A 55,406-nucleotide genomic window follows, 5' to 3' on the forward strand; every position below is an offset into this window, starting at 1 on the left:
ATCCGCCGCCCACGTTTCTCTTTCTCTCTATTAAATTGTCAAAAAACCGACGAAAACAAATCCGTCAAAACCTACCCACAAGAGCCAAAAGCGTTCCCGCCTGAAACCCACAATCCGCACTAAACTTTCACTAGGAAATTTCAGAGCGAGTTCGTCGGTCGCCAGCAGCGCCGCCGCCCTCGTTGGTGAGCGGTTTATAGGCCGGAGCGACGTTCATAGTCAACAGGATTTTTGAAAAAAATGACAGTTTTTTGACAAAGCCCGACGCCGCAAGGCTTTGACACGACAGTGCCCCTGCCCCGGCCGTCGTCCTGCCGGCAAAAACACAATTTCGCCCTATGTTTTTCACAATCGCCGCCTCTAAACGGCTCTGTGGCTGCGTCGCTTTCGCCTTTTTCGATCCTTCCTCTGTCAGGAGCGTCGGCTGGTATGCCCAATCAGAGCGTTGTTTGACTCTCGGGCTCGAAAGATGCACAGCTTCGCACATCATAGCGAGACGATAAGAAGGCCGGCCCTCAAAAGGGAAACGGCGAACCAGGGAACCGCTTAGATCGGCATGAGCACGGACAAGACGATGATGCGCACGCTCGGCAACGAGCCGCCGATCCCCGCCGACGGACGCCGGGCGCCCGACCGGCGCGAGATTTCCCTGCGCTGGCTGTCGGGCACCTTCCTGACAGGCATCACCTCCAGTCTTCTGATGGGTGTCGCGCTTTTCGCCGCCCTTGACGGGCGCCAGCAGCTTGCCATCCCGGCCGAGGCCTATGCAGCGATCAATCCCGTCGCGCGCGGTTCGCAGCCGACGGCCGCTGCCAAGCGCGGCGACCGGATACTGCCGCCCAGCATCGTCGCCAAGCCGTCGGACCGCACCATCATGGAAGTCTCGACGATGATCCATGACGGCGAGAAGGAGGTGGTACGCCGCCAGCCCTTCGCCCATGTGAAGATGACGCTGGCCGCCAATCACCAGCCGGCGGAAGCCTATCCCTCCTTCGACCCGCTGGCGATCTTTTCCAGCGATGACGCGGAGGATGGCGCACCGCCGGTCAGCCGCACCGGCACGATCTACGGTTCGGACGTGGAATCCGAGGTGGCCTTGAAGACGGTCGATTTTCCGCTGAAAGGCTCGTCGCTGGAATTCTCGCCGTCCATGAGCATGGACGAGGTGGAGGAGAATGTCCGAACCAATGGTTCGGTACTGACCGACGGCAATACCCAGCTCGCCTCGCTCTTCTATGTCGATCCCCGCCGTTTTGCCTCCGATGCCTCCGATCTCGACCTGATCCAGGGGCTTTCCGCCCGGGTGGTCGAGGAGAACATGTCGGTTTCGGCCTTCGAGACCATCACCGAGAACAGCACCGAATATGCCGACGACGTCATTCCGGTGCGCCGACAGACGCCGATCGCCACCGTGTTGATCAATGCCGGCTATGAAAAGGCGCAGGCCGAGGATCTCGCCGGCTATCTGCGCCCGGCCCTCGACGTGACCGATCTGCAGGAGGGCGACGTCCTGCGCATCGGCATCGTCCAGAAGGGCCGCAACGCGCCGGCCGAGGTGGTGCGCGCCAGCGTCTATTCGCGCGGCAGCCACGTCTTCACCATGGCCCTCGATGACGGAGGCAATTTCGTCAAGGCCTTCGAGCCGCCGCCATTGGCAGCCGTCGCCACCGCCTTCGACGACAATGGCATGCCGTCCATCACCGCTGGGCGCGACCTGCCCCGCGTCTATGACGGCGTCTACCGCGCCGCCCTCTCCTATGGCATGAATTCGACGATGGTCGCCCAGATCATCAAGCTGCTCGCCAGCAATGTCGATTTCCAGGCACAGCTAAAACCCTCCGACAGGCTGGAGGCCTTCTTCTCGGTTGCCGACGAGAGCGGAAAGGCCACCGACGACAGCGAACTGCTCTATGTCAATGCCCGCTTCGGAGATGCCGAGACGCGCTTTTATCGTTTCCAGGATCCATCCGACAAATCGATCGACTATTACGATGCGGAGGGCAAGAGCGTGCGCCAATTCCTCCTGCGCAATCCCCTGCCGAACGGCCGGTTCCGTGGCGGCTTCGGCATGCGCCGCCATCCGATCCTGCGCTATTCCCGCATGCATACCGGCGTCGACTGGTCGGCACCGCGCGGCACGCCGATCATCGCCGCCGGTAACGGTGTCGTCGAGAAGGCCGGCTGGGATTCCGGCGGCTACGGCAACCAGACCCTGATCCGCCATGCCAACGGCTATGTCTCCTCCTACAACCACCAGAGCGCCATTTCCAAGAAGGTCAAGCCCGGTGCCAAGGTCGTCCAGGGCCAGGTGATCGGCTGGGTCGGCACCACCGGCCTGTCCACGGGACCGCATCTTCATTACGAGCTGATCGTCAACGGCAACCGTGTCGATCCGCTGCGCATCCGCCTGCCCGGCGGCAAATCGCTGGAAGGCGAAGCGCTCGCGCAGTTCGAAAAAGAACGTGCGCGCATCGACGAATTGCTGGCCAAGGACAATGGCGGCGCCGAAATGGCGGCGGCGCAGTAGAATTTCCGCTCAATATTCGGTCGTCAATATCCCTGAATCCGCGTCGAGATCGGCCATGGTCCCGATCGGCAGACTGACCGGATGTTTTCCATGACCAATCGGCAATCCGCCCAGCACCGGAACGCCCAGCGCCTCGAGATGGCCACGCACGATATCGATGATCAACCGGCCACGCGACGGCTCAGCCATCACGAATTGCCCGACTGCAACGCCCACGGCGCCATCGAGATGACCGGCCTTGCGCAGCATGGTCAGCGCACGGTCGACACGCCCCGGATAGCAATCGCTTGCCTCCAGAAGAAGGATTGCTCCGGTCATGTCAGGCAGGCTCCAGCCTGCGGCAGTGACGATCAGATCAAGATTGCCGCCGACAAGAACGCCTCTCGCCCTGCCCCTGGTGGTCAGACCGGCCGTCGGCTCGTCGGATCGCGATGCAATCACCATATTGCCGGTCTCCACCAGCATCCGCGCAAGCGCGTCCCGGTTTTGAAGATCGACACCTCCGTCGTCATCGCCGAAAAGCGCGCCGTGAATTCCTGCTATTCCGCATTGCCGCAACAGCATCAGGTGCAGGATGGTGATGTCGCTGAAACCCACCAGGGGTTTCGGGTCACGGGATATGGCATCGAAATCGAGCCTGTCGGCGATCCGGTAAGCACCCTTGCCGCCACGCGTCGCAAAGACTGCGCGAATAGCGGGATCGCGCAAGGCACAGTTCAGGTCGTCGATCCGGTCATCGTCCGTTCCCGCCAGAAAGCCGTTGCGGTCGAAGGCGTGCGCGCCGAAATCCACTTGAAAGCCCAGCTCTTCCAGAATGCGGACACGGGCAACGATCTCGTCGCGATCCGGCGTGCTGGCCGGCGAGACAAAACGGATACGGTCGCCCGGCTTCAGTTTTCTGGGTATGACCATTGCGGGCCGATGACCGAACCTCGCTTGTGCCATATCCATGCCCCTCCCCTATCCCGCGGGTTGCGTCTGCCGCATGCTCGCCCGCTCCTCTGTTCGCGACCACCAGGCCTTGAGATTGGCGTGACGGTCGAGCATCGGCAGGCTTTCCGGCGCCTGGGCGAAATAATCGATCATCGGCGCCACATGGAGATCGGCGAGCGTCAAGGACGCGCCGCCAAGCCAGGGACCATCGCCCATCAGATCGGCGAGCGCTTTCAGGATGATCGGCGCCCTTGAAAGGGACGCCGCCAGCCGTTTCTCGTCAGACGGTTCGCCACGCTGCGGCTTGGAAACCCCTTCGACATAGATCCCCCAGACGAGCGTCGGATAGATATATCCGTCTGCAATGCTGATCATCTGGTTGACGCGCGCCCGGGCTCGCGGACTGACCGGCTGGAGTTTCGGCCCGTCGAACGCCTCGTCGATATAACGCGTGATCGCGCCGGTCTCGTAGAGCTGGAAACCATCATGCTCGAAGGCCGGAATTCGGCCGAAAGGCTGCCGGGCAAAGTAGGATGGCGGCGCCCCGACTTCGGCAAAGACATCCACCGGCACCAGATCGTATTCGACGCCCTTCTCGTGGAGAGCAAGCCGCGATGCGCGCACATAGACGCTGTAATCGGCGCCGTACAAAATCGGCTTCCGCATCCCCGCTCCTTTATTGGCCTGAAACGGAAAAGGCCGCCCGAAGACGGCCCTTTCTCTATACTCGGATCAGGCGGCGGCCTTCTCGGCCCCGTCCCTGAGCTTGAAGTTCAACCGATCGGAGCCGGCAAAGGCCTTGATCGTCGAACCATCCGGGAAATTGCCCTGGAGGATCTGCTCGGCGAGCGGGTCCTGGACATATTTCTGCACGGCCCGCTTCAACGGGCGCGCGCCATAAGCCGGATCATAGCCCTTGTCGGCAAGGAAGGCGCGGGCCTCCTCGTCGAGTTCGAGCGTGATCTTGCGGTCGGCCAGCAGCTGCCGCAACCGCGAGAGCTGGATATCGACGATCGCCCCCATTTCGCCGCGCTTGAGGCGATGGAACAGGATGATCTCGTCGACCCGGTTGAGGAATTCGGGGCGGAAATGCCCGCGCACCACTTCCATCACCTGGTCGCGCACCATGTCGCTGTCATCGTTCTCGCCAAGCCCGACCAGATATTCCGCACCAAGATTGGAGGTCATGATGATCATCGTGTTGCGGAAATCGACGGTGCGGCCCTGACCATCGGTCAGCCGGCCGTCGTCGAGTACCTGCAGGAGCACGTTGAACACGTCCGGATGCGCCTTTTCGATCTCGTCGAACAGCACGACCTGATAAGGCTTGCGCCGCACCGCTTCCGTCAGCGCCCCGCCTTCCTCGTAGCCGACATAGCCGGGAGGCGCGCCGATCAGCCGGGCAACAGAGTGTTTCTCCATATATTCCGACATATCCATGCGCACCAACGCGGTGTCGTCATCGAACAGGAAGCGTGCGAGCGCCTTGGTCAGTTCCGTCTTGCCGACGCCGGTGGGACCAAGGAAGATGAACGAGCCGATCGGCCGGTTCGGATCCTGCAGGCCCGCCCGCGAGCGGCGCACGGCACGCGACACGGCCTGGACCGCGTCACCCTGGCCAACCACCCATTGAGACAGTTCGTCTTCCATCCGAAGCAGCTTGTCGCGCTGGCCTTCCAGCATCTTCTCGACCGGAATACCGGTCCAGCGGGAAACCACATGGGCGATATTGTCCGGGGTGACGACCTCCTGCACCATCGGGTCGAGCGCCGAGGAATCCTGGCTTTCGGAGGCCTCCAGCTCCTTTTCCAGCTTCGGGATCACCCCATAGGCAAGCTCGCCGGCCCTCTGGAACTCCCCCTTGCGCTGGGCGATGGCCAGTTCGTTGCGGGCTTCGTCGAGCTGCCGCTTGAGGTCGGCGGCAAGGCCGAGCTTGGACTTTTCCGCCTGCCAGCGCGCCGTCAGCGCATCGGCCTCTTCCTCGAGCCCGGTCAGGTCGATCTCCAGCTTCTCCAGCCGGTCCTTCGAGGCGCTGTCGGTCTCCTTCTTCAGGGCCTCGCGCTCGATCTTCAGCTGGATGATGCGCCGGTCGAGCTCGTCCAGTTCCTCGGGCTTGGAATCCACCTGCATCCGGAGCCGCGACGCGGCCTCGTCCATCAGGTCAATCGCCTTGTCCGGCAGGAAGCGGTCGGTGATATAGCGGTTGGAGAGCGTCGCCGCCGCCACCAGTGCGGAATCGGAGATCCGCACCTTGTGGTGCTGTTCGTATTTCTCCTTCAGGCCGCGCAGGATCGAGATCGTGTCCTCGACCGTCGGCTCGTTGACCATCACCGGCTGGAAACGGCGGGCAAGGGCTGCGTCCTTTTCCACATGCTTGCGGTATTCGTCGAGCGTGGTGGCGCCGACGCAGTGCAGTTCGCCACGGGCAAGCGCCGGCTTCAGGAGGTTGGAGGCATCCATCGCCCCGTCCGCCTTGCCGGCACCCACCAGCGTGTGCATCTCGTCGATGAACAGGATGATTTCGCCGGCTTCCGCCTGAACTTCGGAGAGAATGGCCTTCAGCCGCTCCTCGAATTCGCCGCGATATTTCGCACCCGCGATCAAGGCACCCATGTCGAGCGCCATCAGCTTCTTGTCCTTGAGGCTTTCCGGCACGTCGCCGTTGATGATGCGCAGAGCCAAACCTTCGGCGATCGCCGTCTTGCCGACGCCGGGCTCGCCGATCAGCACCGGATTATTCTTGGTGCGGCGCGACAGGACCTGGATGGTGCGGCGGATTTCGTCGTCGCGGCCGATCACCGGGTCGAGCTTGCCGTCCCGGGCATCGGCCGTCAGGTCACGGGCATATTTCTTCAGCGCATCGAAGCCGGCCTCGGCATTGGCGCCGTCGGCGGTGCGGCCCTTGCGCAGGTCGTTGATCGCCTGGTTGAGCTTAGCTGCGGTCAGGCCGGCCTTGGAAAGAATGCCGGACGTGGCCGCCGAGGTCTCGATGATCAATGCCTGCAACAGGCGCTCGACGGTGACGAAACTGTCGCCGGCCTTCTTGGCGGCATCCTCGGCCGTGGAAAACACGCGCGCCAGCGGCTGTGCCAGCGACAGCGAACCGTTGCCGCCGGAAACCTTCGGCAGCTTCTTGAGCGCCGCCTCATTGCCGATCCGGGCGGCCTTGGCGTCGCCGCCGGCCCGCTCGATCAGCGAGGCGGCCATGCCCTGGTCGTCGTCGAGCAGCACTTTGAGGATATGTTCGGGCGTCCACTGGGGATGGCCCTCGGCCAGCGCATAGGTCTGCGCCGACTGCAGGAAACCGCGCACCCGCTCGGAATATTTCTCGATATTCATCGTCTACCTCCGGTAATCGGTCAGCCCTTGTCCTGGCACTGCCGATGGTTGGGATCAGGCTCCCTGAAAAGGCAAGCCCGTTGAAGCCGGCTGCACTGCGCAGAACCGGCCGCTGACGTAAAATATGGGTGTGAATTCCGGAAATTAAAGAGCACGATATGCTCCGGCCGGCGATTTTGGCGTGAGCGTGGAGCATGCCCGTTAAGCGCTGTCTTCCGCGCTTGAAGCAGTCAGGAAGGTCAGTCTCCCTAACCTCTTCGACCCATGAAAAAACCCGGCCGCAAATGCGAACCGGGTCTTCATTTTCAAGCGGAGCCGGACGGCAACCGCGACATCTTATTCGCCTGCCGCCTCGGCCAGGGCCGGCTTGTCGCCGCCCTTTTCGCCGCCGGCCTCGGCATCTGCGCCGGCCTCATCGCCACCGGCTTCACCACGGCGCGGCTGGCGGCGCGGACGGGGCGCGCTGCGGCGGCGCGTCGGTGCCCGGCCTGTGGGCGCTTCCTCTTCCAGCGAAACCTCGGCGGGCGTGCCTTCGATCACCGGCTGCGGACCGGACCCGTCGACCGCGGACTGGGCCTGTTCGGCACGCGGCTGGGCCTGCTCGGGGCGCGGCGGGCGCGGGCGGTCGTTCTGGCGCTGGCGGTCGGGCCGCGGCGGGCGTTCCTGGTCCGGCTGGCGCTGCGAGCGGTCCTGCTGCTCGGCCTGGCGCTGCTGGCGCTCGGCCTGCTGGTGGTGGCGCTCTTCCCCAGCCTGCTGGTCCTGCCCACCATTGTTCTGGTTGCCGTTGTTCTGGCTGCCAGTGTTCTGGTTGCCCGAATTGTCGTCGCCGTCGCCACCGTCCATATCGTCGTCGCGCTCGTTGCCGTCGCGGTCGTTATAGTCGTTGCGATCATTATAGTCGTCGCGCTGGAAGCGCTCCTGCATCTGCGCCTGGGCGGTTGCGATGATGCGGTTGTAATGTTCGGCGTGCTGAAGATAGTTTTCCGCGATCACCCGGTCGCCGGAGCTTTGCGCGTCACGAGCGAGCGTGGAATATTTCTCGGCGATATGCTGGGCGGTACCGCGGATCTTCACATCCGGCCCGGAACTGTCATAGGTCCGCGTCAGCGGGTTGGAACCCTTGCGGTTATTGTTGCCGCCGCCGCTGTTATTGCTGCTGCTGTTATTGTTGTTACGCCCACGGCCGCGCTTGTTTTGCTGTCCTGGCCTCATCGTTCACTCACCTGGATTCTCTTGATATTGATGATATGTGGCTTCGCGGCTTGTCGGGGTTCCGGATCAAGCAGACACGCGCCGCGACCCAACCGTCTCTTGACGGAACCGTCGCTGGTTAAAGTCAAATTAACAGGTACCCGCACCAGGCACTGTCGAACCTTAGCAACTCTTTTGTGAGAGCAATTCCTGCGGCTAGGTCTGACCGGAACGAATCTCTGGTCTGTGACCTCTGCCCAGTGCGTGAGCGGCAACCTAGCCCGCTTCCTCTGTGATTCCAAGCCTTTTCTTCATGCGTGCAAAAAAGACCGCGGCCTTATCCGGAGGTCCGATCCGCCGAACCCTGCGGCCTGAACAGGATGGCCCGGTCGTTTCCACCGAGATCGCGGACCTGCTCGAAGGCGAGGAAACCCATCTCTTCAAACAGCGCTGAGACCGCCTGCATCTGGTCATAGCCGATTTCGACGCCGACGATGCCGTCTGCGTTCAGATGGCGTCGTGCCTGTGCTGCAATAATGCGGTAGGCATCCAGCCCATCGGCGCCGCCATCGAGCGCCACATCCGGATCATGGTCGCGCACTTCGGGCGCGAGCGATGCCACCACATCCGTCCTTATATAGGGCGGATTTGACACGATTATGTCGAAGCTGCCCTCGATCGCGGCAAACCAGTCGCTTTCAACGCCCGTGAACCGATTTTCGAGACCGTTGCGCGCCGCGTTTTCCCTTGCCGTTTCCACCGCGCCTGCGGCAATGTCCGAGCCGACGCCGCTTGCACCGGCCACCGCGCTCAGAAGCGCCAGGCAGATCGCGCCGGTACCGGTTCCAAGATCGAGCATCCGGCAGCTGCCCTTCGCGGCTACCATGTCCTGCGCGAAAGGCACGAGCCCATCGACGATCATCTCCGAATCCGGTCGCGGCTCCAGCGTGTCCTTGGACATGGCAAGCGTCAGCCCGTAGAATTCACGCCACCCGAGAATCCGGTGCACCGGCTCATGCGCCGCCCGCCGTGTGATCGCGGCCCGGATGCGGGCAGCATCCTCCGCCGAAACCGGATCGCTGCCGTGCGTCATCAATTTTACCGCCGGCAGATCGAGCAGGCCGCCGATCAGCACCCGCGCATCGAGCGCCGCCTCGCCGATATGCGCCGCCAGAAACCGCGCCCTCGCCTCGGCAAGCAAGCTGTCGAGCGTATCGCTCATCCCCTGGTCTCGCTCAGTTGCGCCAGCTGGTCGGCCTGGTAATCGGCCAGCAGCGCATCCACTACCTCGTCGATCTCGCCCATCATCATCCGGTCGATCTTGTAGAGCGTCAGGTTGATCCGGTGATCGGTGACGCGCCCCTGCGGGAAATTATAGGTGCGGATGCGCTCCGAGCGATCGCCCGAGCCGACCTGGCTCTTGCGCGAGGCCGAGCGCTCGCTGTCGGCCTTCTGCCGCTCCATGTCGTAGAGCCGCGAGCGCAGCACCTGCATCGCCTTGGCGCGGTTCTGGTGCTGCGATTTTTCCGACGAAGTGACGACGATCCCCGACGGCAGATGCGTGATGCGCACCGCCGAGTCCGTCGTGTTGACGTGCTGGCCGCCGGCACCCGATGAACGCATCGTATCGATGCGGATATCCTCGTTGCGGATCTCGATGTCGATATCCTCGGCCTCCGGCAGCACCGCCACCGTCGCCGCCGAAGTGTGGATGCGGCCCTGCGTTTCCGTATCGGGCACGCGCTGCACCCGGTGCACGCCGGATTCGAATTTCAGCTTGGAAAACACCCCGCGCCCGGTCACTGTGGCGATGATTTCCTTGTAGCCGCCGGCGTCACCTTCGCTGGCCGAAAGCACCTCGACCTTCCAGCCCTTGTCGGATGCATAGCGCTCGTACATGCGAAACAGGTCGCCGGCAAACAGCGCCGCCTCGGAGCCGCCGGTGCCGGCCCGGATTTCGAGGATCGCGCTCTTCTCGTCGGCGGCGTCCTTCGGCAGCAGCAGGATCTGCATGTCCTGTTCCAGCGCCTCGATCCGCGCCTCGATCTCCGGCTTCTCCATTTCCGCGAGATCGCGCATCTCCCGGTCGATGTCGCGGGCACCGAGCATCTGGTCGATATCGGCAAGCTCCGCCGTCGCCTTCTGATATTCGCGGATCTTCGTCACCACCGGCTGCAGTTCGGAATATTCCGACGCCAGCTTCACATAAACATCCGCCGCCGGCCCCTCGGCCATTCGCGCCTCGATCTCCGAAAACCGCTGCTCCAGCTCGCGCATTTTTTCAACAGGTAGTGTTGGCAATTCGAAACTCCACAGCGCAATTTTTGGTTCGCTCATCGGTCCTCACGTGACTTCTGAGCGGGAATAAAGGTGAGGTCTGTCGATCTGACCTCATCTATGAGCCGGTTTTCAACAATCTCTACGATTGTCTCCAATACCCGGGCTCGTTCCTGAAGAACACATCCATTCCAGAAACGGGCAATATTCCAGCCGTTTGCAACCATATAGGCATCTCGCCGCATATCATGGCGACTATTTGCGTGCTGGCTGCCATCGACCTCGATAACAAGACTGGCTTGCCTGCATACGAAATCCGCGAAATACGGCCCGATCGGCAATTGTCGAACGAATTTGAAGCCGTTGAGGCGGCGCCCCCGAAGCTCGAACCAGAGCGCCTCTTCCGCATCGTTCTCCACCTTCCGTAAATTGCGGGCGCGTCGGGTTCTACCTTTGTCCGGTCCCCTCATTCCCGCAACCGCCCCTCACCCTAGCCCTCTCCCCGCTTGCGGGGAGAGGGGACGACTGAATTTGCAGCACCTCTATGCCCACTGACATCTCTTGGCGAATGGGACAGGAAAAACTCACCGCAACATTCCTTCTCCCCGCAAGCGGGGAGAAGGTGCCCGACAGGGCGGATGAGGGGCTATCGCAATCTCATCAGCTAAACCGGAACCCCCTCGTCCCGCGCAAAGTCCACCAGCAAATCCCGCAGCGGTATCTGGTCCTTGTGGTCGTCGAGCGCCGCGTTCAACCTGGCCGAGAGCTTGTCGACGTCGAGCGCCAGCAGCATGGCCTTGACCGGGCCGACCGCCGTCGGCGACATCGAGACCGAGCGGTAGCCGAGCGCCAGCAGCGCCATGGCCGAAAGCGGCTTGCTCGCCATCTCCCCGCACAGCGTCACCGATGTCTGGTTGCGTAGGCCCGCCCGTGCAATATCGCGCAGGATGCGTAGGAACGGCCGGCCGAGCACGTCGAAACGGTCGGAGACCCGCGCATTGCCGCGGTCCACCGCCATCGAGAACTGGAACAGGTCGTTGGAGCCGACCGAGACGAAATCAACCTCCTGCATCAGTTCGTCGAGCTGCCACAGGAGCGCCGGAACCTCGAGCATGGCGCCGAACTGCAGCTTGCGCGGCAATTGCTCGCCGATCTTCGACTGCCTCTGGATTTCCTTCTGCAGCAGGTCGCGCACCGCGCGCAGTTCCGCCACCTCGGTCACCATCGGCAGCATCATGCGCAGTTCCTGGCCGGCCGAGGCGCGCAGCATGGCCCGCATCTGGGTGCGCAACAGGCCGGGCCGGTCGAGCGACAGGCGGATCGCCCGCCAGCCGAGCGCCGGGTTCTCCTCCTCCGTGGCGCGGAAATAGGGCACCACCTTGTCGCCGCCGATATCGAGCGTGCGGAAGGTCACCGGCTTGCCGCCGGCCTGCTTCATTACATTGCGGTAGAAGGCTTCCTGCTCCTCCATGCGCGGCATCGTCGAGGCGATCATGAACTGCAGTTCGGTGCGGAAAAGACCGATGCCCTCGGCGCCCGATTCGGAAAGCTGCGGCAGGTCCACCAGAAGCCCCGCATTCATCTGCAGGGTGATGCGCTTGCCGTCCCGGGTCAGGGGCTCAATGCCGCGCAGCGCCTTGAACTGCTCCTGCCGGCGCGCCCGCAGCCGCACCTTTTCCTCATAGGCCCGCTGCAGGTCGGCCATCGGCCGCAGATGCACCCTGGCGTCGTCACCATCGACGATGATCGCATCGCGGTTTTCCGCCAGCGCCACAACGCCGGCCGCCTGCCCCACCACCGGAATGCCCATGGCGCGCGCCACGATCACCACATGGCTGGTGACGGCGCCGTCCTCCAGCACCAGACCGCGCACATTCTCGCGCGGATAGTCGAGCAGTTCGGCTGCCCCCATGGCGCGCGCCACGACGATCGCGTCAGGCGGGAAATCGCTGGCCGAAAGCTTGACCCCATAGCCGGTCAGCTGCCGCAGCAGCCGGTTGGCCAGATCGTCGAAATCGTGCATGCGCTCGCGCAGATAGGGATCCGTCATCCGGATCATCCGCGCCTTGGTCTCGCTCTGCACCCGCTCGACCGCCGCTTCCGCCGTCAATCCGTTGCGGATCGCCTCTTCGAGCTTCCGCACCCAGCCGCGGTCGTGTGCGAACATCCGGTAGGCTTCCAGCACCGCCCGGTGCTCGCCCTCCATGGAAACATCGCGGCGCGACAGCATGTCGTCGATGGAGAGGCGCAACGAGCCCAGCGCCTCTGCAAGCCGCCCGAGTTCATAATCGGTATCGTCGTTGAGCAGATTGGTGACGACGATGCGCGGCTCGTGCAGCACCACATAACCAAGCCCGATGCCCTCGCCGAAACTGTTGCCGTCGATCGTCACCGGCCGCGAAAGGTCGAGCTCGAGGCCCGGCCGGGTGATCTTCTTCAGCTCGCCGGTCGCCACCATTTCGGCCAGCACCATGGCCGTCGTCTCCATCGCCTCGACCTCGTCGTCGCGATAGGTGCGGCTCGCCTTGTTCTGCACGACAAGAACGCCGAGCGAACGGCCGGTGCGCAGGATCGGCACGCCGAGGAAGGAGTGATAGACCTCCTCGCCGGTTTCCGGCAGATAGGTGAAGGCGGGATGCGCCTGCGCGTCGGAGAGATTGAGCGGCCGCGCCGAGGCGGCGATGGTGCCGACGAGACCCTGACCCATCTGCAATTGCGCCAGATGGACCGCGTCCTTGTTCAGGCCTTCGGTGGCATAGAGTTCGAGCACGCCGTCGGAGCGCAGCACATAGACCGAGCACACTTCCGCGACCATGTTCTGGGCGATCTGGCGGACGATCCGGTCAAGCCGGTCCTGCGGCTCGAGCGGTTCCGCCATCAGTTCGCGCAACCGCCTGAGAAGGACGCGTGGACCCGCGGAAAGGTCTCTCATCGCGCAACGTCTCCTCTCTGTAGGTCAACAAATGCAGTCGGCAAATCCACCGGCATCGCGTCGCGCCGGGCGTCGATCGCGCCGCTTTCCTAACTCTTATCCAGACCGTAGACGGAATGCAAAGTGCGAACCGCCAATTCGGCATAGGCACCGTCGATCAGGATCGAAATCTTGATTTCCGAGGTGGTGATCGCCTTGATGTTGATGCCCTTTTCGGCAAGCGCGCGGAAGGCGGAGGCCGCAACGCCCGCATGGCTGCGCATGCCGATGCCGATGACCGAGACCTTTACCAGGCCTGATTCGTTCTGGATGACGTCGAAGCCGATCTTGTCCTTGGACTGGTTGAGGACGGAAAGCGCCTTCTCGACGTCGCCCGAAGGCACCGTGAAGGTCATGTCGGTGGTCGAGCCGTCCTCGGAAATATTCTGGACGATCATGTCGACATTGATATGGGATTCCGCCAGCGGACCGAAGATCGCGGCCGAGACGCCGGGCCGGTCGGCCAGCCGCCGCAGCGAAATCTGCGCTTCATCCTTGGCATAGGCGATGCCGGTGACGACTTCCTGTTCCACGATCTCATCCTCATCACAAATCAGCGTACCGGGCGGATTGTCGAAATCGCCCATGCCCGGCGCGTCGGGGTCTACGAAACTGGAACGCACGAAGGTGCGCACCTTGAATACCATGGCAAGCTCGACCGAGCGCACCTGCAGCACCTTGGCACCGAGGGAGGCCATTTCGAGCATTTCCTCGAAGGCGATCTTCTTCAGCCGCTTGGCCTTCGGCTCGATGCGCGGATCGGTCGTGTAGACGCCGTCGACATCGGTATAGATATCGCAGCGGTCGGCCTTGACCGCGGCCGCGATCGCCACCGCTGACGTATCCGACCCACCGCGCCCGAGCGTGGCGATCCGGTTGTCAGGCCCGAGCCCCTGGAAGCCGGCGACAACTGCGACCTGGCCTTCGCCGAAGCGGCGGATCAGCTCCGTGCCGTCGATTTCAAGAATCCGCGCCGCCCCATGGGCATTGTCGGTGTGGATCGGGATCTGCCAACCCTGCCAGGAGCGCGCATTGATGCCGATATGCTGCAGAGCCAGGGCGAGAAGGCCTGACGTCACCTGTTCGCCGGAAGCGACCACCGCGTCATATTCGCGGGCATCGTGCATCGGCGAGGCATCGCGCGTCCAGCCCACCAGTTCATTGGTCTTTCCCGACATGGCCGAGACGACCACGGCCACCTCATGGCCGGCATCGACTTCACGTTTCACATGGCGGGCCACATTCCTGATGCGATCCATATCCGCGACGGACGTCCCGCCGAATTTCATCACAATGCGTGCCATATGCCCCTACCGGTCGAAATGCCGCGCGGACGCCCGCGCCTGTTCCTTGGAAGTTGGCGGTCTCTTAGCGAAATTGAAAGCGCCGTGCAATGGAAGCCCGGCGAATTCAATGCACGCAATGTGAGGGGTCGGCACCCTCGCCGGCTTCATGGTAGCGACGCGCGACACCGCCCCGTTTACCGCCGCCGGCCTGACGGTCGTCAATCCCTGGCTTTCGACAGCCGGGCCATAGCAACGCGTTCCGGGGCCTATCCTTTTGCGTCCGCCTGCTCGCCGCTCAGTCCCCTTCGGAATCGCGCGCCACCACCGCCAGATAGGCCGCCTGCAATTCCGCAAGCACCGAGCGTCCCGGCGACGGCGTGCCAAGATGCAGGCTGCGCAGTTCCTCCATGAAATCCCGCCACATCGGCGGCCCGCCCTCCTCCAGCAGTTCGGCGCGGATCGAGAGCTCGCGCGAGGCCGGTGCGTGCCGCCGCCCCCAGGCGCCCATTTGCGCCAGAAGCGGCACCAGTTGGATCGACGGCTCGGTCAGGCTGTAGATCGCCTTCTGCCGGTGGCTCGGATCGTCGCGGCGCGACAAAAGCCCACCCGTCACCAGCCACTTCAGCCGGTCGGCCAGCACATTGGAGGCGATCCCTTCCTCCGACTGCGTCAAGAGTTCGCGAAAATGCCGCCGCCGGCCGAACATGATGTCGCGAATGACGATCAGGCTCCAGCGGTCGCCGAGCATTTCCAGTGTCAGGTTGATCGGGCAACCCGATCTATGTTCGTCTTGTGCCTGTTTCATCATACCGCTTGCGATGTAGGATCGGTTTGGTTAAAAAGCAACCAGTTGCAAATCAAGATCAGTTTGGAGCCCAGCCATGAAGCCTCAGCTCTTTGCCCATCCCTTCTCTTCCTATTGCCAGAAGGTGCTCGTCGCCCTCTATGAAAACGACACACCCTTCGAATTCCGGATACTCTCGCAGGATGCGCCGGAGGTCGAGGCCGAATGGGCAGCCCTCTGGCCGATGAAGCGCATGCCGCTCTTGAAGGATGGCGACGAGACGGTGATGGAGACGACCATCATCATCGAATATCTGATGCTTCACTATCCCGGCCCGGTCCACCTCATCCCGTCCGATCGGAAATCCGCCCTGAAGACCCGGTTCATGGATCGCTTTTTCGACAATTACGTGATGACGCCGATGCAGAAAGTCGTCTTCAACCAGATCCGCCCGGAGGAAAGCCGCGATCCCCATGGCGTCGACGAGGCAAGGACGATGCTCGACATGGCCTATGGATTTCTCGACGATGCCATGGCCAAAACGGAATGGGCGGCTGGCGACCGTTTCAGCCTCGCCGATTGCGCCGCCGCCCCCTCGCTTTTCTATGCCGACTGGGTCCACCCGATCCCGGAGACATTCGCGAATGTCCGCGCCTACCGCGCCCGCCTGCTCGCCCGCCCTTCCTTCGCCCGCGCCGTCGATGAGGCCCGCCCCTACCGCCATTTCTTCCCCCTCGGCGCCCCCGACCGCGATTGATGTTTTTTGGCTGGTGGCGGAGTCCGCCGCGCGTCCCTTCTCCCCGCTGGCGGGGAGAAGGTGCCCGCCCATCTTTCCATACAAGTAAGGGCGGATGAGGGGCGCGCACGGTAAACACCTTCAACCGTTCCACAGGAAACGGGTGGCGACAAACCCATCCGGCTGCGATTGAGCCTCCGTCAACAAGGGAGAACCAATCCATGTCCGTACTTCACAACAAGGTCGCCATCGTCACCGGCGCCAGCTCCGGCATCGGCCGCGCAACGGCAAGGCTCTTTGCCGCGGAAGGCGCCCGCGTCGTCCTCTCGGGCCGCAGGCGCGCCGAACTCGACAGCCTCGTGGCGGAGATCGAGGCCGAAGGCGGCACCGCCGTCGCCGTCGATGGCGATGTCCGCGACGAGGCCCATGCCAAAAGCCTGGTGGCAACGGCCGTCGATCGTTTCGGCGGCCTCGATATCGCTTTCAACAATGCCGGCAGCACCGGCGAGATGGCCCCGATCGTCGACCTTACCCCCGCCGGCTGGCGCGAAACGATCGACACCAACCTCACCAGCGCTTTCCTCGGCGCCAGATACCAGGTTCCTGCCATGGTTGCGCGCGGCGGCGGCTCGCTGATCTTCACCTCCACCTTCGTCGGCTATTCCGCCGGTATGCCGGGCATGAGCGCCTATGCCGCCGCCAAGGCGGGACTGGTCGGCCTGACCCAGGTGCTCGCCGCCGAGCTTGGCATGAGCCGCATTCGCGTCAACGCCATCCTGCCGGGCGGAACGGACACGCCCGCCAGCGTCACCAATGCACCCGGCGCCGGGCCCGAGGTGCTTGCCTTCGTCGAAGGCCTGCACGCCTTGAAGCGCATGGCGAGACCCGAGGAAATTGCACGGTCCGTGCTCCATCTTGCCTCGGATGCGTCGAGCTTCATGACCGGCACCGCCATGCTGGTCGATGGCGGTGTTTCGATCAGCCGCGGCTGACGGATCCGCGGGCGACGAAATAAAAATCGTCCCCGTTCATCCCCGCATGCCTTTCCCATGCCTAAACTCTTCTCGTCCCGCCATCGGATACACCGGAAAGCGTTGCCGGCGAGGCGGGGCCGGTGCCCACGGTCTGTGTTTGAAACGCAGGCGCGGCCGCGGGGGCCTGCGGAAAATGGTTTTCCTCTCGCCTGAAACAGGGCGGGGCGTGCCTGTGAGGCACACAAGAGGAGCGGCGACTGGTGTGTCGAAAGACATATCTTTCGTGGCGCCGCGCGGCCGGAGCGATCCGGTCGCGGCGAGCGTCGCCCTGTGCCAGAAAAAGGCGCCGCCATCCCCGCAGAAGGACCGAAGTCGCAGGTAAAAAACACCGAAACGGGGCGCATCGCGTGTCACTTGTTTTAAACTTACCGAGGCACCCGATGTGCCCCGGCCGATCCCGCCAGCCGCTTGTAGCGCAAAGGGATCAAGACACAGTCATGCCGCGGGCGGATTCCGCCGCGTGAACGTAGACGGCCGCCATCAGGAAATTGGAGCACGCCATGCCGAAACGGGATTTCAGCAATTACGAAAAACGCCTTTCCGTCGATCACGAGCAGCAGAGCCGCAGCGTCATGACTTACTCTGTCGTCTGGACGTACTGCAGGCTCCGCAAATGCCGCCGCGATCGCGCCTGCACTGGCCCGATGCTCGTCTCGGCGCACCAGAACCGCAAGATCCGCGCCCAGCGGGAAATCGGCCTGTCCGGTCACGCCTGCGCCAAACTGCCGGCCTGCATCGCCAATGCGTCGGAAGAATTCTTCCGGCTTTTCGAGAAGGATAAGGATTGCCTGCTGGACTATCTGATCAAGCATCCGAAGGGGCGTCTTCAGAAATATGACCGCCGCGTTGAAGGCCGCCAGCCAGGACGCGACACTGCCGACCCTTGACTTTCGGGCCTGATCGTCCGACTTCAAAGGCCTGTCCAAGGAGTTCCATCATGAGCGATCCGGCCCGTACCGAGACCCGCAGCACCATCGACCAGGCGGAAGTCGATCGCTTCTCCGCCATGGCCGCCGAATGGTGGGACCCGAAGGGCAAGTTCCGGCCGCTGCACAAGTTCAATCCGGTCCGCCTCACCTATCTGCGCGATCGTATCGCCGACAATTTCGGCCGCGACGCCAAGGCGCCGCAACCGCTGAAAGGCCTGCGCATCCTCGATATCGGCTGCGGCGGCGGGCTTCTGTCGGAACCGATGGCCCGCATGGGCGCCGATGTCGTGGGCGCCGATGCCTCGGAAAAGAACATCATGATCGCCAGGACCCATGCGGCCGGCAGCGGCGTCGCGGTCGATTACCGCGCCGTGACCGCCGAATCGCTGGCAGAAGCCGGCGAGACCTTCGATGTCGTCCTCAACATGGAAGTGGTCGAGCATGTGGCCGATGTCGATTTCTTCATGAGCACCTGCGCCTCGATGGTGCGCCCCGGCGGCCTGATGTTCGTCGCCACCATCAACCGCACGATGAAGGCTGCCGCGCTCGCCATCTTCGCCGCCGAAAACATTCTGCGCTGGCTGCCGCGCGGCACCCATCAATATGAAAAGCTGGTCCGCCCCGAAGAGCTGGAAAAGCCGATCACGGCAAGCGGCATGACCGTCACCGACCGCACCGGCGTCTTCTTCAATCCGCTGTCGAACCAGTGGAACCTGTCGAAGGACATGGACGTCAACTACATGCTCGCCGCCAGCCGCCCGGCCTAAACGCGCCGGCGCCCTTGCCTGACGCAAAGGTCAGTTGCCCTCCACCGTCATCCCGGCCCCCCTCCACCGTCATCCCGGCCATGTGCCGGGATCCAGCCGCCGCGCGTCTGCGCGGCGAGAAAACACTTGCAACAGACAATCAAAGTTTCCCACGGCGCCGACGCGTGGTGACTGGATTCCTGTGACAAGCACAGGAAAAGACGGAGGAGAGCGGGTCTCTCAAAACACGCCTTGAGAATGACTGGTAGCGGCAATCCCCGCGTCCACTACCCAAAAATCATCCCCGCCGCTCGCCCCGATGCTACACTTTCAGCGAAAGGACATGCTCCAGCAGTTCGCCCTGCCTCGCCGCATTGTCCTTTGCGATCGCGCGGACCCGTTCGCGGTCGATTGCGAAGGCTTCACCGCTTGCGGTGAAGGGTTCTTTGAAGGTGATGATGCCGCGACGTCCCCGGCGAACCGCTAGCGAAAGAGGCGTGCGAGATCGCGCCGGCCGTCCACCACCCGCACGATCTCGACCGTATGAACAGGACCATCGTCCGTATCGGGCTTTGTTTCGTAGAGGATGATGAAGGGCGGCTCGACGAGCATGCGCGCCGCCGCGGCGATCTCCGGATGGCGCGGGCCGAGACGAGGCTGATCGATCAGGAGACTGGCCTTATGCTGGAACCGCTGGAAAAACCGTTCGGCCGCGTCTGGTTGCTCCAGTCCGATCTCAACATAGATATCGCGGATATCGGCCTGCGCCTTTTGCGACCAGACGAGGTCAGCGCCCATGCTTTTGCGCGGCCTGGAGTGCCTGGCGGGCTTCTTCCTGCAATTTGCCGAAGTCGGCCGGCACGGGCTTGCCACTTGCCTTGCCCTCGTCCCAGAGCGCGCGCAAGCGGTCCGTCTCGGCCTGGCGGGCCGCCCACTTGACCGACCAGTCCCGCACCGCCTCGCGAACGACCTCGCTCGTCGTCGCATAGGCGCCCGTTTCGACCGCATCGCGCAGCATGTCCGCCTGCTGCGCCGTCAGCGCCACGCTCATTTTCTCGACATTGGGCATCAGGAACCTCCGATAGGTAGGAAATATTACCACCAATGCCGATATCGGCCAAGCGGGTGCGTCAGCCGGAACGCGGGCCGGATTTGCGGCACAGGCCCCTCGCCCATCATCCCCGCCGCTCGCCCCGATGCTACACTTTCAGCGAAAGGACATGCTCCAGCAGTTCGCCCTGCCTCGCCGCATTGTCCTTTGTGATCGTGCGGACCCGTTCGCGGTCGATTGCACAGGCTTCGCCGCTTGCGGTGAAGGGTTCTTTGAAGGTGAAGGCATGCGCGGTGGCGCCGTGGTCGTGCAGATATTCCAGCCGGCTCGCCGCCTCCTCCCAGTCGGGAATATGCCCCGCCCGCACCCACCAGAGCACCAGCGGCGGCCAGCTTTGCCTGACATTCCAGTTGCGGGCATGTTTCAGCGCATCGGCATGGACGCCGCCATAGGAAAACGCCATGAGCGATTCCATATCGGTCCACAGCGAAAGCTGCGACGGTCCGCTCGTCTCGCCGCTGCCTTCGATGAACCGTGGAAAAACCTGACGCCCCCAGCTGCGCGGCCCCGGCACGCCGCGATAGCCCGAGCGGGCCACGAAACCGTGGGAGCGGGCCGCCGCTTCGAAATTGGTCGGCTCGCGCAGGACAAAGCCCTCGATCCGGGGATCGCCCTCCGGCCCGATATGCAGGCCGAAATTATAAATCGCCAGATGATGGGCCTCAGCATCCATTAGCGGGCGGCATCCATCAGTTTACGGCGCCCGTCAATTGGCATCGTCCGGCAACACCGGCAAGGCTGCCACCTCGATCCCCTCGTCGATCAGCGCCCGCGCCTCCTCCATGGTCGCCTGGCCGATCAGGCCGCGCTGCTCGGCTTCACCATAATGGATCTTGCGGGCTTCCTCGGGGAATTTCGTGCCGACATCCTCTGAATTCTCGCGGATATTGGTCACCAGTTCGCGGATCTTGGCGACAGCCTCGCGGCGCGCCTTGTCCATTGTCAACACCTTGGCCTCGTCCTTGCGGCGTGCTGTCGAAACCGACGGTGCCATCAGTTCCTTGCCGATCGCGACGGAGCCGCAGGCGGGACAGGACACGAGGCCGCGCTCCGCCTGCCGGTCAAAATCGGCGCTCGAGGAGAACCAGCCTTCAAAGGAATGTCCGCCATCGCAGGAAAGCGTGTATTTGATCACGCCGCCACGTCCCCGCGACCAGGTTTGCCGACCTCCTCGATCGTAAACGGCCGCGCATTCTTGAGGTTGGGGATCTTGCCGCGCGCCGCCCGGACCGCGTCGATATCGATATCGGCGAGCACCACGCCCTCGCCGCTGCCGCCCGCTGCGGCGAGAACCTTGCCCCAGGGATCGACGATCATCGAATGGCCGAAGGTTTCGCGGCCATCCTCGTGCAGCCCTGCCTGGGCGGCGGCGATGACGAACAACCCGTTCTCGATGGCGCGGGCCCGAAGCAGAATTTCCCAATGGGCCTCGCCCGTCTGGCGGGTAAAGGCGGCCGGCACCGACATGACCTCGGCACCCGCTGCCGCCTGGGCGCGAAACAGTTCGGGAAAGCGCACATCGTAGCAGATGGCCGTGCCGAGCCGGGCAAAGGGCAGGTTGATGAGGCGCGCCGTCGCCCCCGGCGTATAGGCGGCACTTTCCCGCCAGCTCTCGCCATTGTCGAGATCGACGTCGAACATGTGGATCTTGTCGTAATGGCAGATCTTTTCGCCATCCGGGCCGAAGAGAAAACCGCGATTGGCGATCTTGCCCTCCGCCAGGCCGATCGCGGTGGAGCCGACATGAAGATGGATGCCGAGTTCGCCGGCAAGCCCGCGGGCCGCCTCCACGATCAGGTCGTCCTCTTCGCCACGCAGATTGGCGCGCATCGACGCTCGGTCGCGGTTGAGCGACCCGGTCATTTCCGGCGTCTGCACATAGACGGCGCCATGGGCGGCCGCCTCGCGCACCAGCCGTGCCATGCTTTCGGCATTCCCGGCCGGATCGATGCCCGAACACATCTGGATGGCAGCTGCCTTGAAAATCATCAGGTCGGTCTCCTTATGCGGCGAGCATCTCGTCCAGCTTGCCGGTGCGATCGAGCGCATGCAGGTCGTCGCAGCCGCCGACATGGATATCGTTGATGAAGATCTGCGGGAAGGTCCTGCCGCCGTTCGACCGCTCTATCATCTGCTGGCGAACCTCCGGCGCCTGGGTGGCATCATGCTCCTCGAAGGCCACGCCCTTGCTTTCCAGAAGTTTCTTCGCCGCGGAACAATAGCCGCAGAACTGACGCGTATAGATGACGACCGAAGCCATGTATGCCTGCTCCTCTGCCCATTCTATGCCGGCCCGTATGATGGCGCATGGGCCGGCTCATGCCCTGTCATATAGGGCCGGCCAGGGCTCTTGCAAAGGTCAAAACAGTGACATCGGCGACCCCGGCCTTCTTCAGCGCCCGCGTTGCCGAAGAGACCGTCGCGCCCGTCGTATAGACGTCGTCGACCAGTACGACCCGCTTGCCGAACAGCATCGCCCGGCCAGCCTCGGTCACCGAAAAGGCGCCGCGCACATTGTCCTCGCGGGCCGTCGCCCCCAGCCCCACCTGCCGGGCCGTGCGCCGGGAGCGGACCAGCGCGGTGGCCAGAAAGGGCCGGTCCGAAAGGCGGGCGATCGCCCGGGCGAGTTCGGCCGACTGGTTGAACCGGCGGCCCCAGAGCCGGAAGGCATGCAGCGGTACGGCAAGGACCGCGTCGCTCGCCTCCACCGCCCCCTCGCCGGCCCGCACCATCCAGGCCGCCATCATCGCGGCGAGATCGGTGCGGTCGCGATATTTCAGCCCATGCACCAGCGCCTTGGCGATGCCGTCATGGAGGGCAACGGAGCGCAACCGCTCGAACACCGGCGGATGGGCGATGACGTCCGCCGAAAGAATGCCCTGTCCGAGATCGTGCGAGAATGGCACGCCGAGCACCTCGCAATAGGGCCTCTCGATCAGCCTGAGGTTCGCCCAGCAGGCGGGGCACACACCCCGGTGGACGCCCACCATGCGCCCGCAGCCTGCGCAGACCGGCGGATAGACGGCATCGACCGCCGCCGCCATCAGTCCGCGCAGGCCGTCGGCCAGCCGTCCGCTTCTATTTTCCGCCTCTTGCCCCCACATGAGGTTGACTTTACCGCCGCCCGGGTTTCATTGCGATCAGATTCTTGGAGGTCCGCCATGGACATCGTTTTCGACCAGACGCTCGTCGAGACCCGCCGCAGGCGGGCATTGCGCAATGGCGACCCGAAGGCGCAGTTTCTCCTGGAGATCGCCGGCCGCGAACTGGCCGAGCGCCTGAGCGTCGTCGAGCGCCATTTCGACAGGGCGGTCGAACTGCACGGCTATACCGGCCTGACGGCGGAATTCATAGCCGAAACCGGCAAGGTCTCGGACATGCTGCGCGTCGAGACCGATGCGGCCTTTGCCGGAAAAGAGGCCGCCCCCGTCACCGTCGCCTCGCTGGAAAACGTGCCGGTGGCGCCCGGCTCGGTCAATCTCGTCGTCTCGCCGCTGTCGCTGCACCTCACCAACGACACGCCGGGCGTGTTCATCCAGGTGCGTCGGGCGCTGAAGCCGGACGGCCTGTTCATCGCCGCCATTCCCGGCTCGGGCACATTGCAGGAATTGCGCGAGGTGCTTCTCGCCACCGAAAGCGAGCTGACCGGCGGCGCCAGCCCGCGCGTCGTGCCTTTTGCCGATGTCCGCGAGGTCGGCGCCCTCCTGCAGCGCGCCGGCTTCGCGCTTCCGGTTGCCGACACCGAAACCTATACGGTGCGCTATGCCTCGCTGTTTGCCCTGCTCAAGGATTTGCGCGCGATGGGCATGACCAATCCGCTGGTCGCCCGCAGCCGAAAGCCGCTCACCCGCGGTTTTTTCCTGCGCGCCGCGGAAATTTACGCCGAGCGCTTCGCCGATCCGGACGGACGCATCCGCGCGACCTTTTCGGTGATCTATATTTCCGGCTGGGCGCCGCACGAAAGCCAGCAGAAACCGCTCAAACCCGGCTCGGCGAAACAAAGGCTGTCGGATGCGCTGAAGACGAGCGAACAGCCGATCAAGGATGGGGAATAGGCGGCGACGCTCAGGGAGCGCCGGCGCCCTCCATCGCATCGGCGATCTCGTTGAAAACAGACAGGAGCGAATCGGCAAATCCGCCGAGACCGATGATCAGCGAAACGGCAATGAGACTGGCGATCAATCCATATTCGATCGCCGTGGCACCGGACCGGTTCTTGATGAAATCCACTACTGTCTTCATAAGCTCCACTCCGTCGGCCCCTGCCCGTTCCAGGCAATCTCAGCAGCCGCTCTTGCTTCCGTTCCCGTCGATAATGCAGACGGCGCCCGGCATTTCCTGCAGCACGCTGCGGCGCACCGTATAGCGCTTGGAGGACGTGCCGCTCGGGATCGATCCGGTCGAGATATTGTCGTAGTCGATGGGCGTATTGGCCAGAATCTTGGTATCGGACTTGGAGGCCAGCATCGGCGTCAGGATGAGGGTCAGCGCGATAACGGCGGTACCGAACAGCAGCGACAGATTGAGAACGCCCGTCCGCCGGCTCTGGCTCGTTGCCAGCTCCTTATCCTGAACAGTTCTCCAGAAGTCGTCGTCAACCATTGTCTGCCTCTCGCAAAATCCGACACGTTCCCGAAGACGGCTCCCTCCCACCGCTCCGGCCACATCCGTGCCGATACACGACCGGCGCCCCTCGCTGGAATCATCCCGCGACAATGGACACCGGCACTTAGTCGAGTTGACTTTGATGGAAGCAGATAAATGTTCGATTAACGAAATCGAAATTTTTCGCCGTTCAGAGCAAATCCATCAGATAGGGAATGAGCGGCTCGTCCGCCGGCGGCATCGGATAATCGCGCAATGCCTTCGGCCTCACCCATTTGACCGCCTGCCCCTCCCGCCCATGGGCAACACCCTCGTAGCGGCGGCAGATATAGAGCGGCATCAGCAGATGGAAATCGTCATAGCTGTGGCTGGCAAATGTCAGGGGCGCCAGGCAGGCGACCTTGGTGCGAACCCCCAGTTCCTCGTCCAGTTCCCGGATCAGCGTCTCCTCCGGCGTCTCGCCCGGCTCCACCTTGCCGCCCGGAAATTCCCACAGCCCCGCCAGCGTCTTACCCTCGGGCCGCTGGGCCAAGAGAACCCGGCCGTCGCCATCGACCAGCGCACAGGCGGCCACCAGAAGAATTTTCCTGCCCGCTCCGCTCATCGTGGATCTCCTGCGCGCCGATAGGCATAGCGATAGACGTCCTGGAAGCCGAACTTGCGGTAAAGGCGAATGGCGGCCGTGTTGTCGGATTCGACCGCGAGCCAGGCCGTCCGGGCGCCGCGAAGCCGAGCCCAGCGCAACGAGGCGTTGACGATCGCCGAGCCTGTCCCCTGCCGCCTGGCATTTTCGGCCACCGCGACCTGCAGGATGCCGGCCATGTCATTGTCGTGTACCGCAAGCGAAACCGCGAGCGGTCCATCCTCTGGGGATTCGAACAGGAACAGGCCGCATTCCGGCTTTATCGCATTGATGATTTCACTGAGACCCGCCTTGGCCTCGCTGTCCTCGCCGCAGATGCTCAACCGCGCATCGACGAAACGGTCGATATCCCGCAGCGGCAGATGCTCGATCGCCTCCGACGTGTCGTTCGGCGGTATGTCCGCCATCATGACCACGGTTTCGGAAAAGACCGGCCAGCCCATGGTGTCCATATGCTCGACCAGCGGCAATGGCGTCAGCGGCGTCTGGCGCACGGTGAGCGGCCGCCCATGATCGGAAAAGAGCCTGGCCGCCCTTTCAAGACGGGCCGCGATGTCGCGGTAGTCGGACGGGTCGAGCGGATTGACCGAGTTGAGGCGCTTGGAGCCATGGCCGGGGGTCAGCCGGATCAGCCAGCTGCCATCATATTGCACCGAAGCCGCCGGCCAGGCACGAAAACCCATGGCTTCGAGACGGCGTACATTCGGCAGATCGATCTTCGAAATCCTGTCCTGCACGCCGGTCAACTCCGGTAGTCGCCGTTGATTTCGACATATTCCTTGGTCAAATCGCAGGTATAGACCGTCGCCCGGCCGGAACCGAGCCCGATCTCGACGCGGATGGCGATATCGTCTTCCTTCATCACGGCGCTCGCGGCCGCCTCCGAATAGGCAGGATCACGCTCGCCGTCGACCGCGACGCGGACATCGCCGAACCAGATCGCCAGCCGGTCGCGGTCGGCCATCTCGCCGGACTTGCCGACCGCCATGACGACGCGACCCCAATTGGCGTCCTCGCCGGCAACCGCCGTCTTGACCAGCGGCGAATTGGCGATCGACAGCGCGATGCGCTTGGCGGCCGCGTCGGTTTCGGCGCCTTCGACGGTCACCGCGACCATCTTGCGCGCCCCTTCGCCGTCGCGCACGACCTGCAGCGCCAGATTGAGCAAGAGATCGTTCAACGCCGAGCGGAATTCCTCGAGCGCCGGATCGCCGGCATCATTGATCCTCACCTGGCCGTCCTTTGCCGCCGCGCCGGTGGCAAACAGCATCAGCGTATCGGAGGTCGAGGTGTCGCTGTCGACGGTGACGGAATTGAAGGTCGGGCCGGTACCTTCCGAGAGAAGCGCCTGCAAGGCCGGCGGCGCGATATCGGCATCGGTGACGACGAAGGAAAGCATCGTCGCCATGTCCGGCGCGATCATGCCGGCGCCCTTGGCAATACCGTTGATCGTGACGCTGACGCCGCCGATCACCGCGCTACGGGTCGCGACCTTCGGATAGGTGTCCGTGGTCATGATCGCCTTGGCGGCCTCGAACCAGAAATCGTCCGTGGCCTGCGAGGTCATGTCGCCGAGAACACCGGCGAATTTGGTGGCATCCAGCGGTTCACCGATCACGCCCGTCGAGGCAAGGAACACTTCATTTGGCGAGCAACCGACGGCAGCAGAAGCCGACTGCGCCGTCAGTTCGGTCGCGTCCCTGCCCTTCCTGCCGGTAAAGGCATTGGCATTGCCGGAATTGACGACGACCGCGCGCGCAACGCCGCCGGCGAGGTTCCGGCGGCAGAAATCGACCGGCGCCGAAGGGCAGCGCGACCGGGTGAAAACACCCGCCACCGCCGCCGGTTCGTCGAAGACCATCAGGAGCACGTCCGTCCGGTTCTTGTACTTGATGCCTGCAGCCGCGGTCGCCATGCGCACGCCGCGCACCGCCGGCATCTCGGCAAAGGATTTCGGAGCAAGCGGAGAAACGGAACCGGACATGATCAAAACCTCAGATAAGAAAAAACCACCTGGAACTGATTTGGATAAAGCAGGGGGTCCCATCCTCCGTCATCCTCGCCCTTGTGGCGGGGATCCAGCGACCCGACGTCTGTCGGGCCAAAAGACTCTTCGCCCAAGTCCTTGGGCGGCTGGATTCCTGTGACGAGCACAGGAATGACGGGTTTTGGGTATCAACAACCCCTCACCCCCTGCAAGCCGAGGACGATCGAATTCGCCGCACATCCCTTCTCCCCGACTACGGGGAGAAGGTGGTCGACAGGCCGGATGAGGAGCCGAAGCAAGCCGGCCTAGTTGGCGGTCTCTGCGCCTGTCTCCGCTTCCGCCTTGTTGGCCTCGTCATAGGCCTTCTTCAGCGCCGGATCGGTGATATCGACACCGGCATCCTTCTTGGCGGCAGCCAGGAGATCGATATATGTGTCGCGCATGACCAATTGCCTGACCTGCTGCTCGACCTGCTCCAGCGGCGGCGGCGGCTGCAGGCGCTTGTCCTCCAGCAGGATGACGTGGAAGCCGAACTGGGTCTTCACAGGCACCGGAGTATACTTGCCCTTTTCGAGCTTGAAGGCGGCTTCGGAAAATTCCGGAACCATGCGATCCTTGGTGAAATAGCCGAGATCGCCGCCGTCGCCCTTGTTCGGGTCCGTCGATTTTTCCTTGGCGAGCGTGGCGAAATCCTTGCCGGCGTCGAGATCCTTGATGATCGCCTTGGCCTCTTCCTCGGTCTTGACCAGGATATGGCGGGCCCGGGCTTCCTCGGCCGGCTTGATCGCTGAGATTTCCTTCTCGTAGCGCGCCTTGACTTCTTCGTCCGTCACCGCATCGACGACATGCTTCTTGAAGAAGGCATTGTGCAGTTCGCGATCGGTGAGATAGGCAAGGCGCTTCTTGAAGTCTTCATCGTTCTGGAGGCCTTCGTCGCTGGCATCCTTGGCCAGAAGCTTGACGTCGATCAGACCGGACAGGGCTGCGGCGCGCTTCTGCTCCTCGGGCAATTGCGCCAGTTGCGGGTCGAGGCCGGTCAGGGCCAGATCGAGTTCTGACTGGTGGATTTCCGCGCCGGCGACCTTGGCAATCACCGGGTCCGCGCCATCCGCAGCAGCAGCCGGCCCCTGGGCGGCCATCACGGCCACGAGAGCGACAGCCGCAAGCATTTTGTATTTCAGCATCCTCATACCTTTCACACTGATCTCCGAACCGCGGTCACGGCCAGCTTGAACGCTCCACATCATCCAATTGTGGCCGTTCTGCAGCCTTTGCCCGCCTCAACTCCCGTTGACATAATTCGACCCCCCTCTTATCTGTCACGCAACCTCGCGTCCAGAACAGTTCCGGGCGTTTCATAGTATTTCGCGGATTTCAACCGCATCGGCTACACAGAAGAAAGGACCATTCTTATGGTCAGTCTCGGCGGTCTCGCCCGCAAAATTTTCGGCTCTTCGAATGACCGCCGCGTGCGTGGCTACAAGGCCAAGGTCGAGGCCATCAATGCTCTGGAAACGGAAATGCGCGCCCTTTCCGATGAAGCATTGGCTGCAAAGACCGTCGATTTTCGCAAGCAGTTCGCCGATGGCAAGACCCTCGACGATCTCCTTGTTCCAGCCTTTGCCGTCGTTCGCGAGGCCGCCCGCCGCGTCCTTGGCCTGCGCCCCTTCGATGTGCAGCTGATCGGCGGCATCATCCTGCATGAGAAGTCGATCGCCGAGATGAAGACCGGTGAAGGCAAGACGCTAGTGGCGACGCTGCCGGTCTATCTGAACGCGCTCGCCGGCCGGGGCGTGCATGTCGTCACCGTCAACGATTACCTGGCAAGCCGCGACTCGGCGACGATGAACCGGATCTATTCCTTCCTTGGCATGACCACCGGCGTCATCGTCCATGGCCTCACCGACGACCAGCGCCGCGCCGCCTATGCCTGCGACATCACCTATGCAACCAATAACGAGCTGGGCTTCGACTATCTGCGCGACAACATGAAATACGAGCGCAACCAGATGGTCCAGCGCGGCCATTTCTTCGCCATCGTCGACGAAGTGGACTCCATTCTCGTCGACGAGGCACGCACGCCGCTGATCATTTCCGGCCCGCTCGACGACCGTTCTGAGCTTTACAATACCATTGACCGCTTCATTCCGCTGCTGAGCGCAGAGGACTACGAGATCGACGAAAAGCAGCGCTCGGCGAACTTCTCGGAAGAAGGCACCGAAAAGCTCGAAAATCTCCTGCGCGAAGCAAACCTGTTGAAGGGTGAGACGCTCTACGACGTCGAGAACGTCGCCATCGTCCATCACGTCAACAACGCCTTGAAGGCGCACAAGCTTTTCCAGAAAGACAAGGACTATATCGTCCGCAATGACGAGATCGTCATCATCGACGAATTCACCGGCCGTATGATGCCGGGCCGGCGCTATTCGGAAGGCCAGCACCAGGCGCTCGAAGCCAAGGAAAAAGTGACTATCCAGCCGGAAAACCAGACGCTGGCCTCGGTGACCTTCCAGAACTATTTCCGCATGTACGAAAAACTCGGCGGCATGACCGGTACGGCATCGACCGAAGCCGAGGAGTTCGGCAATATCTACGGCCTCGAAGTCGTGGAAGTGCCAACCAACCTGCCGATCAAGCGCATCGACGAGGACGACGAAGTCTATCGGACGACGGAAGAGAAATACAAGGCGATCATCGCCGAGATCAGGGAATCGCAGGAGCGCCAGCAGCCCGTCCTCGTCGGCACCACCTCGATCGAGAAATCCGAACTGCTTGCCGACATGCTGAAAAAGGCGGGCTTTACCAATTTCCAGGTTCTGAACGCCCGCTACCATGAGCAGGAAGCCTATATCGTCAGCCAGGCGGGCGTGCCCGGCGCCGTGACCATCGCCACCAACATGGCCGGCCGCGGCACCGACATCCAGCTCGGCGGCAATCTCGACATGCGCATCGAGCGCGAACTCGGCGAGATGGAACAGGGCCCCGAGCGCGACGAGAAGGAAGCCGCCATCAAGGCCGAGGTGCAGCGCCTGAAGGATATCGCGCTGGCTGCCGGCGGCCTCTACGTGCTCGCCACCGAACGCCACGAAAGCCGCCGCATCGACAACCAGTTGCGCGGCCGTTCCGGCCGCCAGGGAGACCCCGGCCGCTCAAAATTTTTCCTGTCGCTGCAGGACGACCTGATGCGTATCTTCGGATCCGACCGGATGGATTCGATGCTCCAGAAGCTGGGCCTCAAGGAGGGCGAGGCGATCGTCCATCCCTGGATCAACAAGGCGCTGGAACGGGCCCAGAAAAAAGTCGAGGCCCGCAACTTCGACACCCGCAAGAATCTTTTGAAATATGACGACGTGCTCAACGATCAGCGCAAGGTGATCTTCGAGCAGCGCATCGAGATGATGGACGCGACGGATATTTCCGAAACCGTCACCGACATGCGCCACGAGGTCATCGAGGATATCGTTGCCAAGCGCATTCCCGAAAAAGCCTATGCCGAACAATGGGATGTCGCTGGCCTCAAGGAAGATGTACAGACATCCCTCAATCTCGACCTGCCGATCGTGGAATGGGCGGCCGAGGAAGGCATCGACGAGAACGACATCCGCGAGCGCATCACCACCGAGGCCGACAAAGCGGCGGCCGACCGGGCCGAGCGTTTCGGCCCCGAGATCATGCTCTATGTGGAGCGTTCCGTCGTGCTGCAGACGCTCGACCATCTCTGGCGCGAGCATATCGTCAATCTCGACCATCTGCGCTCGGTGATCGGCTTCCGCGGCTATGCCCAGCGCGATCCGCTGCAAGAATACAAGTCCGAGGCCTTCGAACTGTTCCAGGCACTGCTGGGCAATCTTCGCCAAGCCGTGATCGCGCAGCTTATGCGCGTGGAACTGGTGCGCGAGGCCGCCGAGGCACCGCAGCCGGTGCCGCCGCAGATGGTCGGTCACCACATCGATCCCGTGACCGGCGAGGACGATTTCGCCGAGGGCGTCAATCTTGCCGTCGTCGCGCCGGAAAACCGCGATGCCCAGGACCCTTCGACCTGGGGCAAGGTGGCGCGCAACGAACCCTGCCCCTGCGGCTCCGGCAAAAAATACAAGCATTGCCACGGCGCGTTCGAGGCTTAGGCATCGGAAAACTTGATTTTATAAGCGTTATCGCTTATGTCTGAAGTGGCAGGCGGGATTGCAGTCCCGCCTGCCTTTGGCTTATTTTGTGAAATTGACCCGGACGGCTATTGACCAGCCCGTCCGGGTTTTTCGCATCATAAGCGTGATGCTAAATGGTTTTTGCCACATAGATCACCTCCAGATTCGACAGCAAGGCTGTTGCCTCAGCCGGGGAGCCCGTCTTCCCGGTGGCGTGGGCTGGCACCACGCGCGCTGCTTTTGCCGGCGAATACAACCGATAATGGCATTCTCCACGGTGTTCTGCAACGTGAGCCGCCCGATGGCGGACGAACCCTTTATTAACGCTGATCTGGCAAGAATTGCTTTCTGTTTTGCGTAATTCCGGGTACTTCCTTGTTCATGGCAGCATGTCAGACGGCTGGACGATTATTGCCGCCCGCTTTGCGGGAGCGGTTGCAGCCCCTACTGGACATGCTCAAGGCATTGCTGGGCGGGAGTGACCCGCGTCATCTTGCCCAGCGCGTGGCGCTGGTGGCCTTTTCCATCCGCATCGTCAGCGCCGCCATCGCCTTCATTTCCCAGATCGTGCTGGCCCGCGTCATGGGCGAATTCGAATATGGCATCTTCGTCTTCGTCTGGGTCCTGGTCGTGCTGTTCGGCAATCTTTCGTGCCTCGGCTTCCACACCGCCATCATCCGCTTCCTGCCGCAATATCATGCCCGCGACGCGCTGCCGGAAATCCGCGGCCTGACGACGACGGTGCGCGTTTTCGCCCTCGTCTCGGCGACGGCCCTTGCCGCGGCCGGCATTGCAGGCCTCTGGCTGTTCGGCGACAGGATCGACGGCTATTATCTGGTCCCGCTCTATCTCGGCATCTTCACGCTGCCGATGATCGCGCTCGGCGACGTTATGGACGGCACCTCGCGGGCCCATAGCTGGGCGGTCTCGGCCCTCAGCCCGACCTATCTCATCCGGCCGATCCTGATCCTTGCCCTCATGATGCTGGCGCTCATGATCGGAGAGCCGGCAACGGCGCGCACGGCGATGATCGCCGCCATGGCCGCGACCTATCTCACCAGCGTCACCCAATTCTTCATCCTGAGCTGGCGGCTGCGCAAGCGCTACGTCAAGGGCCCGCGCCGCCTGGAGTTCGGCACCTGGATCCGTGTCGCCCTGCCGATCTTCCTGATCGAGGGTTTCGGCTTCATGCTGACCAATTCCGATGTCGTCATCGTCGGCCTCTATCTCGATCCGGAAAGCGTGGCGATCTATTTCGCGGCGGCCAAGACGATGGCGCTGGTCCATTTCGTGATGTTCTCCGTCAAGGCCGCCGCCTCGCCGCGCTTTTCCGCCGCCATGGCCGATCCCGATCGCCAGCAACTCGCGGTGATCGCGGTCGAGAGCGCAAAATGGTCGTTCTGGCCCTCGCTTCTCGTCGGCGCGGCTGTGCTTGCCAGCGGCAATTTCCTCCTCTCGCTGTTCGGTCCCAGCTTCGTTTCCGGCTACCCGCTGATGGCGATCCTCTATGCCGGCATCATGGCCAAGGCGCTGATCGGTCCGGCAGAAGCCTTTCTCACAATGGCCGGCCAGCAGAACCTCTGCGTCGCCCTCTATGCCGCCGCCCTTGCCGCAAATCTCGCTCTCAATGTCACGCTGATCCCGATGTTCGGGCTGACGGGTGCCGCAATCGCCACGGCCGGCGCCATGTTCGTCGAAGCCGCCCTTCTCCATGTCGCCGTGCGCCGGATCTTCGGCATCGTCCTCTTCGCCTTCGCCGACCCACATGCCCGACCCATCAAAGCGGAGGCCAGCCCATCATGAGCGGCAACCATCACATTCCCGACGACGCCAACAGCCGGTCGGCGCGCATCCTCGGCGGCCTCGTGCCGCCGGCGCCGGAGCGGCCGGTCGCCGAAAGCACGATCTCCGTCGGCCGCCCCGGCCGCCAGCTCTGCCTCTACCCGGCCCGCCAGGGCTATGAACTGCAGAACGAGCTGGATTTCCTTTCCAACCGGGCCATGGAACCGAACGTGTTCTTCACCGGCCGTTTCCTCGCGCCGGCCATGCCGCGCCTGGAAGACCGGATCATCCGCCTGGCACTGATCCGCGATACCGACGAGCGCCGCAGCCGCATCCGCTTCCTGATGCCGTTTTCGGTGGAAAAGCCGGGCTTTTCCATCGGCGCGCCGATCCTGCGGGCCTGGTCCAACCCGTTCGGGCCGCTCGGCGTGCCGCTGCTCGATACCGAAGATGCCGCCGAGACGATCGACAATCTTTATGAGGCTCTTGCCGATCGCTCCGTCGGCCTGCCGGGCGTGCTGGTACTTCCCGATATTCGCCTGAAGGGCAAGTTCGCCCAACTGGCCCGCGCCGTCGCCATCGGCCGCAACCTGCCCTTGACGGTGACCGATACCTATACGCGGCCGATGCTGGAAAGCCTGCAAGACGGCCAGACCTATCTGCGTAGCGCGATCAGCGCGTCGCATCTGCGTGAACTTCGCCGGCAGTGGAACCACCTGGAGACGCACGGCCGGGTGTCCTACAATGTCGCCCGCCAACCGGCCGACATCCGCGCCCGCATGGAGGAATTCCTGGCGCTTGAAGCAAGCGGCTGGAAAGGCCGCCAGCGCACTGCCATGGTGCTCGACCGCTATCGCGCCGCCTTCGCCCGCGAGGCGATCAACAACCTAGCGGAGGCCGATAGCGTGCGCATCCACACGCTCGACCTCGACGGCAGCGCGATCGCCTCGATGGTCGTGCTGATGATGGCCGGCGAGGCCTATACCTGGAAAACGGCCTATGACGAGACCTATGCCCGTTACTCGCCCGGAAAACTGCTTCTCGCCGAACTGACGGAATGGCATCTCGACGACGCCAATATCGTGCGTTCCGATAGCTGCGCGGTGCCCGACCATCCGGTCATGAGCCGCTTCTGGGAAGAGCGCGAGGACATGGGGACGCTGGTGATCGGCCTTGCCCAGAACCGCGATCGCGACGTGCGCCAGGTGGCGGCACAGCTTCATCTCTACCGCAACACCCGCAACATGGCGCGGTTGCTGCGCGAAAAGATAAGGGCACTAGCGCCGCGCTCGAAACGGTGACCTACGCCGGAAGTGGCGCGGCGCATCAGGCCTCGGCGCCTGCCTTTTCGCGCAGCAAACGGCGAATCACCTTGCCGCTGGTGGTGAGCGGCAGGCTGTCGAGGAATTCGATCTCGCGCGGATATTCGTGCATCGACAGGCGCGTCTTGACCCAGTCGCGAAGATTGGCGGCGAGCGCCGGGCCAGGCGCGTGGCCGGGCTTCAGCACCACATAGGCCTTGACGATCTCGGTGCGCAAATTGTCGGGCTTGCCAACTGCGGCGGCAAGCTGCACGGCCGGATGGCCGGCAAGACAATCCTCGATCTCGCTCGGCCCGATGCGATAGCCTGACGAGGTGATGACATCGTCGTCGCGGCCGAAAAAGGTGAAATATCCCTCCTCGTCCTCGATGCCCTGATCGCCTGTGGTCATCCAGTCGCCGACATATTTCCGTGCCGTCGCCGCCTCGTTGCGCCAGTAGCCGAGGAACATCACCGGATCGGGACGGCGCACCGCCACCTGGCCGATCGTGCCCCTTGGCAGCACCCTGCCCTCGGCGTCGATGATCGCCACATCATGGCCCGGCGCGGGCTTGCCCATGGAACCCGGTTTCAAAACGCCAAGATGGGCAGCGGACGACAGCACGATATTGCATTCCGTCTGGCCGTAGAACTCGTTGATCGGCACGCCCAGCGCCGCACTTGCCTGTTCGCAGGTCTGGCGGCCGAGCGCTTCGCCGGCCGAACCGACGGTACGCAGGTTGATCCGATAGCAGGAGCGCGGATTTTCGACGATGGCCATCAGCCGCAGCGCCGTCGGCGGAATGAAGGCATTGCGGACCTGCATTTCCTCCAGGATGCGAAAGGCCATATGCGGATCGAATTTCTGGGCCGGGGAGGAAACCACCGGCACGCCGAGCAGCAGCGACGGCAGAAGCGCATTGAGCAAACCACCCGCCCAGGCCCAGTCGGCCGGTGTCCACATCCGGTCGCCCGGCTGCGGCAGGAAGGCGTGGTGGAACTGGAACCCCGGCACATGACCCAGGAGCACGCGGTGACCATGGAGCGCGCCCTTCGGCGGACCCGTTGTGCCGGACGTATAGATCATCATCGCGGGATCGTCCGGCGTCGTCTCGACAGCCGCAAAACCGGCCGCCGTTCCATTAGATAATACTGAAAAGCCGATCGCGCCGGGTGCTTGCGCATCCACCAGCACGACGGATTTCAGATCCGGCAGGCTGGAGCGGATGGCGGCGATCTTTTCGTGGCCGAAATGATTGGTGACGATGGCACAGGCGCCGGCGTCACCGAGCCGGTATTGGAGCGCCTCGATGCCGAACAGCAAGGCAAGCGGCAGCGCGATCGCCCCGAGCTTGTAAATGCCGGCATGGGCGATCGCCGCTTCGAAACCTTGCGGCAGAAGGATCGCCACCCGATCTCCGGGCCGGACCCCGAGTTCGCGAAGCCCTTTGGCAAAGGAAGAGGATTGCGTGGCAAAGGCGCCGTAGGTCAGCGACAGATGCGCTCCATCGGGACTGAAATGCTGCAGGCAGACCTGCTCCGGCGCGCGCCCAGCCCAGGCATCGCTGATCGCCGTGCCGATATTGAATTTTGCCGGGACCTGCCACCGGAAGTCACGACGAAGGACGTCATAGGTATCGCTGATCGGAAGCATCTGACGCTCGCCAAGATTTTTTGCTGCACTGCAGCTAACACCTCCCACGCGGCGACTTCAACTGTGAACATCAAACCTTTTCTGTTGCGGTTTGTGTGCAACAGATTTAAATATCTCTAATTTACAATATTCGTAATTTCCTGGGGAGACGTTCAAATGGCAACTTTTAAATCTTATTTCCCGGGCGGCGTTTATCCCGACCACTATAATCCGCCGCTGCCGGGTTACGATTACATGCCCTTTTTCGATGAGGTCGTTAATCTCGACACGGCAACCCAAATCGGCACCGCCACGACGACATCGATCAAGTTCAGTCTCTCCAATGGGTTGAAACTCAAGATCATCGGCACCGGCTTCGCCATCGATGACGATGGCAATGCCGTGAAGGGAACGGTTACCGGCATCGTGCTTTATCTCAACAACGGCACGACGAAGATGCAGCAATTGACGGGCCTCAATATTTCGCTGGAGAGCTTCATCGATGCCGCGGAAGCCTTCGACCAGTTCGGCATGGCCGCATTCCTGATGCGGGGCAATGATACGATAACGGGCAATAGCGGCGAGCAGGACCTGCGCGGCTACGGCGGCAACGACAAATTCATCGGCGGAACGGGCGATGACTACATGCAGGGTGGCGAAGGCGACGACACCTATGACGGCAATGCCGGTTTCGATACGCTGGACTTCAGCGACGCCTATTACACCTCATCGGCCTATCGCGGCATCAGTGTGGATGTCGCTGCCGGCAAGGTCACCGACCCCTACGGCAATTCGGAAACCTTCACCGAAATCGAATCTTTTCGCGGCACCCAGTTTCGTGATGTATTCAAGGGGTCCAGCGCCGACGAAACCTTCATGGGATGGGGCGGGAACGACACGATCAATGGGGGCGGCGGCATCGACGGCGTCCTCTATCACCGCGACGACCGGCGGGGCGGAACGGGCGGCGTTACCGTCAACCTGGAAACGGGCAAGGCCAAGGACGGTTTCGGCAGGACCGACACGCTGATCAGCATCGAAAATGCCCGCACGGGCAATGCCGCGGACAAGCTTTATGGCAGTTCGGGCGACAACCGTCTCCACGCGGGCGGCGGCAATGACACCTTGGCGGGTGGCCTGGGCAACGATATACTGCGCGGCGAAGGCGGCAAGGACATCTTCCTGTTCAACACCAAGCTCAGCGCCTCCACCAATGTCGATGTGATCGAGGATTTCGTCGTCGCCGACGACACGATCCGCCTCGACAATGCGATCTTCACCAAGATAATCGGTACCGGAACGATGACATCGGCGCAGTTCGCGAAGAACACAACCGGCAAGGCGGCCGATGCCAGCGACCGCATCATCTACGAAACCGATACGGGCAAGCTGTTCTATGACAGCAACGGCAATGCCAGCGGCGGCTCCGTGCATTTCGCGACGATCCACTCTGGCCTTTCGCTGACGGCGTCCGACTTCTACATCGTCTGATGCCGGGCCGGCGCACCGTTTGAACTTGTCTGTCCGGGCTGCCAGTCGGCCCGGACGCAGCGACCGGCAGATATTGCCCGCATCCCCGCCGACGCCGTCCGCTCAGGAGGCGAAGACCATCTCGCTGTCGTCACCGGCGCAGAGCGCTCCCAGAAGTTCGTCCTGCGTCCTGTAGCCCGCGAAGAAAAGATTGATCACGGCACTCGCCGCGCTCACACCTTCCTGGCTGCGCAGGCGGATGCTGCGTTCGGCACACCAGGACATCAGCGCACCTGAAAGCGGTTCGACATCATCGAAAACAACACAGGACGTAGCAGGCTGGGACATGTTCGACTCCTCATGTGTCGATCAGGGTGAATTTGTCCCAGATTGAATATCGTCCCGATTTTTTGCAACGGCCATGCACGGTGGCGGTTAACAGCCCGCTCGACCTGTGCCGGATTGATGCAAAGCCGGCCAGTCCTTGCCGCAATTGCCTCGACCGATGGAATTCCAGCCGGCCGATGGCGGCCGTTTTCCGAAAATGGAACGGGCGTCGTGGCCGTCGCCCAGCATGGTTCCAGCCCTTTGCGACGACCGCACTTCCATTCTCCGATGGGCAGTTTTCTTGGAACAGAATGATCATCGACCAGTTAGTTGAGTGCAAAGGCCTGGGAAAAGGGCCTGTCAAAGCACATCAATGGAGAATGAAAATGTCGAAGAAGATGCTTGCAATCGCTGCAATGGCGCTCGGCCTGGCGACCGCGCCTGCTTTCGCGCAATCGGCCACAGTCGATATGAATACGCCGGGCAACAGCGACGAATGCCAGGTTCCCGGCGCGGACAATGTCAATTGCCGCGAAAAGATGGAAATGGACTCGAGCACTACCGGCTCGATCATGGCACCTGCCATGCCCGATGACGGCACGATGAACACGGGCAACCAGAACTGTACATCGCCCGGCGCCGACAATGTGAACTGCCAGAACAGGCCATAAAATGAACGATGACGCCACAAAGACGAAAAGCCCGGCAAAAGTCCGGGCTTTTCGCAAAAGCCGGACCGGCAGAGTATAAAATGGGGTGTGGAGTGGTGCCCCATGCCGGAATCGAACCAGCACTCCTTTCGGAACTCGATTTTGAGTCGAGCGCGTCTACCAGTTCCGCCAATGGGGCACGGATACCTTTCAGGTAGCAAGTGCGTGTACACGAACCGTTTCCGCCGGGTCAACACCGATTTTCCCAGATCAGCCACCAGGCATCACAAAACTGTGCGGCACCTTGCGCAGCGGCGCATTTACACTATCGGCAATCCTGCCTAAAAGGCGGTGAAAGCCAATTGGAATTCCTTCATGCTGCGCCGCCTCTACGACTGGACCATGTCGCTTGCCGCCCGCAAATCGGCCGAAACCTGGCTGGCGGTCATCGCCTTCGTCGAAAGTTCCGTGTTTCTCGTGCCCGCCGACGTGCTGTTCCTGCCCATGGCGCTTGCCCGGCCGGAGCGCGCCTGGCGCTATGCGGTGGTTGCCACCATTGCCTCGGTGCTCGGCGGCATCGCCGGCTGGTATATCGGCCATTATGCCTTCGAGACGCTGGCCAAGCCGATCCTGCATTTCTACGGCAAGCTCGATGCTTTCGAGGCGATGAAAGCCTCGGTCGGCTACGAGACGCTGGTGCTCCTGCTCGTCACCTCGGGCCTGGCGCATCTGCCGCCGATCAAGGTGGTGACGATCCTTTCCGGCGCCGCCAATATCGATCTCGGCCTGTTCATCGTTTCGGCGATCGTCGCGCGTGGCGCCCGTTTCTTCCTGCTCGCCTGGCTCCTGCGGCGATATGGCGAGGAAATCCGCCATTTCATCGAAAAGCGGCTGGGCGTGCTGGCCGCCGCCGCCGCCGGGCTGTTGATCGCCCTGTTTGTCGCCTATCGTTTCCTCGCCTGATGGAGCCTTCCTTGAGCTACGAACCGACGTTGACCGATCGCCGCCTCCTGCCCGCCCTGCTTTCGACGCTCGGCATGGCCGCCACCGTCGGCGGGGCGCTCGCCTTCGAGCATCTCGGCGGCTATATTCCCTGCGCGCTCTGCCTGACGCAGCGCCTGCCTTATTACTGGGGTATTCCGATCGGTCTTTTGGCAATCGCCACGGCGGTTCTGCGGCTGCCGGTGCGGCTGACCCGCCTGCTGCTTCTCGTCATCGGTCTCCTGATGCTGGTCGGCGCCGGTCTCGGCGTCTATCACTCCGGTGTCGAATGGCATTTCTGGGAAGGACCGGCTACCTGCGCGACAACGGCATCCGGCGTTTCCTCGAATGTCGGCGACCTGCTCGGCGATCTCAACAGCAAGCATGGGCCATCCTGCACGGATGCGGCGCTACGCGTGCTCGGGCTGTCTTTCGCCGGCTGGAATGTCATCGCCAGCCTGATCCTCGCAGGCATCGCACTGCGCGGCGCGGCCAGAAGGTAAAGGCGCGGACGGCTCAGGGAAAATCCCGGAGAAGATTACGGCTGCAGTTCCACATCCCAGTAGAGATAGTCCATCCAGCTCTGGTGCAGATGGTTGGGCGGGAACAGCCGGCCGTTGTTGTGGAGATCCTGCACGGTCGGATGGAACGGCTTCTGGTGCGGGAACATGCCGGCCTGGCGTGGCAGCTTGCCGCCCTTGCGCAGATTGCAGGGCGAACAGGCGGCCACGACATTTTCCCAGGTGGTCTGGCCGCCGCAGCAGCGCGGGATCACATGATCGAAGGTCAGATCGTCGGGCGAGCCGCAATACTGGCATTCGAACCGGTCGCGCAGAAAGACGTTGAACCGGGTGAAGGCCGGATGGCGCGACGGCTGGACATAGCTCTTCAGGCAGACGACGCTCGGCAGGCGCATGGAAAAGCTCGGCGAGGACACCTGATGCTCGTATTCGGCCAGGATATGCACACGGTCGAGAAAGACGGCCTTGATCGCGTCCTGCCAGGACCAGAGCGACAAGGGATAGTAACTCAGCGGCCTATAGTCAGCGTTCAGCACGAGCGCCGGAAGGCCATGTGGTGAGACTGCAATCGTCAAGCCAGTATACTCCCGCTCGATTCGGCACCTGTACCTTCTATATTAGGCGCGTTGCGTCAGGATTGTGAAGATAAAAGGAAAAAGTCGGGCGAAAGATTCGCTTTTTTCTAGGGTGGCACCGGCAGGCCGTCGCGCCGCATCTGGGTGGCGTAATAGGCCCAGAAAAGCCGGGCGGCGACGCTGCGCCAGGGAGACCACAGTTCCGTCAGCGCTTCGAGCTCGCGCGCCGAAGGCCGAGCATCAAGCGCCAGAGCATGACCGACGGCATTTTGCAGCGCCACATCGCCCACGGGAAAGACGTCCGGATGGCCGGCGCAGAACAGCAGATAGACCTGCGCCGTCCAGCCGCCGATCCCCTTGATCGCCGTAAGCTCGGCGATTGCGGTGGCGCCGTCCATCAGGCAGATCGCCTCCAGGTCGAGCTCGCCGTCCAGGACGACGCGCGCCACCCGCCGCAGCGCATCGGCCTTTGCCCGTGACAGTCCCACCGCCCTGCAATCATCGTCCGACAGGGCGGCGACCGCAGGGGCGCTGATTTTGCCCAGCGCCGTCTCCATGCGCGACCAGATCGCCGCCGCACTGGCTTTCGAGACCATCTGCGAAACGATGATATTGGCAATGCCCGGATAGCCGGGATCGGCGCGGCGCAGCGGCACCGGGCCGGCGCTCGCCACCACCGGTTCCAACCGTGCATCGAGCATCACCAGGCCGGCAAGCCCGGCGGCAATGTCCTCATGGGTGCGGATGATCCGCATTCGAAACCCTCCGGCGGCCGCTGCCCTCCTCATGCCATGTCCGCTGCGCCAGCGGAGCAAAACGGATGGCCGGCCGCGTCCTTCCATGCCAAAAGAAACCATGGATAGACGTTTGTCAAAACCACCGGTGTTTCGCTTCGCGCCCAGCCCCAATGGCCTGCTGCATCTCGGCCATGCGCTGTCGGCCCTTCTCAACCACGACATGGCCAAGGTCGAAGCTGGCCGCTTCCTGCTGCGGGTCGAGGATATCGACGCCGCCCGCTGCACCCCTGAATTCGAGGCGGCGATCTTCGAGGATCTCGACTGGCTGGGGCTTTCCTTCGAGGAGCCGGTGCGGCGCCAGTCGGACCATCTGGACGTCTACCGGCAGGCACTCGAGTTGCTGGCCGATCGCGATCTCGTCTATCCCGCCTTCCTGACGCGCGGCGAAATCCGCAATGCCGTCAGCGTATTCGAGGCAGAGGGCAAGGCATGGCCACGCGATCCGGATGGCGCGCCGCTCTATCCGGGCAGCGAAAAGACCTTGTCACCGGCGGATCGGCGCGCCCTGCTTGAAAGCGGCAGGCCATATGCCTGGCGGCTCGATATGGCAAAGGCGCTCGCCCAGGTGGGCAAGCCGCCGACATGGCTGGAAAGCGGGTTTGGTCCGGAGGGAGAAACGGGCACGATCACGGCCGATCCGGCCGCATGGGGCGATGTGATCCTGTCACGTTCCGATGCGCCTTCCAGCTACCATCTGGCGGTGACGGTGGACGATGCGCTGCAGGGCGTGAGCCATGTGGTGCGTGGGCGGGATCTCTTCCATGCCACCTCCGTACACCGGCTGTTGCAGCAATTGCTGGACTTGCCGCAGCCCGCCTACCATCACCATCGCCTGATCCTCGGGGAGGATGGGCGCAAGCTTTCGAAAAGCAATCGCGATACCGGAATCTCCGCCTTTCGCCAGGCGGGCAAGACGCCGGACGACCTGCGCGCGATGATCCTATAGGACGGTTTTCTCGGGGGTTTTGACCGTCTTGGCATCCTCTCCGCCCAGCCCCCTGATATGCTGAATCACCATGCGCTTGACCTTGTATTTCATGATCGCGGCGTTGATCTCCGCGCCGATGATGAAGATGACCCCGACAATATAGAGGAAGACGAGCGCGATCATGATCGACGCAAGCCCGGCATAGGTCGAGACGTAGTTGGCGAAGGTGGAGAGATAGGAGGCAAAGACATAGGCACCGACAGACCAGGCGGCGAGCGTCAGGATAATGCCCGGCAAAACATCGAGGATCTTGCGGCGACCATCGGGCAACCACAGATGGCTGACCACGAGCGCCGTCGTCAGCATGACGAAGACGCCAGCAAGGCTCCAGCTGTCGATCATGGTGAGAAGCGTGCTGAACCAGGGAAGATAGACGCTGGCATAGCGGATGGCGAGCGGCACCGCGACCAAGAGAATGCTGACGATGGCCAGCACCAGCACGCCCGCCAGCACGAAGGCCAGGCTGACGACGCGGGTCTTGTACCAGGCACGGCTTTCGGCAACGCGATAGGCGCGGTTGAGCGAGACGCGCAGGGCCTCCACGCCGTTGGAGGCGAAATAGGCGGCGGCCAGCACGGATATGGTGAGCAGCCCGCCGCGCGGAATGGTCAGCACCTGCACCACTTCGTCCGAAATCGGCTTGGCGATCGATTCCGGCCAAGTGTCGAAGATGAAATGTACCGCCGTCGTCGCAAACTGGTCGGCACCGAGAAAACTGCCGAGCGCCGTGCCGAAGATCAGGAAGGGAAAGATCGCCAAGAGGGTGGACAGCGCCACATGGCTTGCCATCGCCCAGCCGTCATCTTCACTGAAATGCCAGAGCGCGTCGAAGATGACCTTCCAGGTTATACGTATGAAGGCCGGCATTCCCTCTCCAGCTGTCTCTCGTTTCGGGTGCGATTGTAACCCATGCACGAATATGGGAAACCGGGGGCGAATTTCTACAGGAAAAACCGGAATGTCCAACCGTCCCTCGATCATCGTCACCGGCTGCTCGTCGGGCATCGGCGCCTGGTGCGCCCGTGCTCTTGACAGAGACGGCTGGCGGGTCTTTGCAACCGTGCGCCGGCCTGAAGACCTGGCAGCGCTGGAAAATGACGGTATCGAAGCTTTTCTGATGGATTATACCAGGCCAGACACCATATCCAGCCTGGTGGACCAGGTTTTTGACCGAACCGGCGGCCGGCTGGACGCGCTGTTCAACAATGGCGCCTATGGCCAGGCGGGCGCGGTCGAGGACCTGCCGACCGAAGCCCTGCGGCTGCAGCTGGAAACCAATGTCATCGGCTGGCACGATCTGACGCGGCGGGTGATTCCGGCGATGCGGGCGCAGGGACAGGGGCGGATCGTCCAGTGTTCGTCCATTCTCGGCATCGTGCCCTATAAATGGCGGGGCGCCTACAATGCCTCGAAATTCGCGCTGGAAGGCCTGACATTGACGATGCGCATGGAACTGGAAGGCAGCGGCATAAAGGTGAGCCTGATCGAGCCCGGGCCGATAAGCTCCCGCTTCACAGCCAATGCGGTGACCCATATCGAGCGCTTCATCGACCTCACCGGCTCGGTACATGCCGCGGAATATGAAAGACAGATGCGCCGGCTGAAAGGCGAGAGCGGCAAGGCGCGCGGCAAGCTTGAGCCCGACGCAGTCTATGCTGTGCTAAAACGCGCCTTGACCGCCAGGGAGCCGAGGCCGCATTACATCGTGACGCAGCCGGCGAAACAGGGTGCGCTCTTGAAGAAGCTGCTGCCGGCCGCCTTGTTCTATCGTTTTATCGGCCGTCTCGGCTGACGGGAAAGCAAAGGACTTCACATGAACAGTTTCCTGACAGGTCTGACGCTGCTCGTCATGGGCCTTGTCGTCATCGTGCTCATTCGTGGTCTGATGACCATGGCAAAAGGCGGCAGCGGCAATAAGTCCAACAAGCTGATGCAGGCCCGCATCTTCCTGCAGGCCCTGGCGATCGTGCTGATCATGCTGACGCTATGGATCACCGGCGGCGGTCGCTAGGCCATGGTCAAGCTCAACAAGATCTATACGAAGACCGGCGACAACGGCACCACCGGGCTTGCCGCCGGGCCACGCCGGCTGAAGAGCGACCTGCGGGTCGAGGCCTACGGCACGATCGACGAGGCCAATGCCGTGATCGGACTTGCGCGCCAGCACATGGGCTCCATGGACACCCTCGATAGCATGCTGATGCGCATCCAGAACGACCTGTTCGATCTCGGCGCCGACCTTTCGACGCCGGACACCGGAGAGACGCTCGCCTACGAACCGCTGCGGATCATCGTCGCCCAGGTGACGCGCCTCGAAACCGAGATCGATATGCTGAACGCCGATCTTGAGCCCTTGCGCTCCTTCGTGCTTCCCGGCGGCAGCGGCGCGGCGGCGGCCCTGCACATGGCCCGCACGGTGACGCGGCGGGCGGAACGGCGGATGGTCGAACTGGCGCGGATGGACGGCGAAACCGTCAGCCCGCCGGCGCTTGCCTATGTCAACCGGCTCTCCGATTTCCTGTTCGTCGCGGCTCGCTGGACGAACGAAAAGGGACAGGCCGACGTGCTTTGGATTCCGGGAAAAAACAGATAAGTTCGGACCGACCGCCGCTCCAGGGGATTTCATGTTCATACCGCTTCACGACACGAATTCCCTGAAGCATATCAAGGTCCAGTATGTGACGATCGGGCTGATCGCCATTAATGTGGTCATGTGGCTGCTGACCGGGCCACTCTTTGCCACGGAAAGCTTTTCCGATGCCACGATCATGGGGCTCGGCTATATCCCCGCCATTGCCTTCGACTATGCCCAACTGGCGCCGGGCCTGATCCTGATCCCGGACGAGGCGACCTATCTCAGCTATTCCTTCCTGCATGGCGATTTCTGGCATCTGGCCAGCAATATGCTGTTTCTCTGGGTGTTCGGCGACAATGTCGAGGATGCGCTCGGGCATTTTCGCTTCCTGATCTTCTATCTTCTCTGCGCCGCTGCCGGCGCCTTTGCGCATGGGCTTGTCGATACCACTTCGGAGGCGCCGCTGATCGGCGCATCCGGCGCCATTTCCGGCGTCGTCGCCGCCTATTTCCTGCTGCATCCGAAGGTGCGCGTCTGGGTGCTGGTGTTTTTTCGCATCCCGCTGCCGCTGCCCGCCTTCATTCCGCTCGCGCTGTGGATCGGCCAGCAATTCCTGATGTTGGCCATCGAGCCCGATGGCGCCGTATCCTGGGCCGCCCATGTCGGCGGCATCCTCGCAGGACTGGTCCTAGTTGTCATTTTGCGACGCCGGGGCGTGCCGCTGTTCGACCGGACCATCGTCACGCCTCGCTCCGTGCGTCATGTCGAGGCGGCAGCCGACATCACCGCCGCACCTGCGTCGGGCGAAAGCGTCAGGTCCAGCCCTTGGGGACGGCCCTCCTGAACATTGTAGCGCAAGCCAGCGAAAAGCGGGGTTTTCGCGCCGGAGTGGCAGTTTGTGGTCTCTTCATCCCACGATGCGCAAGGGGCGTTGCCGATCGCCGCCGGGGACACGAGGCTTTCCTGTTGACGCAGTCGTGAGCTTCAGTATTTTCCCCGGGCAATCTTGCGGCCGTGGCAGGCGCAAAGATTGTAATTGCAGAAAAAACGCGTATCGATGTCGCCAACCGACAATCAGGCCGCTTCGTTAAAGCGCATTTTCCGGCAAACATTGTGTAAGGAAGGACATCATGAAAATCCTGGTCACCGTCAAGCGGGTCGTCGATTACAATGTGAAGATCCGGGTCAAGCCGGATGGTTCCGGCGTCGAGCTTGCCAATGTGAAGATGTCGATGAACCCGTTCGATGAAATTTCGGTCGAGGAAGCGCTGCGGCTGAAGGAAGCCGGCAAGGCGGAAGAAGTCGTCGTCGTCTCGGTCGGTCCGGCCAAGGCCGAGGAGACGCTGCGCACGGCACTTGCCATGGGCGCCGACCGGGCGATCCTGGTGGAGACCGACGATCAGGTCGAGCCGCTGGCCGTCGCCAAGATCATCAAGGGCGTGGCGGAAGCCGAGCAGCCGGGACTGATCATCGTCGGCAAGCAGGCGATCGACGACGACAGCAACCAGACCGGCCAGATGCTGTCGGCGCTTCTCGGTTGGGCGCAGGGCACCTTCGCCTCGAAAGTCGTGATCGGCGACGGCAAGGCGGAAGTGACCCGCGAAGTGGATGGCGGTCTGCAGACGATCGAGATCAAGCTGCCGGCGGTGGTGACCACCGATCTTCGCCTGAACGAGCCGCGCTATGCCTCGCTGCCCAATATCATGAAGGCCAAGAAGAAGCCGCTCGACAAGAAGACGCCGGCCGATTTCGGCGTCGATACGGCCGCCCGCCTGAAGGTGCTGAAGACCGAGGAGCCGGAAGGCCGCAAGGCCGGCATCAAGGTGAAGACCGTCGCCGAACTCGTCGACAAGCTGAAAAACGAAGCTGGCGTCCTCTAAGGTCCAGGAAAGGGAGACTAAACCATGGCCATTCTTCTTCTGGCAGACCACGACAATGCAAGCCTGTCCGACCAGACTGCCAAGGCGCTGACGGCCGCCACCCAGATGGGCGGCGACGTTCATGTGCTGGTCGCCGGCAAGGGCGCGAAGGGCGCAGCCGATGCCGCCGCGAAACTCACCGGCGTCTCCAAGGTTCTGCTCGCCGAAAGCGACGACCTGGCCAATAATCTGGCTGAGCCGCTGGCGGCCCTCATCGTCTCGTTGGCCGGCAGCTACGACACGATCGTCGCGGCCGCCACCTCCGTCGGCAAGAATGTCGCGCCGCGCGTTGCAGCCCTGCTCGATATCGTCCAGGTTTCGGAAATCACCGAAGTCCTTTCGGCTGATACGTTCAAGCGGCCGATCTATGCGGGCAACGCCATCCAGACCGTCCAGACCAGCGATCCGAAGAAGGTGATCACCGTGCGCACGGCCTCCTTCGCCTCGGCGTCGGAAGGCGGTTCGGCAGCGATCGAACCCGTCTCGGCCGCGGCCAATCCGGGCCTGTCCAGCTTCGTCAAGGACGCACTCTCTTCCTCCGACCGCCCGGAACTGACCTCCGCCAAGATCATCATCTCCGGCGGTCGCGCGCTTGGTTCCTCGGAAAAGTTCCAGTCGGTCATCCTGCCCGTCGCCGACAAGCTCGGTGCCGCGGTCGGTGCCTCCCGCGCTGCCGTCGATGCGGGCTACGCCCCGAATGACTGGCAGGTCGGCCAGACCGGCAAAGTCGTTGCCCCGCAGCTCTATATCGCCTGCGGCATTTCCGGCGCCATCCAACATCTCGCCGGCATGAAGGACTCGAAGGTCATCGTCGCCATCAACAAGGACGAGGAAGCCCCGATCTTCCAGGTCGCCGATTACGGCCTCGTCGGCGACCTCTTCGAAATCCTTCCGGAACTCGAAAAGGCGCTGTGACCCTTTCTCCTACAGAATTCGACGGCCGCGCATCCTGGCGCGGCCGTTTTCGTTTCTGAAACTATCACGCGCCGCAACAGGCTGCTGCGACGCGAATAAGGCTGGAAAATCGGCGACATTGCCTTTATCACTGGCACCGGGCTTCTGCGGCATGCGGCGGCCAATACTTTTTTTGCTGAACGGAAGTGCACCTGCGCTTTCGCATGGATGATGGAAGTCGGCTAGATGATCAAGAATGTCGGAATTGTTGGCGCGGGACAGATGGGCTGCGGCATCGCCCAGGTATCGGCGGCGGCCGGTTACAAGGTGCATATCTACGACATTTCCCCCGATCGCGTCGAAGCAGGCCTTGCCACCATCAACGGCAACCTGGCGCGTCAGGTTTCCTCCGGCAAGCTGGACGACGAAGAACGCAAGAAGGCCCTGTCGCTGATCAAGGGGTCCTCCGATGTCAACGACCTCTCGCCCATGGACCTGGTGATCGAGGCGGCAACCGAGGACGAGAGCGTCAAGCGCAAGATCTACGGTCAGGTCTGTCCGGTGCTGAAGGCGGACGCCATTCTCGCCACCAACACCTCCTCCCTGTCGATCACCCGCCTGGCATCGGCCACCGACCGGCCGGAACGCTTCATGGGCATCCATTTCATGAATCCGGTGCCGGTGATGAAACTGGTGGAACTGGTGCGCGGTATCGCCACCGAAGAGGGTACGTTCTCGACGGCCAAGCAGTTCGTAACCACCCTCGACAAGACGATCACGGTCGCCGAGGATTTCCCGGCCTTCATCGTCAACCGCATTCTTCTGCCGATGATCAACGAGGCGATCTACACGCTCTACGAAGGCGTCGGCAGCGTCGATGCCATCGATACGGCCATGAAGCTCGGCGCCAATCACCCGATGGGTCCGCTGCAGCTTGCCGACTTCATCGGCCTCGACACCTGCCTGTCGATCATGCAGGTGCTGCATGACGGCCTGGCGGATTCGAAATACCGCCCCTGCCCGCTTCTCGTCAAATATGTCGAAGCCGGCTGGCTCGGCCGCAAATCGGGCCGAGGCTTCTACGACTATCGCGGCGAAGTCCCGGTGCCGACACGGTAGGACGAGCAATAAAGGGAGTCTTTCTCACACAGGCGGGAAAGACACTGGTCTGATTCTGTCAACCAATCAGGAATTCGGCGCCGTTGTCGCAGCCCTGACCAGCGCCTTCGCATCCTCGCTGTCCCAGGCGGCCGGGCCGTTCATCGAACCGATCAGGCAGCCCTTGTCGTCGATGAGCAGAGTTGCCGGCAGGCCGAAGGCCAGGCCTTCCTTCTTCAGGACGTTGAAAACGCCCATGGAGGCATCGCGGTAATAGGCGAGTTCGTGCACGCCGGTCTCGTCGAGGAAAGCCTTCGGCTTCTCGTCGTCGCCGATATCGATGTTGACGGCAACCACCTCGAACCCGTCTCCGCCTTCAGCCTTCTGCAGGGCATTCAGCGCCGGCATCTCCTCACGGCAGGGCACGCACCAGGTTGCCCAGAGATTGAGGAGCACCGTCCTGCCGGTAAAATCGGCAAGTGTCAGGTCCTTGCCGTCGCTTCCCTTGAAGGCCAGCCCCTCGATCGGGCGTGGAACGCTGACCGGCGCCATGGCGGCCACCTGCCCCTTCAGGAACGGCGTGATCGCCGCGACCTGGTCTTTTGACGCCTCGCAGGCCTTTGCGGCAGCGGTTTCCGCCGGCGCGCCATTGCCAGACCCGCTTTCCCTGACGTATACCCCTGCCGCACCGGCGATCAGCCCGAAAACCACGGCGATCGCCACCCAACCGGCGACGGGAAGGCGTTTCTTTCGGTCTGTCACTTCATTTTCCAAAACGGTCATTCTCCAGGGCGGGCATTCTTCATGGGCGACGGCACTTCTGAAACCAAAAGCTCCAACCAGATGTGGGGCGGGCGCTTCGCGGAAGGACCGGCGGCGATCATGGAGGAGATAAATGCCTCGATCGGCTTCGACAAGAAGCTTTTCGCCCAGGACATCCGCGGCTCAATGGCGCATGCGACCATGCTGGCCCATCAAGGCATCATTTCGACCGAGGATAAAGACAAGATCGTTCACGGCCTCGACACGATCCTGTCAGAGATCGAAAGCGGAAAGTTCGAATTCTCCCGCCGGCTCGAAGACATTCACATGAATATAGAGGCGCGGCTTGCCACCCTGATCGGCCCGGCCGCCGGGCGCCTGCACACCGCCCGCTCCCGCAACGACCAGGTGGCGCTCGACTTCCGCCTCTGGGTGAAGGAAGAACTGCAGAAATGCGAGGCCATGCTGACGGCCCTGATCGCCGCCTTCCTCGACCGCGCCGAAGAACATGCCGAAACGGTGATGCCGGGCTTCACCCATCTGCAGACGGCCCAGCCGGTGACGTTTGGCCATCACTGCATGGCCTATGTGGAAATGTTCGGCCGCGACCGCCAGCGGGTGCGCCACGCCATCGAACATATGGATGAAAGCCCGATTGGGGCCGCCGCCCTTGCCGGCACCGGCTTTCCGATCGACCGGCACATGACTGCCAAGGCACTCGGTTTCCGCGAGCCGACCCGTAACTCGATCGACACCGTATCCGACCGAGATTTCGCGCTGGAATTCCTGTCGATCGCCTCGATCTGCGCCACGCATCTTTCGCGGTTGGCAGAAGAAATCGTCATCTGGTCGACGCCGCAGTTCGGCTTCGTGCGGCTGTCGGATGCCTTCTCTACCGGTTCCTCGATCATGCCGCAGAAGAAGAACCCGGACGCGGCCGAACTGGTGCGCGCCAAGACCGGCCGCATCAATGGTTCACTGGTCGCGCTCCTGACGGTGATGAAGGGCCTGCCGCTCGCCTATTCCAAGGACATGCAGGAAGACAAGGAACAGGTCTTCGACAGCGCCGAGAGCCTGGAACTGGCGATTGCCGCCATGACCGGCATGGTGCGCGACATGACCATCCGGGTGGACCGGATGAAGGCGGCCGCCGGCTCCGGCTATTCCACGGCCACCGACCTTGCCGACTGGCTGGTGCGCGAGGCCGGCCTTCCCTTCCGCGACGCCCACCATGTCACCGGCCGCGCCGTCGCACTTGCCGAAGAAAAGGCCTGCGACCTTGCCGAACTTTCGCTTCAGGACCTGCAGGCGATCCATCCCGACATCACCGACAAGGTGTTCGGCGTGCTTACCGTGGAAGCCTCGGTCGCCAGCCGCACCTCCTTCGGCGGCACGGCGCCGAGCGAAGTGAGAAAGCAGATCGCCTGGTGGCGCGGGCGTAACTAGGGGTCGAGATTCAGGGTGCACAAGGCCTGCAAAACTCGGTATGAGGTTTGACGACTGTGCACGAAGGGCTTGATTGCCAAACCGGGAACGAACATGCGCCTGCGAAACACCACCATTCTGCTTGCAAGTCTTGCCGTGGCCTGCATGACGCTGTCCGGCTGCGGCCGCAAGGGCGATCTCGATCGCCCGGGCTCGTCCCAGCCGATCAACACCAAGGCCGCCCCGGGCACCGTCGAAAAAAAGGATGAAGCGCAGGGCAGGCCCTTCCTCCTCGATCCCCTCCTTTAACAGAGCGCTCCCTTGAACCATTTCGATTATCGCGACGGCGTCCTGCACGCAGAAGACGTTTCCGTCATGGACATTGCCAAGGCCGTAGGCACGCCGTTCTATTGCTATTCGACGGCAACGCTGGAGCGGCATTATTCGGTCTTTGCCCGGGCCTTCTCCGATATCGATGCCATGGTCTGCTACGCGATGAAGGCCAATTCCAACCAGGCGGTGCTGAAGACGCTCGGCCGGCTCGGCGCCGGGATCGACGTGGTGTCAGGCGGCGAGCTGCGCCGTGCGCTGGCGGCAGGCATCCCGGCAAGCCGCATCCTGTTTTCGGGCGTCGGCAAGACCGTTGCGGAAATGGATTTCGCGCTGGCGGCCGGCATCTACTGCTTCAACGTCGAATCCGAACCGGAACTCGACATCCTCAATGCCCGCGCCGTGCGCGAGGGCAAGCGGGCCAATGTCTCCTTCCGCATCAATCCGGATGTCGATGCAAAGACCCATGCGAAGATCTCGACCGGCAAGAAGGAAAACAAGTTCGGCATAAACTGGGAGCGCGCCCGCGCCGTCTATGCCTATGCTGCCACCCTGCCCGGCATCAGGATCACCGGGATCGACATGCATATCGGCAGCCAGATCACCGATCTGCAGCCGTTCGAGGATGCGTTCCGGCTCTTGCGCGAACTTGTGGAGACGCTGAGGGCCGATGGCCACAGCATCGACCATGTCGATGTCGGCGGTGGGCTGGGCATTCCCTACAGGCAGGACAACGATCCGCCTCCCTTGCCGGATGCCTATGCCCAGATCGTCAAGGACCAGTTGCGCGAACTCGGCTGCAAGGTCATCTTGGAGCCCGGCCGGTTGATCGTCGGCAATGCCGGCATCATGGTCACCGAGGTGATCTATGTGAAGGACGGCGGCTCGAAGACCTTCGTCATCGTCGATGCCGCGATGAACGATCTCATCCGCCCGACGCTCTACGATGCCCATCACGAAATCCAGCCGGTGCGCATCTCCGCCGCCAACGCACCGCGCATCAGGGCCGATGTGGTCGGCCCGGTCTGCGAAACCGGCGATTATCTGGCGCTTGAGCGGGAAATGGCGATGCCCAAGCCCGGCGACCTGATCTCGGTGAGCACCACCGGCGCCTATGGCGCCGTGCAGGCCGGCACCTATAACAGCCGCCTTCTCGTGCCCGAAGTCCTCGTGAACGGCGACCGGTTCCACGTTATACGCCCGCGCACCAGCTACGAGGAACTGATCGGGCTCGATTCGGTACCGGACTGGCTGGATTAAAGTGGATTTTCCGGCCTGCCCGGCGGGGCCGCAAGTCCTCTTTCCGGTGGGTGAATTCGATCACGATATTGTTGCCGCCCTCGTCTTCGCCACAAAGAGTGCTATCCTCTGCAGCGGGTTCAGGACGCTGAAAGGGAACGGATGAAAAAAATCCGGCGGGAACCATCGACGAAGCCGACGCGCTTTGCCAGGAGCCTGGCGATGAAGCGGACGCTTGCCCGCATCGTTCTCTTCGCCGAACGGGCGATCCCCCGCGCCCTCCCGCCGATTTCGGTTTTGCTGCTCTTCCTGTCCGCCGCCTGGTTCGGCCTCTTCCGCGTCGTCCCGGCATGGCTTCATGCGACCAGCCTGTTTGTCTTCGCAGCCGCCTTCATCCTGCTATTGATCCCGCTCCTGCGCCTGCGCATCCCCGATGTGACGGCTGCGGACCGGATGCTGGAAGAGCGTAACGCGCTGCCGCATCAGGCGATCCGCGTCCAGGACGACCGGCCAGCCACCGGCGGCACCTTCGCTCTTGCCCTGTGGCAGGAGCACCAGACCCGCATGGCCCGCATGGTCGGCACGCTCGAAGCCGGCCTGCCGAAACCCGACATCGCCCGCAGCGACCGTTTCGGCCTGCGCGCCATTCCCGTGCTGATCGCCTGCCTCGCTTTTGCCTATTCCTATTCGAACAGAGCGGGCCTGGTTTCCGATATCTTCCATCCCCCGCAGCCGGCCTCGACGCAGCCCGACATGCGCATCGATGCCTGGGTAACGCCGCCGGCCTATACCGGCCGCGCGCCGCTCTTTCTCACCGGGCAGCCGGAAGCTGAGCAGACGGGCGCGGAACAGGCTGGTGTCGCGGGCCGCGACGTGTTGCGCATCCCGCAATTCAGCGAACTGACGGTGCGCGTCACCAGCGGCGGCACGGACATGCCTGTCACCTATCTGGAAAACGGCGCCGCCCAGCCGTTGCTCATCGCCGCCCAGGCAGTAAAGCCTTCGGGCGCGGAAAAGACCTCGGCGCAGGCAGGGGCTCGGGAGACGGCGGGCCAGGGCAGCGCTACCCATCTGATGAAAATCACCAAGGACGGCATGCTTTCCGTCGGCGGCCAACAATGGACCTTCGCGGTGATCCCCGACGCCGTGCCGGATATCGCCTTCGACGGCCTTCCGCGCGCCACGGTGAATGCGGCACTCGAGATCGGCTTCCAGGCAAAGGACGATTATGGGCTCGATGAGGCCTGGGCCGAGATCATCCCCCTCGACAAGCAGGCAGCCGGTGCACGGCCGCTCTATCCGCTGCCCGAATACCGCCTCGATCTTCCCAAGCGCAATGCGCGCGAGGCAAAGGGTCTGACCAGCCGCAATCTCAGCGAACATCCGCTTTCGGGAAAGCGCGTGCGCGTCACGCTCGTTGCGAGGGATGCAGCAGGCCAGGAAGGACGCAGCGTGCCACAGGATATGATCCTGCCCGCCCGGCCCTTCTTCGAGCCGCTGGCAGGTGCTGTCGCCGAACAGCGACAGGTCTTTGCGCTCGACGCCAACGAACTGCCGCGTGCGCTCGACCTCAACGACGCGCTGACGGCCCGGCCGGACGAGACCATTCCCAACCTCACGCATTTCCTTCTCCTGCAATCCGCCCGCACCCGCATGGCCCTGTCGCGCAATGACGACATGCTGCGCGACGCGGCAGGCCATCTCTGGGAAATCGCTTTGGGCATCGAGGGCGGCGACATGGCGCTGGCCGACAAGCGGCTGCGCGACGCCCAGCAAAAACTATCCGAGGCGCTGGAAAGGAATGCACCCGACGCGGAAATTTCCAAGCTGATGCAGGAACTGCGCGAGGCGATGCAGGACTATATGGAGGCGCTCGCAAGGCAGGCCGCGAAGAACCCGCAAATGGCCGCCAACCCCGACCGCAACAATGTCCTGCGCCAGCAGGATCTGGAAAAGATGATGAACCAGATCGAGAATCTGGCGAAATCCGGCGCCAAGGATCAGGCACGGCAGATGCTGTCGGAAATGCAGCGCATGATGAACAATCTCCAGGCCGGCCGCATGCAACAGCAGCAGGGCCAGGAGAACAGCGAGATGCGCAAGCAGATGGACAAGCTCGGCGAACTGATGCAGCAGCAGCAGCAGTTGATGGACGAGACCTTCCGGCACGACCAGGCGCTGCGCGATCGCCTGCAGATGGGCGACCCGTTGCAGGGCGAGGACAATGAGCTTTTCGGCCAGGAAATGCCCGACATGCCTGGCCAGCAGCCGGGCGAAGACGGCCAGCAAGGCCAGAGCCCCTTGGACAATATGACCGCCGAGGAACTGAAGCAGGCGCTGAAGGACATGCAGGCCCGCCAGGATCAGCTCGGCAAGCAGCTCGGTGAATTGCAGAAGGGCCTTGAAGGCATGGGCATCAAGCCCGGCAAGGGTTTCGGCGAGGCTGGCCGCGAGATGAAGGGGGCCGCGGGCGCCCTTGGCGAGGGTGAAGGTGAGCAGGCCGTCGGCAGTCAGGGCCGCGCGCTGCAGGCTTTGCGCGACGGCGCGCAGGACATGATGCAGCAGATGCAGAGCCAGGGGCAAGGACCGGGCCAGGGCCAGGGCGTTCCCCAATACGGCCAGAACGGCCGCGACCCGCTTGGCCGTCGCCAGCAGAATGCCGGTCCGGAATTCGGCGACCAGGTAAAGGTGCCCGACGAGATCGACACGCAACGCGCCCGCGAAATCCTGGAAGAAATCCGCCGCCGCCTCGGCACGAACGCGTCACCCGAGGCGGAGCGGCAATATCTGGAACGGTTGCTGGATATAAGGTGAAGGGGTTTGATATGCGGCGCCTATTAAGTATGCCGCACCTTTACCCCCCTCTGTCACTTCGTGACATCTCCCCCTCAAGGG

At 62.7% G+C, this 55,406-nt stretch carries 54 protein-coding genes and 1 tRNA gene; 25 read left to right on the top strand and 30 right to left on the bottom strand.

The window, feature by feature from the left end:
• The first annotated feature begins 556 nt into the window (after positions 1-556).
• Complete coding sequence (locus ASD31_RS22030; RefSeq protein WP_056339167.1) at positions 557-2,527, top strand: M23 family metallopeptidase; 1,971 nt, start codon at positions 557-559, stop codon at positions 2,525-2,527.
• 9 nt (positions 2,528-2,536) lie between these two features.
• Here the strand turns inward: ASD31_RS22030 and ASD31_RS22035 are convergent, their stop codons facing one another.
• From ASD31_RS22035 to ASD31_RS22080, 10 genes are all read right to left on the bottom strand, one after another.
• Positions 2,537-3,478 carry a S66 peptidase family protein gene (locus ASD31_RS22035; protein WP_056339169.1) on the bottom strand — a complete coding sequence of 314 codons (942 nt, stop codon included), beginning with the start codon at positions 3,476-3,478 and terminating at the stop codon, positions 2,537-2,539.
• 9 nt (positions 3,479-3,487) lie between these two features.
• A complete protein-coding gene (locus ASD31_RS22040; protein ID WP_056339170.1) occupies positions 3,488-4,126 on the bottom strand; it encodes a glutathione S-transferase family protein in 639 nt (212 codons plus the stop codon).
• A 66-nt stretch (positions 4,127-4,192) separates the two neighbouring features.
• Positions 4,193-6,799: an ATP-dependent chaperone ClpB gene (clpB, locus tag ASD31_RS22045; protein WP_056339171.1), complete on the bottom strand. Its 2,607-nt coding sequence runs from the start codon at positions 6,797-6,799 to the stop codon at positions 4,193-4,195.
• Positions 6,800-7,135: 336 nt separating this feature from the next.
• Positions 7,136-8,011 (bottom strand): DUF4167 domain-containing protein, encoded by an 876-nt coding sequence (locus ASD31_RS22050; RefSeq protein ID WP_056339174.1) that lies wholly within the window; start codon positions 8,009-8,011, stop codon positions 7,136-7,138.
• A 316-nt stretch (positions 8,012-8,327) separates the two neighbouring features.
• On the bottom strand, positions 8,328-9,212 hold the full coding sequence (gene prmC / locus ASD31_RS22055) for a peptide chain release factor N(5)-glutamine methyltransferase (protein WP_056339176.1): 885 nt from the start codon (positions 9,210-9,212) through the stop codon (positions 8,328-8,330).
• Positions 9,209-10,291, bottom strand: coding sequence for a peptide chain release factor 1 (prfA, locus tag ASD31_RS22060; RefSeq protein ID WP_156392771.1), 1,083 nt, complete (start codon positions 10,289-10,291; stop codon positions 9,209-9,211). Before prfA ends, prmC begins: the two co-directional genes overlap by 4 nt.
• Before the next feature lie 32 nt (positions 10,292-10,323).
• Positions 10,324-10,737 (bottom strand): endonuclease domain-containing protein, encoded by a 414-nt coding sequence (locus tag ASD31_RS22065; protein WP_056339179.1) that lies wholly within the window; start codon positions 10,735-10,737, stop codon positions 10,324-10,326.
• A 194-nt stretch (positions 10,738-10,931) separates the two neighbouring features.
• Entirely contained in the window at positions 10,932-13,199 is a 2,268-nt protein-coding gene (gene ptsP, locus ASD31_RS22070) for a phosphoenolpyruvate--protein phosphotransferase (protein ID WP_056339182.1), read from the bottom strand.
• An 89-nt stretch (positions 13,200-13,288) separates the two neighbouring features.
• On the bottom strand, positions 13,289-14,542 hold the full coding sequence (locus tag ASD31_RS22075) for an aspartate kinase (RefSeq protein ID WP_056339184.1): 1,254 nt from the start codon (positions 14,540-14,542) through the stop codon (positions 13,289-13,291).
• A 277-nt stretch (positions 14,543-14,819) separates the two neighbouring features.
• A complete protein-coding gene (locus ASD31_RS22080) occupies positions 14,820-15,329 on the bottom strand; it encodes a winged helix-turn-helix transcriptional regulator (RefSeq protein WP_056339455.1) in 510 nt (169 codons plus the stop codon).
• Positions 15,330-15,405: 76 nt separating this feature from the next.
• Here ASD31_RS22080 and ASD31_RS22085 point away from each other — a divergent pair, with 76 nt between their 5' ends.
• The 4 genes from ASD31_RS22085 to ubiG all read left to right on the top strand — a co-directional run bounded on the left by ASD31_RS22085 (position 15,406) and on the right by ubiG (position 18,774).
• Complete coding sequence (locus tag ASD31_RS22085; protein ID WP_056339186.1) at positions 15,406-16,065, top strand: glutathione S-transferase family protein; 660 nt, start codon at positions 15,406-15,408, stop codon at positions 16,063-16,065.
• Between the two features lie 200 nt (positions 16,066-16,265).
• Positions 16,266-17,036 carry an SDR family oxidoreductase gene (locus ASD31_RS22090; RefSeq protein ID WP_056339188.1) on the top strand — a complete coding sequence of 257 codons (771 nt, stop codon included), beginning with the start codon at positions 16,266-16,268 and terminating at the stop codon, positions 17,034-17,036.
• 542 nt (positions 17,037-17,578) lie between these two features.
• On the top strand, positions 17,579-17,965 hold the full coding sequence (locus ASD31_RS22095) for a hypothetical protein (RefSeq protein ID WP_056339190.1): 387 nt from the start codon (positions 17,579-17,581) through the stop codon (positions 17,963-17,965).
• Between the two features lie 50 nt (positions 17,966-18,015).
• On the top strand, positions 18,016-18,774 hold the full coding sequence (ubiG, locus tag ASD31_RS22100; protein WP_056339192.1) for a bifunctional 2-polyprenyl-6-hydroxyphenol methylase/3-demethylubiquinol 3-O-methyltransferase UbiG: 759 nt from the start codon (positions 18,016-18,018) through the stop codon (positions 18,772-18,774).
• 462 nt (positions 18,775-19,236) lie between these two features.
• On the opposite strand, the gene ASD31_RS22105 is transcribed toward ubiG, so the two are convergent.
• The 7 genes from ASD31_RS22105 to ASD31_RS22135 all read right to left on the bottom strand — a co-directional run bounded on the left by ASD31_RS22105 (position 19,237) and on the right by ASD31_RS22135 (position 22,968).
• Positions 19,237-19,551 carry a type II toxin-antitoxin system RelE/ParE family toxin gene (locus ASD31_RS22105; RefSeq protein WP_056339194.1) on the bottom strand — a complete coding sequence of 105 codons (315 nt, stop codon included), beginning with the start codon at positions 19,549-19,551 and terminating at the stop codon, positions 19,237-19,239.
• A complete protein-coding gene (locus tag ASD31_RS22110) occupies positions 19,541-19,822 on the bottom strand; it encodes a type II toxin-antitoxin system ParD family antitoxin (RefSeq protein WP_056339196.1) in 282 nt (93 codons plus the stop codon). The genes ASD31_RS22105 and ASD31_RS22110 overlap by 11 nt, the downstream gene beginning before the upstream one ends.
• A 130-nt stretch (positions 19,823-19,952) precedes the next feature.
• Entirely contained in the window at positions 19,953-20,537 is a 585-nt protein-coding gene (locus ASD31_RS22115) for a DUF3291 domain-containing protein (RefSeq protein WP_056339198.1), read from the bottom strand.
• 33 nt (positions 20,538-20,570) lie between these two features.
• Positions 20,571-20,999, bottom strand: a complete 429-nt coding sequence (locus ASD31_RS22120; RefSeq protein WP_056339200.1) for a DUF1178 family protein — start codon at positions 20,997-20,999, stop codon at positions 20,571-20,573.
• Positions 20,996-21,853 (bottom strand): carbon-nitrogen hydrolase family protein, encoded by an 858-nt coding sequence (locus ASD31_RS22125; protein ID WP_056339202.1) that lies wholly within the window; start codon positions 21,851-21,853, stop codon positions 20,996-20,998. Before ASD31_RS22125 ends, ASD31_RS22120 begins: the two co-directional genes overlap by 4 nt.
• 13 nt (positions 21,854-21,866) lie before the next feature.
• Positions 21,867-22,124, bottom strand: coding sequence for a glutaredoxin 3 (gene grxC / locus ASD31_RS22130; RefSeq protein ID WP_056339204.1), 258 nt, complete (start codon positions 22,122-22,124; stop codon positions 21,867-21,869).
• 67 nt (positions 22,125-22,191) lie between these two features.
• Positions 22,192-22,968 carry a ComF family protein gene (locus tag ASD31_RS22135; RefSeq protein WP_056339206.1) on the bottom strand — a complete coding sequence of 259 codons (777 nt, stop codon included), beginning with the start codon at positions 22,966-22,968 and terminating at the stop codon, positions 22,192-22,194.
• A gap of 57 nt (positions 22,969-23,025) precedes the next feature.
• Between ASD31_RS22135 and ASD31_RS22140 the strand changes: the two genes are divergently transcribed.
• Positions 23,026-23,919, top strand: a complete 894-nt coding sequence (locus ASD31_RS22140; protein WP_056339208.1) for a methyltransferase domain-containing protein — start codon at positions 23,026-23,028, stop codon at positions 23,917-23,919.
• A gap of 10 nt (positions 23,920-23,929) precedes the next feature.
• On the opposite strand, the gene ASD31_RS25630 is transcribed toward ASD31_RS22140, so the two are convergent.
• The 6 genes from ASD31_RS25630 to ASD31_RS22165 form a co-directional block, all read right to left on the bottom strand.
• Positions 23,930-24,106, bottom strand: coding sequence for a Flp family type IVb pilin (locus tag ASD31_RS25630; RefSeq protein ID WP_082520665.1), 177 nt, complete (start codon positions 24,104-24,106; stop codon positions 23,930-23,932).
• 39 nt (positions 24,107-24,145) lie between these two features.
• Positions 24,146-24,466: a hypothetical protein gene (locus tag ASD31_RS22145; RefSeq protein WP_056339210.1), complete on the bottom strand. Its 321-nt coding sequence runs from the start codon at positions 24,464-24,466 to the stop codon at positions 24,146-24,148.
• Positions 24,467-24,659: 193 nt separating this feature from the next.
• A complete protein-coding gene (mutT, locus tag ASD31_RS22150; RefSeq protein ID WP_056339212.1) occupies positions 24,660-25,073 on the bottom strand; it encodes an 8-oxo-dGTP diphosphatase MutT in 414 nt (137 codons plus the stop codon).
• Entirely contained in the window at positions 25,070-25,795 is a 726-nt protein-coding gene (locus ASD31_RS22155; RefSeq protein WP_082520673.1) for a GNAT family N-acetyltransferase, read from the bottom strand. Before ASD31_RS22155 ends, mutT begins: the two co-directional genes overlap by 4 nt.
• Before the next feature lie 59 nt (positions 25,796-25,854).
• Complete coding sequence (gene argJ / locus ASD31_RS22160; protein WP_056339215.1) at positions 25,855-27,096, bottom strand: bifunctional glutamate N-acetyltransferase/amino-acid acetyltransferase ArgJ; 1,242 nt, start codon at positions 27,094-27,096, stop codon at positions 25,855-25,857.
• A gap of 308 nt (positions 27,097-27,404) precedes the next feature.
• Positions 27,405-28,283, bottom strand: coding sequence for a peptidylprolyl isomerase (locus ASD31_RS22165; protein ID WP_056339217.1), 879 nt, complete (start codon positions 28,281-28,283; stop codon positions 27,405-27,407).
• A 228-nt stretch (positions 28,284-28,511) separates the two neighbouring features.
• Here ASD31_RS22165 and secA point away from each other — a divergent pair, with 228 nt between their 5' ends.
• The 3 genes from secA (at position 28,512) to ASD31_RS22180 (ending at position 34,327) form a co-directional block, all read left to right on the top strand.
• The gene (gene secA, locus ASD31_RS22170; protein ID WP_056339219.1) at positions 28,512-31,223 is read left to right on the top strand and encodes a preprotein translocase subunit SecA; all 2,712 of its coding nucleotides are present in this window, start codon (positions 28,512-28,514) and stop codon (positions 31,221-31,223) included.
• Positions 31,224-31,625: 402 nt separating this feature from the next.
• Positions 31,626-33,047 (top strand): lipopolysaccharide biosynthesis protein, encoded by a 1,422-nt coding sequence (locus tag ASD31_RS22175; protein WP_056339457.1) that lies wholly within the window; start codon positions 31,626-31,628, stop codon positions 33,045-33,047.
• Positions 33,044-34,327 (top strand): GNAT family N-acetyltransferase, encoded by a 1,284-nt coding sequence (locus ASD31_RS22180; RefSeq protein WP_056339221.1) that lies wholly within the window; start codon positions 33,044-33,046, stop codon positions 34,325-34,327. The genes ASD31_RS22175 and ASD31_RS22180 overlap by 4 nt, the downstream gene beginning before the upstream one ends.
• A 25-nt stretch (positions 34,328-34,352) precedes the next feature.
• On the opposite strand, the gene ASD31_RS22185 is transcribed toward ASD31_RS22180, so the two are convergent.
• A complete protein-coding gene (locus ASD31_RS22185) occupies positions 34,353-35,981 on the bottom strand; it encodes an AMP-binding protein (protein ID WP_056339223.1) in 1,629 nt (542 codons plus the stop codon).
• Positions 35,982-36,137: 156 nt separating this feature from the next.
• Here ASD31_RS22185 and ASD31_RS22190 point away from each other — a divergent pair, with 156 nt between their 5' ends.
• Positions 36,138-37,451, top strand: coding sequence for a calcium-binding protein (locus ASD31_RS22190; RefSeq protein ID WP_056339225.1), 1,314 nt, complete (start codon positions 36,138-36,140; stop codon positions 37,449-37,451).
• A 102-nt stretch (positions 37,452-37,553) separates the two neighbouring features.
• Here ASD31_RS22190 and ASD31_RS22195 read toward each other — a convergent pair whose 3' ends face one another.
• On the bottom strand, positions 37,554-37,778 hold the full coding sequence (locus tag ASD31_RS22195) for a hypothetical protein (protein WP_056339226.1): 225 nt from the start codon (positions 37,776-37,778) through the stop codon (positions 37,554-37,556).
• Between the two features lie 290 nt (positions 37,779-38,068).
• Between ASD31_RS22195 and ASD31_RS22200 the strand changes: the two genes are divergently transcribed.
• On the top strand, positions 38,069-38,428 hold the full coding sequence (locus tag ASD31_RS22200) for a hypothetical protein (protein WP_156392762.1): 360 nt from the start codon (positions 38,069-38,071) through the stop codon (positions 38,426-38,428).
• 93 nt (positions 38,429-38,521) lie between these two features.
• On the opposite strand, the gene ASD31_RS22205 is transcribed toward ASD31_RS22200, so the two are convergent.
• Positions 38,522-38,606, bottom strand: a tRNA-Leu gene (locus ASD31_RS22205).
• Between the two features lie 176 nt (positions 38,607-38,782).
• On the opposite strand from ASD31_RS22205, the gene ASD31_RS22210 reads away from it, so the two are divergent.
• Together ASD31_RS22210 and ASD31_RS22215 are read left to right on the top strand one after the other, a co-directional pair.
• Positions 38,783-39,370: a YqaA family protein gene (locus ASD31_RS22210; RefSeq protein WP_056339231.1), complete on the top strand. Its 588-nt coding sequence runs from the start codon at positions 38,783-38,785 to the stop codon at positions 39,368-39,370.
• A complete protein-coding gene (locus tag ASD31_RS22215) occupies positions 39,370-39,891 on the top strand; it encodes a disulfide bond formation protein B (RefSeq protein ID WP_056339233.1) in 522 nt (173 codons plus the stop codon). Before ASD31_RS22210 ends, ASD31_RS22215 begins: the two co-directional genes overlap by 1 nt.
• Positions 39,892-39,926: 35 nt before the next feature.
• Here ASD31_RS22215 and ASD31_RS22220 read toward each other — a convergent pair whose 3' ends face one another.
• Positions 39,927-40,484, bottom strand: coding sequence for an HNH endonuclease (locus ASD31_RS22220; protein ID WP_056339235.1), 558 nt, complete (start codon positions 40,482-40,484; stop codon positions 39,927-39,929).
• 107 nt (positions 40,485-40,591) lie between these two features.
• The gene (locus ASD31_RS22225) at positions 40,592-41,239 is read right to left on the bottom strand and encodes a DNA-3-methyladenine glycosylase family protein (RefSeq protein ID WP_056339236.1); all 648 of its coding nucleotides are present in this window, start codon (positions 41,237-41,239) and stop codon (positions 40,592-40,594) included.
• A 100-nt stretch (positions 41,240-41,339) separates the two neighbouring features.
• Here ASD31_RS22225 and gluQRS point away from each other — a divergent pair, with 100 nt between their 5' ends.
• Positions 41,340-42,227 (top strand): tRNA glutamyl-Q(34) synthetase GluQRS, encoded by an 888-nt coding sequence (gluQRS, locus tag ASD31_RS22230; RefSeq protein WP_056339459.1) that lies wholly within the window; start codon positions 41,340-41,342, stop codon positions 42,225-42,227.
• Here the strand turns inward: gluQRS and ASD31_RS22235 are convergent.
• On the bottom strand, positions 42,222-43,136 hold the full coding sequence (locus ASD31_RS22235) for a YihY/virulence factor BrkB family protein (protein WP_056339238.1): 915 nt from the start codon (positions 43,134-43,136) through the stop codon (positions 42,222-42,224). The two genes, gluQRS and ASD31_RS22235, sit on opposite strands and share 6 nt — an antisense overlap.
• Positions 43,137-43,227: 91 nt before the next feature.
• Here ASD31_RS22235 and ASD31_RS22240 point away from each other — a divergent pair, with 91 nt between their 5' ends.
• The 7 genes from ASD31_RS22240 to ASD31_RS22270 all read left to right on the top strand — a co-directional run bounded on the left by ASD31_RS22240 (position 43,228) and on the right by ASD31_RS22270 (position 48,776).
• Positions 43,228-44,061, top strand: a complete 834-nt coding sequence (locus tag ASD31_RS22240) for an SDR family oxidoreductase (RefSeq protein ID WP_056339241.1) — start codon at positions 43,228-43,230, stop codon at positions 44,059-44,061.
• Between the two features lie 21 nt (positions 44,062-44,082).
• Entirely contained in the window at positions 44,083-44,280 is a 198-nt protein-coding gene (locus ASD31_RS22245; protein ID WP_056339243.1) for a twin transmembrane helix small protein, read from the top strand.
• Positions 44,281-44,283: 3 nt separating this feature from the next.
• On the top strand, positions 44,284-44,862 hold the full coding sequence (locus ASD31_RS22250) for a cob(I)yrinic acid a,c-diamide adenosyltransferase (protein WP_056339244.1): 579 nt from the start codon (positions 44,284-44,286) through the stop codon (positions 44,860-44,862).
• Between the two features lie 31 nt (positions 44,863-44,893).
• Positions 44,894-45,688: a rhomboid family intramembrane serine protease gene (locus ASD31_RS22255; RefSeq protein WP_056339247.1), complete on the top strand. Its 795-nt coding sequence runs from the start codon at positions 44,894-44,896 to the stop codon at positions 45,686-45,688.
• Between the two features lie 286 nt (positions 45,689-45,974).
• The gene (locus ASD31_RS22260) at positions 45,975-46,724 is read left to right on the top strand and encodes an electron transfer flavoprotein subunit beta/FixA family protein (RefSeq protein WP_056339249.1); all 750 of its coding nucleotides are present in this window, start codon (positions 45,975-45,977) and stop codon (positions 46,722-46,724) included.
• A 24-nt stretch (positions 46,725-46,748) separates the two neighbouring features.
• Entirely contained in the window at positions 46,749-47,678 is a 930-nt protein-coding gene (locus tag ASD31_RS22265) for an electron transfer flavoprotein subunit alpha/FixB family protein (RefSeq protein ID WP_056339251.1), read from the top strand.
• A gap of 225 nt (positions 47,679-47,903) precedes the next feature.
• Positions 47,904-48,776, top strand: a complete 873-nt coding sequence (locus tag ASD31_RS22270) for a 3-hydroxybutyryl-CoA dehydrogenase (protein ID WP_056339253.1) — start codon at positions 47,904-47,906, stop codon at positions 48,774-48,776.
• Positions 48,777-48,842: 66 nt separating this feature from the next.
• Here the strand turns inward: ASD31_RS22270 and tlpA are convergent, their stop codons facing one another.
• Entirely contained in the window at positions 48,843-49,517 is a 675-nt protein-coding gene (tlpA, locus tag ASD31_RS22275) for a thiol:disulfide interchange protein TlpA (RefSeq protein ID WP_056339461.1), read from the bottom strand.
• A gap of 42 nt (positions 49,518-49,559) precedes the next feature.
• Between tlpA and argH the strand changes: the two genes are divergently transcribed.
• The 4 genes from argH (at position 49,560) to ASD31_RS22295 (ending at position 55,325) form a co-directional block, all read left to right on the top strand.
• The gene (gene argH / locus ASD31_RS22280; protein WP_056339255.1) at positions 49,560-50,963 is read left to right on the top strand and encodes an argininosuccinate lyase; all 1,404 of its coding nucleotides are present in this window, start codon (positions 49,560-49,562) and stop codon (positions 50,961-50,963) included.
• A gap of 93 nt (positions 50,964-51,056) precedes the next feature.
• Complete coding sequence (lptM, locus tag ASD31_RS22285) at positions 51,057-51,251, top strand: LPS translocon maturation chaperone LptM (RefSeq protein WP_056339257.1); 195 nt, start codon at positions 51,057-51,059, stop codon at positions 51,249-51,251.
• A 12-nt stretch (positions 51,252-51,263) separates the two neighbouring features.
• Positions 51,264-52,532, top strand: coding sequence for a diaminopimelate decarboxylase (gene lysA / locus ASD31_RS22290; protein WP_056339259.1), 1,269 nt, complete (start codon positions 51,264-51,266; stop codon positions 52,530-52,532).
• Between the two features lie 141 nt (positions 52,533-52,673).
• On the top strand, positions 52,674-55,325 hold the full coding sequence (locus tag ASD31_RS22295; protein WP_056339260.1) for a TIGR02302 family protein: 2,652 nt from the start codon (positions 52,674-52,676) through the stop codon (positions 55,323-55,325).
• Positions 55,326-55,406 lie beyond the last annotated feature (81 nt).

This window comes from Rhizobium sp. Root482 (assembly GCF_001426565.1).
Classification (GTDB): Bacteria; Pseudomonadota; Alphaproteobacteria; order Rhizobiales; family Rhizobiaceae; genus Pararhizobium.

Excerpts from the sequence above, each read along its gene's own strand:
- grxC (WP_056339204.1), bottom strand. The coding sequence starts at position 22,124 with ATGGCTTCGGTCGTCATCTATACGCGTCAGTTCTGCGGCTATTGTTCC.
- ASD31_RS22185 (WP_056339223.1), bottom strand. The coding sequence starts at position 35,981 with ATGCTTCCGATCAGCGATACCTATGACGTCCTTCGTCGTGACTTCCGG.
- clpB (WP_056339171.1), bottom strand. The coding sequence starts at position 6,799 with ATGAATATCGAGAAATATTCCGAGCGGGTGCGCGGTTTCCTGCAGTCG.
- secA (WP_056339219.1), top strand. The coding sequence starts at position 28,512 with ATGGTCAGTCTCGGCGGTCTCGCCCGCAAAATTTTCGGCTCTTCGAAT.
- ASD31_RS22180 (WP_056339221.1), top strand. The coding sequence starts at position 33,044 with ATGAGCGGCAACCATCACATTCCCGACGACGCCAACAGCCGGTCGGCG.
- ASD31_RS22215 (WP_056339233.1), top strand. The coding sequence starts at position 39,370 with ATGGAGCCTTCCTTGAGCTACGAACCGACGTTGACCGATCGCCGCCTC.
- ASD31_RS22135 (WP_056339206.1), bottom strand. The coding sequence starts at position 22,968 with ATGTGGGGGCAAGAGGCGGAAAATAGAAGCGGACGGCTGGCCGACGGC.
- ASD31_RS22095 (WP_056339190.1), top strand. The coding sequence starts at position 17,579 with ATGCCGAAACGGGATTTCAGCAATTACGAAAAACGCCTTTCCGTCGAT.
- ASD31_RS22155 (WP_082520673.1), bottom strand. The coding sequence starts at position 25,795 with ATGGGTTTTCGTGCCTGGCCGGCGGCTTCGGTGCAATATGATGGCAGC.
- ASD31_RS22110 (WP_056339196.1), bottom strand. The coding sequence starts at position 19,822 with ATGCCCAATGTCGAGAAAATGAGCGTGGCGCTGACGGCGCAGCAGGCG.
- ASD31_RS22035 (WP_056339169.1), bottom strand. The coding sequence starts at position 3,478 with ATGGATATGGCACAAGCGAGGTTCGGTCATCGGCCCGCAATGGTCATA.
- mutT (WP_056339212.1), bottom strand. The coding sequence starts at position 25,073 with ATGAGCGGAGCGGGCAGGAAAATTCTTCTGGTGGCCGCCTGTGCGCTG.
- prmC (WP_056339176.1), bottom strand. The coding sequence starts at position 9,212 with ATGAGCGATACGCTCGACAGCTTGCTTGCCGAGGCGAGGGCGCGGTTT.
- ASD31_RS22235 (WP_056339238.1), bottom strand. The coding sequence starts at position 43,136 with ATGCCGGCCTTCATACGTATAACCTGGAAGGTCATCTTCGACGCGCTC.
- ASD31_RS22270 (WP_056339253.1), top strand. The coding sequence starts at position 47,904 with ATGATCAAGAATGTCGGAATTGTTGGCGCGGGACAGATGGGCTGCGGC.
- ASD31_RS22105 (WP_056339194.1), bottom strand. The coding sequence starts at position 19,551 with ATGGGCGCTGACCTCGTCTGGTCGCAAAAGGCGCAGGCCGATATCCGC.
- ptsP (WP_056339182.1), bottom strand. The coding sequence starts at position 13,199 with ATGAGAGACCTTTCCGCGGGTCCACGCGTCCTTCTCAGGCGGTTGCGC.
- ubiG (WP_056339192.1), top strand. The coding sequence starts at position 18,016 with ATGAGCGATCCGGCCCGTACCGAGACCCGCAGCACCATCGACCAGGCG.
- ASD31_RS22175 (WP_056339457.1), top strand. The coding sequence starts at position 31,626 with ATGGCAGCATGTCAGACGGCTGGACGATTATTGCCGCCCGCTTTGCGG.
- ASD31_RS22030 (WP_056339167.1), top strand. The coding sequence starts at position 557 with ATGAGCACGGACAAGACGATGATGCGCACGCTCGGCAACGAGCCGCCG.
- ASD31_RS22080 (WP_056339455.1), bottom strand. The coding sequence starts at position 15,329 with ATGAAACAGGCACAAGACGAACATAGATCGGGTTGCCCGATCAACCTG.
- argH (WP_056339255.1), top strand. The coding sequence starts at position 49,560 with ATGGGCGACGGCACTTCTGAAACCAAAAGCTCCAACCAGATGTGGGGC.
- gluQRS (WP_056339459.1), top strand. The coding sequence starts at position 41,340 with ATGGATAGACGTTTGTCAAAACCACCGGTGTTTCGCTTCGCGCCCAGC.
- ASD31_RS22050 (WP_056339174.1), bottom strand. The coding sequence starts at position 8,011 with ATGAGGCCAGGACAGCAAAACAAGCGCGGCCGTGGGCGTAACAACAAT.
- ASD31_RS22250 (WP_056339244.1), top strand. The coding sequence starts at position 44,284 with ATGGTCAAGCTCAACAAGATCTATACGAAGACCGGCGACAACGGCACC.
- ASD31_RS22245 (WP_056339243.1), top strand. The coding sequence starts at position 44,083 with ATGAACAGTTTCCTGACAGGTCTGACGCTGCTCGTCATGGGCCTTGTC.
- ASD31_RS22125 (WP_056339202.1), bottom strand. The coding sequence starts at position 21,853 with ATGATTTTCAAGGCAGCTGCCATCCAGATGTGTTCGGGCATCGATCCG.
- ASD31_RS22115 (WP_056339198.1), bottom strand. The coding sequence starts at position 20,537 with ATGGATGCTGAGGCCCATCATCTGGCGATTTATAATTTCGGCCTGCAT.
- ASD31_RS22295 (WP_056339260.1), top strand. The coding sequence starts at position 52,674 with ATGAAAAAAATCCGGCGGGAACCATCGACGAAGCCGACGCGCTTTGCC.
- ASD31_RS22065 (WP_056339179.1), bottom strand. The coding sequence starts at position 10,737 with ATGAGGGGACCGGACAAAGGTAGAACCCGACGCGCCCGCAATTTACGG.
- ASD31_RS22260 (WP_056339249.1), top strand. The coding sequence starts at position 45,975 with ATGAAAATCCTGGTCACCGTCAAGCGGGTCGTCGATTACAATGTGAAG.
- ASD31_RS22265 (WP_056339251.1), top strand. The coding sequence starts at position 46,749 with ATGGCCATTCTTCTTCTGGCAGACCACGACAATGCAAGCCTGTCCGAC.
- ASD31_RS22190 (WP_056339225.1), top strand. The coding sequence starts at position 36,138 with ATGGCAACTTTTAAATCTTATTTCCCGGGCGGCGTTTATCCCGACCAC.
- ASD31_RS25630 (WP_082520665.1), bottom strand. The coding sequence starts at position 24,106 with ATGAAGACAGTAGTGGATTTCATCAAGAACCGGTCCGGTGCCACGGCG.
- ASD31_RS22145 (WP_056339210.1), bottom strand. The coding sequence starts at position 24,466 with ATGGTTGACGACGACTTCTGGAGAACTGTTCAGGATAAGGAGCTGGCA.
- ASD31_RS22090 (WP_056339188.1), top strand. The coding sequence starts at position 16,266 with ATGTCCGTACTTCACAACAAGGTCGCCATCGTCACCGGCGCCAGCTCC.
- ASD31_RS22140 (WP_056339208.1), top strand. The coding sequence starts at position 23,026 with ATGGACATCGTTTTCGACCAGACGCTCGTCGAGACCCGCCGCAGGCGG.
- lptM (WP_056339257.1), top strand. The coding sequence starts at position 51,057 with ATGCGCCTGCGAAACACCACCATTCTGCTTGCAAGTCTTGCCGTGGCC.
- ASD31_RS22225 (WP_056339236.1), bottom strand. The coding sequence starts at position 41,239 with ATGCGGATCATCCGCACCCATGAGGACATTGCCGCCGGGCTTGCCGGC.
- ASD31_RS22165 (WP_056339217.1), bottom strand. The coding sequence starts at position 28,283 with ATGCTGAAATACAAAATGCTTGCGGCTGTCGCTCTCGTGGCCGTGATG.
- ASD31_RS22200 (WP_156392762.1), top strand. The coding sequence starts at position 38,069 with ATGATCATCGACCAGTTAGTTGAGTGCAAAGGCCTGGGAAAAGGGCCT.
- ASD31_RS22210 (WP_056339231.1), top strand. The coding sequence starts at position 38,783 with ATGCTGCGCCGCCTCTACGACTGGACCATGTCGCTTGCCGCCCGCAAA.
- ASD31_RS22040 (WP_056339170.1), bottom strand. The coding sequence starts at position 4,126 with ATGCGGAAGCCGATTTTGTACGGCGCCGATTACAGCGTCTATGTGCGC.
- argJ (WP_056339215.1), bottom strand. The coding sequence starts at position 27,096 with ATGTCCGGTTCCGTTTCTCCGCTTGCTCCGAAATCCTTTGCCGAGATG.
- ASD31_RS22195 (WP_056339226.1), bottom strand. The coding sequence starts at position 37,778 with ATGTCCCAGCCTGCTACGTCCTGTGTTGTTTTCGATGATGTCGAACCG.
- ASD31_RS22240 (WP_056339241.1), top strand. The coding sequence starts at position 43,228 with ATGTCCAACCGTCCCTCGATCATCGTCACCGGCTGCTCGTCGGGCATC.
- ASD31_RS22075 (WP_056339184.1), bottom strand. The coding sequence starts at position 14,542 with ATGGCACGCATTGTGATGAAATTCGGCGGGACGTCCGTCGCGGATATG.
- ASD31_RS22085 (WP_056339186.1), top strand. The coding sequence starts at position 15,406 with ATGAAGCCTCAGCTCTTTGCCCATCCCTTCTCTTCCTATTGCCAGAAG.
- ASD31_RS22255 (WP_056339247.1), top strand. The coding sequence starts at position 44,894 with ATGTTCATACCGCTTCACGACACGAATTCCCTGAAGCATATCAAGGTC.